At 53.8% G+C, this 57671-nt stretch carries 51 protein-coding genes (2 of these 51 running past the window's edge); 19 read left to right on the forward strand and 32 right to left on the reverse strand.

All coding sequences use genetic code 11. The annotated features are described in order from the left end of the window. A protein-coding gene (locus ACFSSA_RS03215) for an efflux RND transporter permease subunit (RefSeq protein ID WP_386818332.1) crosses the window boundary here: on the forward strand, positions 1-82 show its end. 3122 nt of this gene lie to the left of the window's left edge; only the last 82 of its 3204 coding nucleotides appear in the window; its start codon lies off the left edge, out of view; the stop codon is at positions 80-82. Between the two features lie 11 nt (positions 83-93). On the opposite strand, the gene ACFSSA_RS03220 is transcribed toward ACFSSA_RS03215, so the two are convergent. Both ACFSSA_RS03220 and ACFSSA_RS03225 read right to left on the reverse strand, forming a co-directional pair. After that, a complete protein-coding gene (locus ACFSSA_RS03220; RefSeq protein ID WP_386818333.1) occupies positions 94-960 on the reverse strand; it encodes a YihY/virulence factor BrkB family protein in 867 nt (288 codons plus the stop codon). Between the two features lie 20 nt (positions 961-980). Further along, the gene (locus ACFSSA_RS03225; RefSeq protein WP_386818334.1) at positions 981-1277 is read right to left on the reverse strand and encodes a DUF4235 domain-containing protein; all 297 of its coding nucleotides are present in this window, start codon (positions 1275-1277) and stop codon (positions 981-983) included. A 155-nt stretch (positions 1278-1432) separates the two neighbouring features. Between ACFSSA_RS03225 and ACFSSA_RS03230 the strand changes: the two genes are divergently transcribed. After that, a complete protein-coding gene (locus ACFSSA_RS03230) occupies positions 1433-2884 on the forward strand; it encodes a phospholipase D-like domain-containing protein (protein ID WP_386818335.1) in 1452 nt (483 codons plus the stop codon). 6 nt (positions 2885-2890) lie between these two features. Here ACFSSA_RS03230 and ACFSSA_RS03235 read toward each other — a convergent pair whose 3' ends face one another. Together ACFSSA_RS03235 and ACFSSA_RS03240 are read right to left on the reverse strand one after the other, a co-directional pair. Continuing rightward, positions 2891-3751, reverse strand: a complete 861-nt coding sequence (locus ACFSSA_RS03235; protein WP_386818336.1) for a GH25 family lysozyme — start codon at positions 3749-3751, stop codon at positions 2891-2893. Between the two features lie 91 nt (positions 3752-3842). Continuing rightward, a complete protein-coding gene (locus ACFSSA_RS03240) occupies positions 3843-4367 on the reverse strand; it encodes an NUDIX hydrolase (RefSeq protein ID WP_386818337.1) in 525 nt (174 codons plus the stop codon). Positions 4368-4484: 117 nt separating this feature from the next. Here ACFSSA_RS03240 and ACFSSA_RS03245 point away from each other — a divergent pair, with 117 nt between their 5' ends. The 4 genes from ACFSSA_RS03245 (at position 4485) to ACFSSA_RS03260 (ending at position 8441) form a co-directional block, all read left to right on the forward strand. After that, on the forward strand, positions 4485-5642 hold the full coding sequence (locus tag ACFSSA_RS03245; RefSeq protein WP_386818338.1) for a 3-dehydroquinate synthase: 1158 nt from the start codon (positions 4485-4487) through the stop codon (positions 5640-5642). Between the two features lie 53 nt (positions 5643-5695). Beyond that, entirely contained in the window at positions 5696-5950 is a 255-nt protein-coding gene (locus ACFSSA_RS03250) for a GlsB/YeaQ/YmgE family stress response membrane protein (RefSeq protein ID WP_386818339.1), read from the forward strand. 63 nt (positions 5951-6013) lie between these two features. Next, positions 6014-6571 (forward strand): LemA family protein, encoded by a 558-nt coding sequence (locus ACFSSA_RS03255; RefSeq protein WP_386818340.1) that lies wholly within the window; start codon positions 6014-6016, stop codon positions 6569-6571. 4 nt (positions 6572-6575) lie between these two features. Further along, entirely contained in the window at positions 6576-8441 is a 1866-nt protein-coding gene (locus ACFSSA_RS03260) for a DUF2207 domain-containing protein (RefSeq protein WP_386818341.1), read from the forward strand. 30 nt (positions 8442-8471) lie between these two features. Here the strand turns inward: ACFSSA_RS03260 and ACFSSA_RS03265 are convergent, their stop codons facing one another. From ACFSSA_RS03265 to ACFSSA_RS03310, 10 genes are read right to left on the reverse strand one after another with little or no spacing between them, the layout of a single operon-like run. After that, positions 8472-9512 (reverse strand): SAM-dependent methyltransferase, encoded by a 1041-nt coding sequence (locus tag ACFSSA_RS03265; protein ID WP_386818342.1) that lies wholly within the window; start codon positions 9510-9512, stop codon positions 8472-8474. 15 nt (positions 9513-9527) lie between these two features. Further along, complete coding sequence (locus ACFSSA_RS03270; protein WP_386818343.1) at positions 9528-10307, reverse strand: DUF1295 domain-containing protein; 780 nt, start codon at positions 10305-10307, stop codon at positions 9528-9530. Continuing rightward, the gene (locus ACFSSA_RS03275; RefSeq protein ID WP_386818344.1) at positions 10304-10822 is read right to left on the reverse strand and encodes a DUF2062 domain-containing protein; all 519 of its coding nucleotides are present in this window, start codon (positions 10820-10822) and stop codon (positions 10304-10306) included. Before ACFSSA_RS03275 ends, ACFSSA_RS03270 begins: the two co-directional genes overlap by 4 nt. Positions 10823-10825: 3 nt before the next feature. Beyond that, the gene (locus ACFSSA_RS03280; protein ID WP_386818345.1) at positions 10826-12127 is read right to left on the reverse strand and encodes a class I SAM-dependent methyltransferase; all 1302 of its coding nucleotides are present in this window, start codon (positions 12125-12127) and stop codon (positions 10826-10828) included. Then, entirely contained in the window at positions 12124-12897 is a 774-nt protein-coding gene (locus ACFSSA_RS03285) for a DUF1365 domain-containing protein (protein WP_386818346.1), read from the reverse strand. The genes ACFSSA_RS03280 and ACFSSA_RS03285 overlap by 4 nt, the downstream gene beginning before the upstream one ends. Next, positions 12884-14215 (reverse strand): NAD(P)/FAD-dependent oxidoreductase, encoded by a 1332-nt coding sequence (locus ACFSSA_RS03290; protein WP_386818347.1) that lies wholly within the window; start codon positions 14213-14215, stop codon positions 12884-12886. The genes ACFSSA_RS03285 and ACFSSA_RS03290 overlap by 14 nt, the downstream gene beginning before the upstream one ends. Positions 14216-14225: 10 nt before the next feature. Then, positions 14226-15182 carry an acyl-CoA desaturase gene (locus ACFSSA_RS03295; RefSeq protein ID WP_386818348.1) on the reverse strand — a complete coding sequence of 319 codons (957 nt, stop codon included), beginning with the start codon at positions 15180-15182 and terminating at the stop codon, positions 14226-14228. 21 nt (positions 15183-15203) lie between these two features. Next, entirely contained in the window at positions 15204-15827 is a 624-nt protein-coding gene (locus ACFSSA_RS03300; protein ID WP_386818349.1) for a nuclear transport factor 2 family protein, read from the reverse strand. A 15-nt stretch (positions 15828-15842) separates the two neighbouring features. Further along, positions 15843-16271, reverse strand: coding sequence for a DoxX family protein (locus tag ACFSSA_RS03305; RefSeq protein ID WP_386818350.1), 429 nt, complete (start codon positions 16269-16271; stop codon positions 15843-15845). Then, positions 16268-17101 (reverse strand): alpha/beta hydrolase fold domain-containing protein, encoded by an 834-nt coding sequence (locus ACFSSA_RS03310; protein WP_386818351.1) that lies wholly within the window; start codon positions 17099-17101, stop codon positions 16268-16270. Before ACFSSA_RS03310 ends, ACFSSA_RS03305 begins: the two co-directional genes overlap by 4 nt. Before the next feature lie 110 nt (positions 17102-17211). Between ACFSSA_RS03310 and ACFSSA_RS03315 the strand changes: the two genes are divergently transcribed. After that, on the forward strand, positions 17212-18141 hold the full coding sequence (locus ACFSSA_RS03315) for a YihY/virulence factor BrkB family protein (protein WP_386818352.1): 930 nt from the start codon (positions 17212-17214) through the stop codon (positions 18139-18141). On the opposite strand, the gene ACFSSA_RS03320 is transcribed toward ACFSSA_RS03315, so the two are convergent. Beyond that, positions 18089-21409, reverse strand: a complete 3321-nt coding sequence (locus tag ACFSSA_RS03320) for a PVC-type heme-binding CxxCH protein (RefSeq protein WP_386818353.1) — start codon at positions 21407-21409, stop codon at positions 18089-18091. The two genes, ACFSSA_RS03315 and ACFSSA_RS03320, sit on opposite strands and share 53 nt — an antisense overlap. Positions 21410-21497: 88 nt before the next feature. Then, on the reverse strand, positions 21498-22223 hold the full coding sequence (locus tag ACFSSA_RS03325) for a DNA-3-methyladenine glycosylase (RefSeq protein ID WP_386818354.1): 726 nt from the start codon (positions 22221-22223) through the stop codon (positions 21498-21500). Between ACFSSA_RS03325 and typA the strand changes: the two genes are divergently transcribed. The 3 genes from typA (at position 22195) to ACFSSA_RS03340 (ending at position 26092) form a co-directional block, all read left to right on the forward strand. Further along, the gene (gene typA / locus ACFSSA_RS03330) at positions 22195-24042 is read left to right on the forward strand and encodes a translational GTPase TypA (protein WP_386818355.1); all 1848 of its coding nucleotides are present in this window, start codon (positions 22195-22197) and stop codon (positions 24040-24042) included. The two genes, ACFSSA_RS03325 and typA, sit on opposite strands and share 29 nt — an antisense overlap. 62 nt (positions 24043-24104) lie before the next feature. After that, complete coding sequence (locus ACFSSA_RS03335; RefSeq protein WP_386818356.1) at positions 24105-25157, forward strand: SAM-dependent methyltransferase; 1053 nt, start codon at positions 24105-24107, stop codon at positions 25155-25157. Positions 25158-25459: 302 nt separating this feature from the next. After that, complete coding sequence (locus tag ACFSSA_RS03340; protein WP_386818357.1) at positions 25460-26092, forward strand: sulfatase/phosphatase domain-containing protein; 633 nt, start codon at positions 25460-25462, stop codon at positions 26090-26092. Between the two features lie 319 nt (positions 26093-26411). Here ACFSSA_RS03340 and ACFSSA_RS03345 read toward each other — a convergent pair whose 3' ends face one another. The 15 genes from ACFSSA_RS03345 to ACFSSA_RS03415 all read right to left on the reverse strand — a co-directional run bounded on the left by ACFSSA_RS03345 (position 26412) and on the right by ACFSSA_RS03415 (position 46313). Then, on the reverse strand, positions 26412-28658 hold the full coding sequence (locus ACFSSA_RS03345; protein ID WP_386818358.1) for a DUF4838 domain-containing protein: 2247 nt from the start codon (positions 28656-28658) through the stop codon (positions 26412-26414). 150 nt (positions 28659-28808) lie between these two features. Next, a complete protein-coding gene (locus ACFSSA_RS03350) occupies positions 28809-30071 on the reverse strand; it encodes a 3-keto-disaccharide hydrolase (protein WP_386818359.1) in 1263 nt (420 codons plus the stop codon). 109 nt (positions 30072-30180) lie between these two features. Next, positions 30181-30501 carry a thioredoxin gene (trxA, locus tag ACFSSA_RS03355; protein ID WP_386818360.1) on the reverse strand — a complete coding sequence of 107 codons (321 nt, stop codon included), beginning with the start codon at positions 30499-30501 and terminating at the stop codon, positions 30181-30183. A gap of 361 nt (positions 30502-30862) precedes the next feature. After that, positions 30863-31645, reverse strand: coding sequence for a hypothetical protein (locus ACFSSA_RS03360; protein ID WP_386818361.1), 783 nt, complete (start codon positions 31643-31645; stop codon positions 30863-30865). Positions 31646-31778: 133 nt separating this feature from the next. Next, positions 31779-32933 carry a HupE/UreJ family protein gene (locus tag ACFSSA_RS03365; protein WP_386818362.1) on the reverse strand — a complete coding sequence of 385 codons (1155 nt, stop codon included), beginning with the start codon at positions 32931-32933 and terminating at the stop codon, positions 31779-31781. Between the two features lie 80 nt (positions 32934-33013). Next, positions 33014-34648 carry an FG-GAP repeat protein gene (locus ACFSSA_RS03370; protein ID WP_386818363.1) on the reverse strand — a complete coding sequence of 545 codons (1635 nt, stop codon included), beginning with the start codon at positions 34646-34648 and terminating at the stop codon, positions 33014-33016. A gap of 4 nt (positions 34649-34652) precedes the next feature. Next, the gene (locus tag ACFSSA_RS03375; protein WP_386818364.1) at positions 34653-35414 is read right to left on the reverse strand and encodes a hypothetical protein; all 762 of its coding nucleotides are present in this window, start codon (positions 35412-35414) and stop codon (positions 34653-34655) included. Beyond that, positions 35386-37320 carry a heavy metal translocating P-type ATPase gene (locus tag ACFSSA_RS03380; protein WP_386818365.1) on the reverse strand — a complete coding sequence of 645 codons (1935 nt, stop codon included), beginning with the start codon at positions 37318-37320 and terminating at the stop codon, positions 35386-35388. Before ACFSSA_RS03380 ends, ACFSSA_RS03375 begins: the two co-directional genes overlap by 29 nt. Positions 37321-37322: 2 nt before the next feature. Continuing rightward, positions 37323-38402, reverse strand: a complete 1080-nt coding sequence (gene hflK / locus ACFSSA_RS03385) for a protease modulator HflK (protein WP_386818366.1) — start codon at positions 38400-38402, stop codon at positions 37323-37325. Beyond that, the gene (gene hflC / locus ACFSSA_RS03390) at positions 38399-39415 is read right to left on the reverse strand and encodes a protease modulator HflC (protein ID WP_386818367.1); all 1017 of its coding nucleotides are present in this window, start codon (positions 39413-39415) and stop codon (positions 38399-38401) included. Before hflC ends, hflK (ACFSSA_RS03385) begins: the two co-directional genes overlap by 4 nt. A 12-nt stretch (positions 39416-39427) precedes the next feature. Then, the gene (hflK, locus tag ACFSSA_RS03395) at positions 39428-41326 is read right to left on the reverse strand and encodes a protease modulator HflK (RefSeq protein ID WP_386818368.1); all 1899 of its coding nucleotides are present in this window, start codon (positions 41324-41326) and stop codon (positions 39428-39430) included. An 88-nt stretch (positions 41327-41414) separates the two neighbouring features. Then, complete coding sequence (locus tag ACFSSA_RS03400; protein ID WP_386818369.1) at positions 41415-43130, reverse strand: alkaline phosphatase PhoX; 1716 nt, start codon at positions 43128-43130, stop codon at positions 41415-41417. Between the two features lie 33 nt (positions 43131-43163). Further along, positions 43164-43988, reverse strand: a complete 825-nt coding sequence (locus ACFSSA_RS03405) for a DUF4394 domain-containing protein (RefSeq protein ID WP_386818370.1) — start codon at positions 43986-43988, stop codon at positions 43164-43166. A 229-nt stretch (positions 43989-44217) separates the two neighbouring features. Then, positions 44218-44517, reverse strand: a complete 300-nt coding sequence (locus ACFSSA_RS03410; RefSeq protein ID WP_386818371.1) for a hypothetical protein — start codon at positions 44515-44517, stop codon at positions 44218-44220. Positions 44518-44591: 74 nt separating this feature from the next. Further along, positions 44592-46313 (reverse strand): ABC transporter ATP-binding protein, encoded by a 1722-nt coding sequence (locus ACFSSA_RS03415; RefSeq protein ID WP_386818372.1) that lies wholly within the window; start codon positions 46311-46313, stop codon positions 44592-44594. Between the two features lie 191 nt (positions 46314-46504). Here ACFSSA_RS03415 and ACFSSA_RS03420 point away from each other — a divergent pair, with 191 nt between their 5' ends. From ACFSSA_RS03420 to ACFSSA_RS03430, 3 genes are all read left to right on the forward strand, one after another. After that, positions 46505-47299 (forward strand): PEP-CTERM sorting domain-containing protein, encoded by a 795-nt coding sequence (locus tag ACFSSA_RS03420; protein ID WP_386818373.1) that lies wholly within the window; start codon positions 46505-46507, stop codon positions 47297-47299. A 216-nt stretch (positions 47300-47515) separates the two neighbouring features. Further along, positions 47516-48244 (forward strand): PEP-CTERM sorting domain-containing protein, encoded by a 729-nt coding sequence (locus tag ACFSSA_RS03425; protein WP_386818374.1) that lies wholly within the window; start codon positions 47516-47518, stop codon positions 48242-48244. Positions 48245-48375: 131 nt separating this feature from the next. Beyond that, positions 48376-49116 (forward strand): sulfite exporter TauE/SafE family protein, encoded by a 741-nt coding sequence (locus tag ACFSSA_RS03430; protein ID WP_386818375.1) that lies wholly within the window; start codon positions 48376-48378, stop codon positions 49114-49116. On the opposite strand, the gene ACFSSA_RS03435 is transcribed toward ACFSSA_RS03430, so the two are convergent. Further along, complete coding sequence (locus ACFSSA_RS03435) at positions 49113-49748, reverse strand: M50 family metallopeptidase (RefSeq protein WP_386818376.1); 636 nt, start codon at positions 49746-49748, stop codon at positions 49113-49115. The two genes, ACFSSA_RS03430 and ACFSSA_RS03435, sit on opposite strands and share 4 nt — an antisense overlap. Positions 49749-49978: 230 nt before the next feature. Here ACFSSA_RS03435 and ilvB point away from each other — a divergent pair, with 230 nt between their 5' ends. From ilvB to gyrA, 6 genes are all read left to right on the forward strand, one after another. Next, positions 49979-51706 (forward strand): biosynthetic-type acetolactate synthase large subunit, encoded by a 1728-nt coding sequence (ilvB, locus tag ACFSSA_RS03440; RefSeq protein ID WP_386818377.1) that lies wholly within the window; start codon positions 49979-49981, stop codon positions 51704-51706. Positions 51707-51831: 125 nt separating this feature from the next. Continuing rightward, positions 51832-52365, forward strand: a complete 534-nt coding sequence (ilvN, locus tag ACFSSA_RS03445; RefSeq protein WP_386818378.1) for an acetolactate synthase small subunit — start codon at positions 51832-51834, stop codon at positions 52363-52365. Between the two features lie 114 nt (positions 52366-52479). Further along, positions 52480-52881, forward strand: coding sequence for a hypothetical protein (locus ACFSSA_RS03450; protein WP_386818379.1), 402 nt, complete (start codon positions 52480-52482; stop codon positions 52879-52881). 123 nt (positions 52882-53004) lie between these two features. After that, the gene (gyrB, locus tag ACFSSA_RS03455; RefSeq protein ID WP_386818380.1) at positions 53005-55551 is read left to right on the forward strand and encodes a DNA topoisomerase (ATP-hydrolyzing) subunit B; all 2547 of its coding nucleotides are present in this window, start codon (positions 53005-53007) and stop codon (positions 55549-55551) included. Between the two features lie 39 nt (positions 55552-55590). Then, on the forward strand, positions 55591-55974 hold the full coding sequence (locus ACFSSA_RS03460; protein WP_386818381.1) for a hypothetical protein: 384 nt from the start codon (positions 55591-55593) through the stop codon (positions 55972-55974). Positions 55975-56046: 72 nt separating this feature from the next. Further along, positions 56047-57671 carry the 5' portion of a DNA gyrase subunit A gene (gene gyrA / locus ACFSSA_RS03465; RefSeq protein WP_386818382.1) on the forward strand. The gene runs 1018 nt beyond the window's last position, so the window shows 1625 of its 2643 coding nt (coding positions 1-1625); its start codon is at positions 56047-56049; its stop codon lies beyond the right edge, outside the window.

A 57671-nucleotide genomic window follows, 5' to 3' on the forward strand; every position in this document is an offset into this window, starting at 1 on the left:
GCCAGGTGTTTATCTGATACTTGAGGATATCCTCCATCTTGCCGCCCGGGTTCTGCGGAGAAAAAAAGCAGACGCAGCCTAGGAGGCTTTAGTTTAGTGAAGCCGGACTGCGACGCTCGTGGGCTCGATCCTCCTGCCGCGGCGGCGTGCGTAGACCTGCGTGAACTCGGCACCCAGGAGGAGGATATTCGCGGAGTAATAAACCCAGCTGAGGAGCAGAATGAGAGCGCCGGCGGCACCGTAGGTGGAGGCTGCTTCCTGCCTGCCCAGATAGAGCGCAAGGACCATTTTGCCGATGGAAAACAAGACCGCGGTTAGAAACGCTCCGCTCCAGACATCACGCCACTGGACATCCGCGTCCGGGAGGATCTTAAAGATCATGGCGAAGAGGACCGTCACCATCCCCACGGAGACCAGAAGGCTGACGGTTTGAAAAACAAAACCCGGTATGGGAAGCGCCTTGCCCACCCAGCTGATCAGCGTCGCGGTGACCGTGGAGAGTATCAATGAGATCAACAGCAGGAAGCCGATGACAAGCACCATCGAAAGCGCGAGCAACCTGCTCTTCACCATCACTTTGACTCCGGTTCCCGGTTTCACCTTGAGGTCCCACACGGTGTTCATCGCATCCTTCAATTGAGCAAAAACCCCCGAGGCACTTACGAGGAGAATCAGAACGCCGATAATGGTCATAAAGATTCCCTTGTCGTCCTGGTGGGCGTTTTGAATCATTTCCTGCACAGCCCTTGCCGATTCCTGGCCGATGGCATCTGTAAGCTGGAACTCGATTGCTCCGCGTGCAGCATCTTCGCCAAAGATCGCTCCAGCGATGGAAATGGAAATGATAAGTAGAGGCGCCAGGGAAAAAACCGAATAATAGGCCAATGCCGCGCTCAGACGCATTGCATTGTCCTTCTGGAATTCCTTGAACGTTTCCTTCAGTAATCCGAGAGAGATCATAAGTCGTCTGCGGACGGTTTTTAGGCTAGCTTGTCCACCTCGCCTTCCATGTCATCTCCTTCGGCGGGGATGATGGTCTCGGCAAGCAATCGTCTGGCGGATAATCTGGCGAGACCACCGATCGTTCCGGAAACAACTGTCCAGATAATGGCTTCCTTCCACTCGACCTGCGGGTGGGCCGGGTTTCTAGGGGCGTCCTCGTGCGTTAAGAGCTGATAGCCTTTTCCGGCAACGGAGCGTGCAAGGCGCGCTGCAAGTGCAGGGACCAAGAGGCCGATTCCGATCATGGCGAGGGATTTTGGGTCAGGTAATTTCATAATTCAGGGAGGTTGATGTTTTTCGTTTCTTGGAAATGGGAGAGGCGTTCCCGGGTAGAAACTCGCACAGGTCGGGAAAGGTTCAAATGATCCGTTTGTTGGGTGACGGAAATTCAAGTGCTTGCTGGCTATCTCGTGCTGTGCTCTGTTTCACCATGCTTCCCTTTCCCCGAACGTTTTTCCTCTGCGGAGCTGCGCTTGTGATTCTTCCCTCGCTTAGCTCATGCGGTAGCCTGGCAGGTCCGAGTGCGCAGAATTCTCCTCCCAAAACGGTTTCACTTGATCCGATGATGGCAGGTAAGAGCCTCGCTAAGACCACTTTCAGAGCTACGGTGCTGGCAGCTGTGCGCCAGCCGGTGACTTCGGCTCGCCAGGGACTTTCCGTATTGTGGAACAGACCGCGTGAAGTCGTCGTGGGAAACATCCCGGCGGAGCTTGTTCCGCTGGAAACAATTTCCCAACAACCGGGAACGCGGGCTTTCGAGGATTTGCTCGACGAGCAGGATTTTCCGGGACCTGTCAATGGGACGCTGAAATGGCTGGTAGATGGGGATGGTTTTTTCCCGGAATTTGACAGGCAGATTGCGAGTGCCCGGAAATCAATCAATGTCCAGGTGTATATTTTTGATAACGATGATATAGCGGTCCGCTATGCGGATAAGCTTAAAAAACGATCGAAGGATGTGGATGTGAGGGTGTTGTATGATGATTTCGGGAGTGCCACGGCACATCTTTCCAGCCCGATCACCGCGCCGCCGAAGGACTTTTCCCCTCCGCCGGATATGCGGGCGTATCTTCGGGATGGCTCAGCGGTGCAGGTGCGGATGACCTTGAACCCGTGGCTCGTGGCTGATCACACGAAGCTATTGGTATTTGATGACCGCACGGCGATTTTGGGCGGCATGAACATTGGCCGTGAATACTACAACGAATGGCATGATTTGATGGTCCGCGTCGAAGGGCCGGCTGTGGCGGAGCTAGCAAGCGTTTTCAGCAAAACCTGGAGGAAGAACGGAAAGTTCGGCGATTTGGCGCTACTCTCCGCGCCGAAAGCTTTCAGAAAGCCCTCTCCGGTGGGGAACGGCATCCCTTTGCGGATTCTCCGCACGGAGCCCGGCATAGGAAAACATGAAATCCGGGACTCGATTCTCCTCGCCCTCAAGGGTGCCAAAAAGCGCGTTTATATCGAAAATCCGTATTTCGCGAACGATGAGGTGGTGCTGGCAGTTCGTGCCGCCGCCATGCGCGGGGTGGATGTGCGGGTCATTTTACCGGCTGAGGGAGACTCCGCCATCATGGATGCCGGGAATCTAGCCACGGCGCGAACCTTGATCGAGGCAGGTGCGAGGCTGTATCGCTACCCGCGGATGACCCACATGAAAGTCATGGTATGCGATGGCTGGGCCACCATGGGATCCGCCAATCTGGACGTGCTTAGTATGCGGATCAACCGGGAGCTGAACATTGCTTTCTCCGATGAAGCGGAAGTCGAAAAGCTGGTGCGGACGGTCTTCAATCCGGATTTTGCCAGATCCCGTAGAATCCGCCTGAAAGATACCGAATCACAGACCTCGGGATTTGCCGAAGCTGTCGCCGATCAGCTGTGAAATCCGTTACAGGCTGATGCTGTGCCGTTCCCAAAAAGCGCGCAGTGCCCTATCGTCTCCCTTGAAAACGTTCCGCTCCAAGGGATGTGCCAGGCTGCCGTAGTAGGTGGGGCTTCTCCACGAGCTGGTGTTGTAATGCTTTGGCTGGGATCTGCCGTTTTCCCAGGTCACGCCGCCATATTGCCACATACTCCAGCTTCCCCAGATATCGTAGAGCTCGGTGAGTTTGTCGGGAGTAAGTGCACCGGAACGGGACATTGTGCGCTCGGTGCCACCGGGGCCGTATAGTGCCAGCCAATAAGGTGATCGCCGGATCACACGTTTTTGCTCAGGGCTCGCGTTCCTCAGGCGGCTCCGCAGCCCATCACTGTTTTCCAAATAGGTAACGGGATAAATCCCTGTCCGCTGATGCACCCTTTCAATGAATTTTACCAGGCGGTCCGGGGTGGAGTTCGTATCGAAATCACCAACCAGGAGCACCTTTTTACCCGAAATTCCTTTGGCTCGTGCCGTGGCACGAACACGGCTGACAAAACTATCCGCCTGTGCGGCAGGATCCTGATCCATCGTCACGAAATGATATGCACCGAGCATCATGCTCTCCCGGTCCGCCGATTTCAGGAAATCACCGAACTTGTCATCAAGCAGCGGCCCCTTTGCCGAGCGGGCGATGAGAGCTTGTCCCCCGTTGCGCCTTAATGCTGATACATCGTGCTGTGAGTAGCGATCGCCACTACGCTGGACTTCTTTGGGATCCCAGCCGGAAACATTCACCACGGAGGGCGAGCCAGTGACGCTGGTCCCGCCAAAGCCCCCGCCGCAATGACAAAGCAGAGGGATGATCAAAAGAATGCAGAGTTTTTTCATGAATTGATCCAATCACCCGCCATTGCACACCGCAAGAGGGGAAAACAATCACTGGAAAATATCGCGCCGGAGTTGGCACCGGATAAGAGCTCTAGAAGGAAATGCCTGCAGCGGCGAGTGCGGCATGAATCTTGAAGTCCACGCAGAGTCCCGCCTGCATTTTTTCCGAGAGGAACTCGCGTAGCGCGCTGAGCTTGATTTTGTGGACGGTAATATTTTCCCCCTCGTTGCCGCCTCCCTCAGTCTCTTTGGAAAGCTCTGTGGCGTGGAAAAGGTTTGTCATCTCCGGAGTCATACCAGCGGACGTGGGTGAGCTGAGAATATGCCGGATGTCGCCGGCACGATAGCCGGTCTCCTCAAGGAGCTCCCGAGCTGCTGTCGCCGCAAGCGATTCACCACGGAACTCCTCTTCATCGCCCACCAGGCCTGCGGGAATCTCGATCACGCTCTTTCCGAGTGGGAAACGATATTGCTCCACAAGAAGGATTTCTTCCTCATCGGTGATCGCGAGAATCCCTACGCAGGCATCGGAATTCGGCCTGCGGACAAAATCCCATTTGCCGATTCTATATAGGCCCAGCCATTTGGACTCGAACAAAGTGATCTCTTCTTGCATGGCGGTTGTATAGCTTTTCGGCCTGGGGAATACAGACAGATTTGCCCGTGGGGGAAAGAAAGGTTGGCCGATGACGGTAAAGAGGGGTAACAACTGCTGCTACAGCAAGCCGGCTCCATGGATCGCCACGATTTTGATATTCCAATTACCTTCAAGCACCGAGTGATTTTCACGCACGGTGCGTTCACTGCTACGAATTCGTCCCTCGCGGATGTGCTGGATGAAGGTGGCGGAAGACGGGTCTTGGTTTTTCTGGAGGATGCGGTTGCTTCGCTTTGGAAAAATCTGGTGGATGACATTCACGGATATTTTGCGGAGCGGAATTTCGAGTTCCGCGGGGTGAAAATTTTTGAAGGTGGAGAGAGCTGCAAGGCGGACGACGGCTTGGTCAGAAAAGTGTGGGGCGAGATTGATGCCGGCCATATCGACAGGCATTCCTATGTGATCGTGATCGGTGGAGGAGCTTTTCTGGACGCGGTGGGTTTTGCGGTTTCCACAGCACATCGCGGGGTGCGTTTGCTGCGCTTCCCGACGACGACGCTTTCCCAGGATGATAGCGGTGTCGGTGTGAAAAGCGCGATCAACGCCTTTGGAAAGAAGAACTGGGTAGGTTCGTTTTCCGTCCCTTTTGCAGTAATCAATGATTTCAATTTTCTCGAAAGCCAGAATGAGGAGAGCAGCGTTGCCGGGTTGATTGAGGCGGTAAAAGTCGCGCTGGTGAAGGATGGTGAATTTTTTGAATGGATTGAGAAAAATGTTGAGGCATTGGCAAATCTGGAGCGCGGTGCGTTTGAAGAGTGCGTCAAGCGCTCTGCGTTGCTCCATGCCCGGCATATCGCCATGGGAGGTGATCCTTTTGAGACAGGATCCAGCAGGCCGCTGGACTTCGGCCACTGGGCGGCGCACAAGATCGAGGCTTTGACCAACTATCAGGTCTCGCATGCGGAGGCCGTTGCTGTGGGATTGGCGCTCGATACCGTTTATTCCTCCAAGAAAGGCTTTCTGAGTATGGAAAAAGCCGCGCGTATTCTCAATGTGCTCGAGGGGCTAGACCTCAAGGTCTATCACCCGGCGCTTGATTGGACCGAGGAGGACGGCTCACGCAGGGTTCTGGCAGGGCTGGATGAGTTCCGCGAGCATCTGGGAGGCGAGCTGACCGTATTGCTCCTCAAGGACCTGGGACACGGAATGGATGTCCATGAGTTCGATATGGAATTGCTCAACGAAAGTATTTCCGAACTCAGTGCTCTCTGGGATGGAGCCGAGATAGGCTGATTTCGTAAAAATCACTGACAGAGCGCGTTCCCGATGCCTACGATTTTCCCATCATGGGATTTTTAACGTGGATCGGATTAGGACTGGTTGCAGGAATTTTGGCGAAAATCATCATTCCGGGGAAAGATCCCGGCGGCTGGATTATCACTATTATCCTGGGGATCGGCGGCGCATTCATGGGTGGCTGGATAGGTAGCTTTGCAGGGATGGGTGCCGCGGATGGGCTCAATCTTCCAAGCATCATTACCGCCACTGGCGGCGCTATTGTGATCCTGCTGATCTACCGGGTCGTTTTCCGCAGAGGCTAAACAGCTGGCGGCGGCAGCAGATCATTGTGGACTGGGGCATGACGATGCAAAAAATTGACGGAAATGACGTATTACTTGGTTTTCGGAGGACTTGCCGTTTTGGCAGGTGGAGTGATTTTTTTCTACAACCGCTTGGTTTCCAATCGAAACCGCGTGCGGGAAGGCTGGAGCGGTGTGGAAGTGCAGTTGAAACGGCGTCACGACCTCATTCCGCGCTTGGTGGAAGTCGTGTCCGGCTATAGCCATCATGAGCGGATCGCTCTTGCGGAAGTGATGGAGAAGCGTCGCGAAGCATTAACGACAAAAAGTGCCGGCGATGCCTCGGAAGTGGAGAGTCGCCTGGGTGCCGGGATTGGGAAGATCGTTGCGGTGGCGGAAGCTTATCCGGACCTGAAGGCGGATGAAGGTTTCAGCCAATTAACCGAGGAGCTGGTAACGATCGAAAATGAGCTTCAATATGCCCGACGTTATTACAATGGCGCGGTCCGGGAGCTGAATAATGCGATTGAGACGTTTCCGTCGAATCTTGTCGCGGGCGCGTTTGGTTTCCAGCAAGGCGAGTTTTTCGAGGTGGAAAGCAGTGTTGAAAGGCTTGCACCGAAAATTGAGATCAACCACTGAATCCATGAGGAATTTTTTGACACCGGGAGTGCTGATACTCTTTTTTCTGACGGTATTCACATTGGCGGCAGAAGAGCGGATTCTCAGCTACGATAGTGAAGTAAAAGTCGGCCGGGACGGCTGGCTGGACGTGACCGAAACCATCCGGGTAAATGTCGAAGGTATAAATATCAGTCGGGGTATCTATCGGGATTTTCCGCAGAACTATGTTTCACGGTGGGGACTCAGACAGCGGAGACCCTTCAAGCTCCAGGAAGTGACGCGTAACGGTTCCCACGAGCCATTCCGCCAGGAAAAAATGGGTAGCGGATTGCGGATCTGGATCGGATCTCCGGATGTGATCCTGAAGCCCGGGACCGTGCACGAATATGTCCTCAGGTATCGCACCGGGCGGCAGCTGTGGTTTGATGAGGAAGGTGATGAGCTTTATTGGAACGTTACAGGAAATCACTGGGCGTTTCCAATCGACGAAGTCAGGGCGAGCATCTTTCTTCCCGAGGGTATCAGGGTTCGGAATGCTACGGCATATACAGGAGCAAAGGGGGAGACTGGGCAGGCTTATGAAAAGAACGAGCAGGGAGAAAGCGTCGTCTTTACCACGACCAAGCCATTCCAGATTGGTGAGGGGTTGACCGTCGTAGCCAGATGGGCACCCGGGATGCTTGATGCGAGCGTTTACGAGAATGACGGGTTCTGGAAGGAAAATTTACTGCTTTTTCTAGGGATGGCAGTGGTCCTCGCAGGTTTCGGAACCTTCGTATATGCATGGTTTTTGGTCGGGCGGGATCCTGCCAAGGGAGTGATCGTGCCGCGATGGGAGCCGCCAGCCGGTTTTTCGCCCGCGGTGGTCAGGTATATCAAATTCATGAGATTTGATGATCCATGCTTCACTGCCGGAGTCATGTCGCTTGCATCCCAGGGCTTTCTGAGGATTGAAGGAATGCCGAGTGAAAAATTCAAGCTGACTGCACAGACGTGCCCGAAGAGTCCGTTACCTGATGAGGCGGTTCTTCTCGATAAATTATTCTCGGAAGGTGATGAACTCATCTTGGACCCGAAGAATCATTCGATTATTTCTTCGGCAAAAAATCAGTTCCACAAGGCTCTGAAGAAAATGACGCACGGGCGTTTTTTCAAAACGCATGTGAAATATTGGCTTTTGGGAATGCTGCCATGCGTGGCCGGGATGATGTTGATGATCGTGCCGGCGGAGGAGCCGGGAAAGGTATACCTTTACTCGGTCTGGTCAGTCGCTTTCGGATTCTTTCTAAACTCCCTCGCGGCAAAAACTCGTTCCGGGATCCTTTCGCTACGGGGCATGCTCACGATCTGCCTCGTTATAGTAACGCCCATTTTTGGTTTCGTGCTCTGGCTGATTTCGGAGTCCGGAGGTGTTTGGTGCGCGGTGTTCCAACTGACAATCATCGTTATGGCGATTCTTTTCCATTACCTCATCAAAGCTCCGACGCCGGATGGTCGCAAGGTGCTGGATGAGATCGATGGCTTCAAAGAATATCTCTCCGTGGCCGAGGAGGATCGATTGAATCTGGAGAATCCGCCGGAAAAGACCCCCGAACTCTTCGAGAGGTTTCTCCCCTATGCCCTGGCACTGGGAGTTGATCAGAAATGGTCCGAAAAATTCGATGAAATCCTATCCGCCGCCAGCAAAGTCCAGGGTGAGCATAATTACCGGCCCAGCTTCTATAGTGGAAATACGAACCATCTCAATAATGCTCTAACCGGTGCGGCATTGGGCGCAGCCGTGGGGAGTGCGCTGGTCTCATCAGCTGCGTCACCTAGCTCGAGCGGTGGTTCCGGCGGAGGTTCTTCCGGTGGTGGCGGAGGAGGCGGCGGTGGTGGTGGGTGGTGAATTTCCCGGTAAAGCACTGCGCGCCTCGGACTACGCCTTTCTATTACTAAAAAGGTAGTGGGAAACAATCCACTCATTGCCACGGCGATAGCCCCACAGCTCTGCGCAAGCCATGAAGAACACCCGCCAGTAGGTCCACCATCTGATGGCGTTTTCCGGTCCGTAGGTTTCTGAAATGAGTGGGAAAAGCTCGTCTTTGTGATCATCCATATTTCTCAGCCAAGCTTCGGAAGTTTTTTGATAATGCTGTCCGCTTACCTGCCAGTGCTGCTCGATACGAAGATGGTCCTGAAAGTAAAGCAGGAGGTCATCGGAGGGCATCTGTCCACCAGTGAAAAAGTATTTTGCCATCCAATCATCGTCGTTCTCAGCGGTGTAGTGATAGGCGTTTTCCCGGTGAGTGAAGATGTGGACGAAGAGCTTTCCCTCTGGTCTGAGCCATGATGAAATCCGCTGAAGGAGCAGCTGGTAATTCTTCATGTGCTCGAACATCTCCACAGAAACCACACGATCGAAAACAGATTCCCCGAGACCTTCGAAATCAATCATGTTTGCTGTGATAACTTCGATGTTGTAGAGATTCCTCCTCTCTGCCTGCTCCAAAATATGTTCTCTTTGCGTGCGTGAATTTGAGACAGCGGTGATTCTCGAGTCCGGGTAATGTTTTGCCATCCAAAGCGTGAGCGATCCCCAGCCGCATCCTAGCTCCAGGATTTTCTGGCCATTGCGGAGATCCGCACGCTGGCTTGTGATCTCCAGCATACGCGATTCTGCTTCCGCAAGATCAATGACACCTTCTTCCCAGTAGCCGGATGAGTATTTCATGTGCGGACCGAGGCAGCGCTGGAAAAATCTGGTGGGAAGTTCGTAGTGTTGCTCATTGGCCGCATCTGTCGATATTGCGATTGGCATGTTTTTCAGCCCTTCCATGTGTGCGATGAGTTTCAACTGTCGTTCTTCCGGATCGAGCTGCTCGAAAGGTGAGATGGTGTTGGCAAGCCGGTGGCGAATACCCAGCCTGATAAGGCTGTCCGGGACTTTTCCTGTCGTTAGAAGATCGGTGGATTTCATAAATGGTATGGCGGATTACTTTTTGGGAGGGAGAGGAATGAATGCTGAAGTCGTGCGCTGATACTCCCGGTATGCACTGCCCTTCCGCTTCAAAGCTGAGGCTTCAGTTGGCGGAATTCCGGTTACTTTGAGTAGGAGGAAAGTGATCGCGACGGGTGCGTAAAGACTGACCCAGCCCCACGGTGAGCCGGAGGCGAAGATGAAGATACCGATCCAGATGACAGACTCGAAAAAGTAATTCGGATGCCGGGAATAGTTCCACAAGCCATTCTTACAAATCGCTTCCGAAGAATGGTTCGTGGCTTTGAAGTCCGCCATTTGCTGATCTGAAAGTGCCTCTCCGTAAAGCCCGATGGAGGCGACCAACGCTCCAAAAAGGTGTAGGGAGGACCACTCGGTATCCGTATCCAGCGAGACGAGATAGAAGGGTAGGGCGAGCAGAAATGCCGATATTGCCTGAGCCAGAAAGAAGAGCAGGAACATAATGTTGACTCGCCCCACCCAATGTTCTCTGAGTTTTCCGTAACGTGAATCTTCACCGGGATGGTGTTTCAAAATCCTTTTGAACAAATGGCTCGCCAGACGGGCAGCCCAAATTCCTATGAGTAATCCGGCCACGATTTTCCTGCTATCAATATTTCCGCCTGCCAGGAGGAAATAAAGAGAAGTGAGCCCGATGGAGGCTGCCCAGAAAGCATCCACAGGTGAAAAATTTTTAATTTTCACACAGAAGGCCCAGGCTCCGCCAAAAAGGAGAAGATTGGCTGCGAGAGCTATGTAGATTTCTAGATTCATGATTCAATCTGGATTGTCACAGCTTCCTGTCGTTTCCGGGAAAGTCTTTTCAAGATAGGTAGGGAAATATAGTAGATCAGCGGAATCAGGAGAACTGAAGTCATCGCCCAGGCTTCGATGCCGTAGAGTGCTGCCATGCCGAATTCCCCCGCGAACTCGAGGGGGCTTTCGCGGAATTTCGCGACCAGTTCTTTGATGGAAAATTCAAGAGGGGCGACGCCGTTCATCCGCTGACCGAGACGAATGAAAATGATAATGAAAGCAATGTGAAACGGGTAGGTGAAGGTTTTGAAAAGGTGGAGAAGCGGTTGGTTCAACTTGAGGAAATAACCCGCTAAAAAGCAAACTAGCGACGTGCTGCCCATGATTGGAAAAATTCCCAACGTGATGCCAAGTGAGATGCTCCACGAAAGCTTTTCCGGAGAGGTGCCTTGTTTGAGCTGATTGAGGACCGGAGTGATGACCCAGCGCCTTAGGCGGGAGGGTGGTCCTTTATCTGACGTTGCGACTGTCATTTTTCAACTTCCCGCTCTGTCGGCCGGCGTGACCAGGGTAAGATTGTTCGGTCGGGTGTAGACCGCCTGGACCACTGAGATATTTCTCGTTTGGAAGCCGGCTTCACAGTATTTCAGATAGTAATTCCAAGTGCGGATGAATCTCTCGTCGAAACCTAATTCACGGATATCCTCCAGTGCTCCGTTGAAGTTTTCGTGCCACGCCGAGAGGGTTTTCGCGTAATCCGCACCTAGATCTTCCAAATGGTGCAGGAAGAGGTTTCCAGTTTTGCCCAAGACATCGCCAACCCGCGTGACAGAGAGGAGGAGGGAGCCGGGGAAAATATGACGTTGGATCCAATCGACGCCCTTGGTGAGGGACTCGTATCGATTGTCAGGCACGGTGATATACTGGAGGCCTAACAACCCGTGGGGTTTCAGAACTTCATGGCACTTTGAGAAAAAGGATCCATGGAACTTGTGACCCACAGCCTCCAGCATCTCGATAGAAATGATTTTGTCAAAGGAGCCGGAGATGTGCCGATAGTCTTGCACGCGGATTTCCACAAGATCGGCTAGCCCTGCTCTCTCGATTCTGGCACGGGCGAATCCCGCCTGCGCCTCCGAGATGGTGACAGCGGTGATACGGCATCCATAGTGTTCTGCGGCGTGATGGGAAAATCCGCCCCATCCACAGCCGATTTCCAATACATGATCAGCCGATGTCAGGCGGAGTTTTCTACATAGTGAATCATACTTTTCCCTTTGGGCTTCTGCCAGTGTTTCGCTCCCACTGATAAATTTCGCGGAGGAGTAGGTCATGGTTTCATCCAGCCACCTGGCGTAGAACTCATTGCCCAAGTCATAATGCTCCGCGATGTTGATCCGTGAGGTTTCGATCGTGTTGGAGCGCTTGAGATGCCGGAACCAGTTGACGATTTTGAGGAGATTCACTCCCGGTAAGGTGGATGAGTCGGTATCGTCGCCCTGAACTGCATCCATGTTCAGCGCAAACCACGAAATGACTGCGGCAATATCCGGAGTGTCCCATATGCCGTCTGTATAGGCTTCTCCCATTCCGATGTTTCCGTAGAATGCGCATCGTTTGAAGAATTCGTTTGTTTCTCTGATAACTATGTATGCAGTAATTTTTTCTCCCTGACTGCCGAGATGCAGGACGCCACCGTCGGGATAGGTGAGGGCAAGTCCGCCATGGGGAAATTTTTTAAAGAGCGAGAGCACGATTCGCTCCGGCAATGTTTCCGGGATGCGGCTTTCCATCCGGTTGACAGTTTCGTGCGGTATGGGAAGAGAGGTTGATTTCATTTGGACGCTTGTCGACTTTCGGGAAGGATATCTGTGGTTTTCTTGAAATACGGCACTTTTTTGCAGAACAGCACCAGTGCCTGATAGTGAATGCGGATGATGATCAGGATAGAGAGTAGCGGATATTTTACTGCAAACCAGAGCAGTCGCAAATCAGTCATCGGCCGCTTGCGGCCACGGATGGAGGAGAAGAGTGTCACCTCTGTGCCCGAGAGATTATCGATGTTGACCCGCCAGTCTCTGCAAAGTCCACCAAGCCGGAACCGGAAAGAATCATTTGGGTTGGAGAATGGCGAGATATAGAAGCGCTTGGCGGTATGGTGATCGATCTTCCCATCCGTAACGCCTCCGAGATGATAGAGTTTCATTTCCCGGTAGGTGTTTGTCACTTCCGCGATCGCGGTTAGGTATTGGTTCTCCTTACTGTATATGTAGTAAAACGACACAGGATTGAACGAGTATCCGAGAATGCGCGGAAAGGTAACCAGATGGATTCTGGAATCCCCGGGGATGCTTTGTCCCTGCTGTGAGAGCCATGCGATGAGATTTTCCCGAAGGGTTTTGGACGGGTCTGTATTGATATGGTCCCGCTGATCCACTGAAAATAGATTGAAACGATTTTTGGAAAGCAGTGAAAGTTTTGGGAAGCGATCGAGATCGACCGCCAGCATAAAGACCCGGTAATCGAAGCGATGTTTCTTCGGTAAGACGCGAGTGTGATTGATACTGCACTCGTATAAGAAGTCCGTGGCTGGCTTATTCTCCGGCACGTTTTCTAGTGGTTGGGGCTGGAGCACTACGGGTATCTGAACCGGATTTCTCCCAGGGATCCCGGTCGAGCAGTGTGGCACACAACCTGTGGGCCGACCAGATGCCGTCTTCATGGAATCCGTATCTTTGCCAGGCTCCACAATAATATCTCCGGGTCGATCCGGCGGCAATGTGGAGCTCCGGTATACGGCTCTGTGCGCTGATGGCGGAAGATGTGAAGAGCGGGTGCTCGTATTGGATCCGGTGGTGAATTTTTTCCGGCGCGATATTATCCGGTGGATTGATGGAGACGAAATAATTTTGGTTTTTGGAAACTCCCTGGAGCTTGTTCATCCAATAGTGGGTGGAATGCATCTCGCCGCCCCGGGAGCTGCTTTCGACCCGGTAGTTCCAGGCTGCCCAAGCTCTGCGGGTGCGGGGCATAAAGCTGGCATCTGTGTGGACGATGGCTTGGTTCGATTGGTATTGGAATCGGGAGAGGACACCCGCTTCCAGTGCCGATGGATCTTTGAGTAACTTATAGGATTGATCGCCGTGGGAGGCGAAAATGACGTGATCAAATGTCTGCGAGCTGCCATCGGAAAATTCCAGAGTCGTCCCGTAAACCGCGCTGACTTCCTTTGCCTTTGTGATGTGCTGCGAAAGATCTTTGGTGATCTTTTTCACATACTCGCGCGAGCCTCCGCAAACCGTCCGCCACGGATGCTGGGTGTCCAGGCCGAGGAAGCCATGATTGTGCCAGAATCTCATCAGCGTCCGGGCCGGGAATGAGTCGATTCGCTCCGGTGGTGAGGACCAGACGGCGGCAGCCATTGGTGAAAGATACCATTTGAGAAAGTCGCGGCCGTAGCCACGTGCATCCACGTATTCCGAGAGCGTCATATCCGCGTATTGTGGATTGGCCAGCTCTGCGATGGTCTCTTTGTTAAAGCGATTGATCTGGAGTAGCATTTTCCAGAACCGGGGGCGGAAAAGGTTTTTACGCTGGGAAAAGAGAAGGTTCACGGAGCCTCCATTGAACTCAAGAGCGGCGGGCATGTGCTGCACGGAAAAAGACATGTCCGTCGGTTTGGTCGCCACATCGAGGGATTTGAAAAGGCGAGTGAGATGTGGATAGGTGACCTCATTGTAGACCATGAATCCGGTATCGAGCGGTAAGCGCTCTCCGTTTTCCTCCACTTCCACAGTATTGGAATGTCCTCCGGTCCGGGGCTCTTTCTCAAAGATCGAAAGCACGAAATCGTCTTTCAGGAAATAGGCGCAGGCCAGTCCGGAGATCCCGGTGCCGATGATAGCGATGGTTGGTTTGTCTGGCACGGGGCGTTTTTTATTTGGCGGAGGGAAGGTTTTTCGCCTCATCAATGATTGCTTTCGGCACGGGGCGTAAATCCCAGACAAGTTTCATTTTCGACAGAACTTTCAGCAGGTAGTAGGTAGGATCAATCTCGTGAGGGAGGAAGCCTTGGCGTGTTGAATGTGGGTAGCGGTGATGATTGTTATGCCAGCCTTCTCCCAATGTGATGATGGCGAGGAAGAAATTGTTCCTGGAGTCATCCTCTGTGATGAACCGCTTTTTTCCCCACACATGCGCAAGTGAATTGATGAAAAGTGTGCCGTGTAGGAGCAGTGTGGTGGAGATGAAAAAAGTCCAGATGAAGAACTGCCACATCGTCGTTTCCAGGCTTGGCGCAAAGCGCTCCAACGTCCAGCCGATCGCCAGTATGATGATACCATAAACGATGGGGACAAGCTGGTCGAAGCGGTTGAGGAAAACCAGTTCCGGGAATTTAACGAGATCCGGGATCGCCTTGTAGTTGGTGGGGAAATTCCGCTTCGAGGTGAGCCAGCCGATGTGTGACCACCAGAACCCGCTGATTCGCGGAGAATGGATATCGTCCTTTTCGTCGGAGTGCTTGTGATGATGGCGGTGGTTTGCCGCCCACCAAAGGGAACCGCGTTGCATGGAGGTATTTCCCAGAATGGCCAGTATGAGCTGGAATCCGCGGGAGGTCTTATAAGTCCGGTGTGAGAAATATCTATGATAGACGCCTGTGATGGCAAACATCCTGAGGAAGTAGAGGAAAACCGCAGCCGCCACCGCGACTGGGCTGAGACCTACCCAGATGACCGCAAGACATCCAACGTGCAGAAAGATGAAGGGAAGAGTCCGCTGCCAATCCACCTTGTCTGGTAGAGTCGTAGGATCGGGCGAGCCCGGAGCACGGTAGTCGGAATCCCACCAATGGCCGAGTAGGGAGGTAAAAGCTCTAGCTCGTGCGAGCATTTTTTTATGGGGGAAGGGGGGTTATTTTTCGAAACGGCGGCGGATGCTTTCAATTGCACCGCCAAGAACAGGGATCTGGCCATAAATATTCGTCCCGGAATCCCAGAAATCCTGATGCATGGTGACCTGGCCTTCCGGATTGAAACGCACATGACTCATGCCGAGAGAGTGGACGGGCTTGCCACCATTGAGACGCGGGGCGCTGAAAACCATCGTCCAGCGGACATAATGTTCTGCTCCGGAGCTGGCGATATCTTCAATGGTCACTTCGTAGGTGTCCATGGTCTCGGATGTTTCGAGAAAATAAGCTTTGATTTCATCAGGCCCATGATGGGTGACAATTGTATCATTCAGATACGCATCCGATGCATAGACCCGTGCGGTATTCTCCTCGATGAATTTTTTGTCGCCAATGCGCTGGAGAAACTCCGTGAATTTTCCAATGGCTTCTTTTTCAAGCGGGTTGCCGCCGGGAAGCAGGTTGCCGTCGGTGCCGGAAAGGGCGTTGCGATACTCATTCACCCGTTTGACCGTATCGGGCTTTGAGGAACAGGCGGGCAGGATGATGACCAAAGCCAGGAGCAACACTAGCAGCCAAGGGATCAGCTGAATGAGAATTTTTAGAGGCATTTTATATCGTAACATCTATTTCGTATTTAGCTAGAAGCCGAAGTTACGTTTTAGAGAAAATGACGGTTTCCAGTCTGCGGCATAAGCCACCCAAGCCATGAAGAGCAGCTGGAATGGGAGGCGTAGGATGAGGATCCATCGTGGAATTTCCATACCGTCCCAGCCGTGGATCGCCACATGTAAGTTGGCGGGGAAAACAGCAATCAGCAATAGGATCAAACCGGTGGCGGCATGTTTTCTGACCTGAGGAAATAGCAGGCCGCATCCTCCCGCAATCTCCGCCGCTCCACTGATTTGATTGAGCAAAACCGGTGCGGGAAGCCACTGGGGGATCATTGAAATGTAGACCTCGGGAGAGCGGAAATGGTTGGCACCGGCGAGCACGAAGAACAACGCGAGAGCGCTCCGGGAATACGATCGCAGTCTTCCGCTGCGCTGAGAGCTGTGGGACGGACTCATCGGGAATTTTTCAGAAGTGAATCGAGAAAATCGATGGATTCGTTGATCGCAGCGGCAGGGAAAAGGTGAGCCATAATGTGTGAGCGTCCGTTTATCCAATAAACCTGATGCTCCACGTTATTTGCCTCCAATGCGGCAATCAGTGCGTGCGGATGTGCGGTCGGCACCAAGGTATCCTCGGAACCGTGGTAGATGAAAATTGGCGGGCTATCGGGTGTCACGTGGTTAACCGGTGAGGCAGTGCGATAGGCGGCTTCGTTTCCCTGCAATGGACCGCCGATAAGTAGTCCGGTAAGTTTTCCATTCGGCCACAGCGCGAGATCGGTGGGCGCTCCACCAGCCACGATGGCTTGGATCCGGTTATCGGGGTTTAGTCCAATAAGTGCGGCAAGATGACCGCCCGCGGAATACCCGAAGGTGCCGATACGTGAGGTATCGATCCCGAGGCTTCCCGCATTGCTACGCAGATAGGATAGCGCCTGCTCAAGATCCTCCACAGGTGCCGGATACTTCCAATCCGGTGTGAGACGATAGGTGGCATTCATGACGAAATACCCGTGTTTTGCGAGTTGCTTCGCGACTCCCACCATATCGTTGCGGCGTTCGCTGCCATTCCATCCGCCTCCATGAATGAGGAGCACTGCGGGAGTGCTTCCGGAGGTCTTGGGTTGGTAGAGGTCGGCCACCAATTCCACAGGCCATTGATCGGGTGTGTAAACCACGTCTTTCCGGACTGAATACTTTGCCTGACCTGTAGCGTGGGACGAGCAGCTATTGAGAAGGGCTGTCAGTGTGAAAAGGGCGGAAATCAGACGGGGGCGGAACATCATCGCCCAAAAAATCGACGAAATCTTGAGAAATGCAAACGGGCCTTCCGCGGGCTGGCTCCCGGGAAATCCGCTACTGGACGCTGGCAGCTGGATAGCCTAGATTCCGCCCAGTGAATCAGCCGTTCTTCCGCACGTTACATTTCGCAAAGCGGGTATTTCGTGATTTCTTTTTCCGAAACAACGGTTTGCTGCTGACCGGCGCGGTCGCTTATAACGCGATGCTCTCATTGATCCCTCTGGCCTCGGTGATGATAGTGGTTTTCTCGCAATTTTTTGATGAGAAGATTCTCATGGATGCGATCACGACAGAAGTCGGCCTGATCACCCCGAAGGCAACACCGATGCTTGTGGAGGTGTTAGGCACTTTCCTGGAGACCAGGAAACTCGCGGGATGGATCGGTGTGGGAGTCTTGTTGTTCTTTAGCTCGATGGCCTTCCGGGTGCTGGAAAACGCCTTCGCAATTATTTTTCATAAAAAGATTCCATCGGTGAAGCGCAGCTTCTGGGTCTCTGCCCTGTTGCCGTATTTATTCATAGGCCTCGTAGCCGTGGGATTGATTTTCATCACGGCAGTCACCGCCGTGGCGGAATCCACAGCCGGAAGGATTCTGGTGCTCGGCGGAATGCGCATCGAGCTGCATTGGCTTGCCGGAATCGGCCTCTATTTTGCGGGCTTCGTAGGTTTGGTTCTGCTGTTTACCACGCTATACAAAGTAATGCCTGTCACGAAAATCTCTTTCAAGCTGGCACTATCCGGAGGGCTGACTGCCGCAGTGCTGTGGGAAATTCTACGCAGTGCGCTGGTGGGGTATTTCACCCACCTGTCCCTGGTGAATCTGGTCTATGGCTCAATGGCTACGACGATTATCCTGCTGCTTACCATGGAGGCCGCCGCCTTGATCGTTTTACTTGGCGCCCAGGTGATCGCGGATTTGCAGCGCAGCCGCGAGCTGGGCATTCCGTGGTATTTGGATGCGGAAGAGTGCGTTATTTCTGCAGATCCAGGAAGGCAACGATATCACGGATCTCCCGGGGAGTGAGGATTCCATTCATCGGAGGCATGGGGCTCATTGCCTCAGTGCGTGTGGCGATATCCGCGGCCTTGACGACCGCTTCGGATTTGTCCGGCTGAATGAGGATGAGGGAATCTTCGGTTTCGGTCTTCAATGCGCCGGCAAGTGAGCTGCCATCCTTTTTTGTGACGCTCATCATTCCGTAGCCGGAAGCGATTTTTGCCTGTGGGGCGACAAGCGATTCCAAGATGTATGCCGAACCTTTTTTTCCAATTTCAGTAAGCGGCGGGCCAACCTCGCTCCCTTCGTCCCCGATGCGGTGGCAGGCGGTGCATTGGGCGGCAAGGTGCGCATTGAAAATTTGCTCGCCGATCGCCGGATCTCCTCCGGAAAGCGATGCCAGGTGGGTGCCCGCATCACCGAGACTTGCGAGTTTTTCATTCAGTTCCGTGAGCCTTCCTTTCGGCAATGCTTCCATCAGCTCCAGCAGTAAGGCGGGATCGTAGGGGCCGGAGGCGACGGTAGGATTTTCAATCGCCTTTTTCAAAAGCGGCTTCAGTAGGGCGCTCTGTTTAGCCTTCCCTAAAAGCATGATGATCTGCTGGCGCTCGGTGATATCCCTGGAGTTTTCCAGAACGTCTTTGGCATATTGGGAGACTGCTTCCGGATGCGCTTCCATAAGCAGAGCCGCTGCATGGGTGCGGATTGCTGGGGACGGGTCTTTCAAAAGGCTGAGCGCGGTTTTCTTGAAAAGCTTCGATTCCGGAGTGTTGAGGTTATCCAGCGCACGGAGACGTGGAGCGTCATCGAGGGAAGTATCCAGAGCCTGCTTGGCTAGCGTCTTTTCATCGGCGATCATCCCCAGTGATTTTGCGACGGCAGCCGCACCGGCGGAAATATCTTTGTCGGGGTGATTCTGGAGCTCATCGGCAGAGGCTTTGAATGCCCTCCGGGCGATGTTCTTATCCGCGGGCTCCAGCGGGTAGTAGCGTCCATCAACGCTGTCGAGCTCGGTCCCGTCTCCCCAAGAGGCAAGTGCCTTGAGTGCAGCGATCCGGAGCTCTTTCGGGGCGGCTTCCAGCTGCGCGTATTCCAGAAGTGTCGCTGCGGAAGCAGAATCTCCCAGGCGGCGGTTAGCGGCGATGGCACGGCGGATGGTTGGCTCCACGGAATCCGGGTTGAGGCTCAGTGTTGCGGCGAGTGCCGGAAATGCCTCGGGAATCGCAGGCTCATCGTAGATGGCATGGGCGGCTTCAGCCACGACCTGCGGGTTCTTATCGAGCAGGAGTTTTGAGACCAATAGTGAGGAAAGTCTCCGCAGGGCGACGGCTGCCGCAAGGCGCACAGAACTTGAGCGGTGGGTGGACGCGTTTGCGGTAATTTCCTCAGCCCCGGAAACCGAGAGAGCCAGCGCACCTGCGTGGCGGAGATACGCATCCCGGTTGTCGTTGTTTGCGAGCATTTCAATAACGGCGGGCAGCGATGATTGACTCGCTAACTTGTAAGCAGCCATGGCTGCGAAATACCGGACACGCGGGCTGTCGTCTTCCATTGCACGGTTGATGCCGCGCTCGGCGACTTTTGAGAGTTCTGGTGAGAAACGCAGAGCTTCCGAAGCATAGTGGAAAGCTTGGGCACGAATCTCGGGATCTTTGCTTCCAGTGCATTTTTCAAAAACGGAGATATCGAAGGCTTTCAGCTGGGCGAGCCCCCAGAGTGCATGGATCACGGCCATTTGATCCGAGCTGTCAGAGGCGGCGATGGTGGAAAGCTCGGTCTTCGCTCCGCGGTGGGCCAGTTCCCATTGGGCATCAAGACGGACGCGCTGATCAGGATGTGAGAGTCGTTTTGTCAGCTCTTCTGTCGATGCTGCTCCGGGGCCTTCTTTGAGCATTTTCGCTACCTCCGCGCGAATGGCTGTCTGGGCCACGGAGGGGTCGTCGAGCTTCCACACGGCTCCCTTTTCGTTGAGAGGATAGCCGCCAGCCCAGTCTGCAGAATACAGGGCTCCGTCCGGGCCGAAGTTCATCCCGATATTCATCGGGCCGGAAAGGACGATGTGCTCATCCGTCATTTCAAAAGTTGCTCCCTTGGGTTTCACTTTGAACGAACGGATGTTTCCGCGGGTGAATTCGCTTACAAAAAAGGAGTTCCGATATTTCTCATTGAGAGCTGTGCCCGGATTGAACGCGAAGCCCGCAGGGCCATCGGAGTAGTTGCCATTGGTGGGAGTGATGTAGGCAGGCTGGAACTCGCCGGAAGGCACGGAAAGGCTTTCTTCCATCCACGGGTTGTAATCGGAGCCACGGTATTGGTAGTAGCAGCGCCATCCGGAGTCCGAGCTCTCGGTGATGTGGAGAAAGCGCTCGCGCTCGCCTTTCTGATCCGAGTCGTTATCGACGGAGAACAAATTTCCGTATTGATCGAAAGCGATCTCCTGCGGATTACGAAGGCCTGTGGCATAGATCTCGAAGCCGGAGCCATCCGGATAGCAGCGGAGCACAGAGCCGGTGTGGGGTGCATAGAAATTTTTCCCGGCTTCTGTGGTGACGTTGGTTCCCTTGTCACCGATTGACCAATAGATGCGTCCGTCCGGACCAAGCGTCAGACCGTGCATATCATGGCCGGCGTAGGCGATATGAATGCCAAAGCCATGGGCAAGGGATTTCCGCTCGTCGGATTTACCATCACCGTCATTGTCGCGAAGCTTCCACATGTCCGGGGCGATCGTAGTATAAACATCTCCCCGCCAGGCGAGAACCCCTGCGGCGATTCCGGTCACCTCGGTATTGAAGCCTTCCGCAAAAACGTTGGAAGTATCATAGGTGCCATCATTGTCCTTGTCGGTAATACGGACAATCCGCTCAGAGATTGCGGTGAGATCCTCGATATCGATTTTCCCATCCTTGTTGTGATCCGCGAGATCCTGGCTGCCGAATTTGTTCGTGCCATTGAGCTGCTCCCGGAAAAACTTTTCCTTGTCCTCGATAGTAGTGAGAGAGAGATCCCGTGGGACCCATCCTTCTTTGGTGAACTGGCGAACATCAAGATCCGCAGCACGGCGGCGTGCGGTTTCCGTGACATAGATTGTGCCATCGACATCCACCGACACGGATACCGGATTTTTCAGAAGCGGTTGCTCGGCAATCAATGTGCGCTCCAAGCCGTTGGCTGCCGGGAAGCTCTCCACGGCGTAGGCGGAGGGAGCCAGGCTGAATAGAGATAAAGTGGAAAGTGTCAGAGCGTTTCTCTTGCGCATTGGCGTGGTGGGTTTGATGGGAAAAATGAGCGACATGTTGTCTGTGGGCGGTTAAACAGAAAGTAACGCACCCAGAGGTCTATTAGACAACGGAGGTGAGTTTGAATACCTTACATGCAATTGTCTATTGGAAACGGCAGCTGAGAAAGGGTGAGCCCTTTTCGCCAAATCTCCATGGCAGATCAATTGCCTTAGAAATGCCTATCCGTGGTCCGGAGACCACCGTGCCAGAGGTTCCCGTGAAGATCCCGCAGGAGCCGGATTGAAGAAAGCTCTCACCGTGGGCCGTGCCATCGATCCCCAAGGCACGCGTGAGCTTCCCCGGGCCGGAGGTGAGTTGATGGAGCTTCAAATTTCCCCGTCTGGACTGCATCTGTTCAATCCCGGTCAAGGGCTCAAGGGCCCTGATAAGAACAAAACCGGATTCACCCTCGCTTTTGACGAGCACATTGAACAGCCAGTGAACTCCATAGTTCAAATAAACATAGGCATCGCCAGCGCGGCGCTCCGCGATGAATTTCCTGGCGGTATTCCGGTGCCAGGTGTGGCAGGCCTCATCACCGGCGGCGCGGTATCCTTCGGTTTCCACAATGCGGCCGCTGCAGCCGTTCCATTGGAAAACGGCGCCGATTAGGCCGCGGGCGCACTCCACGGGATCATTTTCAAAATAATTTGTGCTCAATCGCTCCATCCTCGGTGCACCATGTGACAATTTGTAAAAAAATCCACCGTGAAGATGCCGCTTTGCGCTTTCGGCCTTGCCAGTGGAGGAAAAACCCGCCATAGCCCCGCACCCAAAGCCGCCGAACTCTATTTTTGTTATGTCACTTAAAATACGCAATCTCGCCATTATCGCCCACGTTGACCATGGGAAAACCACTCTCGTTGATCAGCTCCTGCAGGCGGGCGGAACCTATCGTGACAACCAGGCCACTCAAGAGCGCGCCATGGATTCCATGGATCTTGAGAAGGAGAAAGGCATTACCATCAAGGCGAAAAACACTGCCATTCTCTGGGAAGGATACACCATCAATATCGTTGATACCCCGGGCCACGCCGACTTTGGAGCGGAAGTGGAGCGTGTGATGAAAATGGTGGACGGCGTTCTTCTCGTAGTGGATGCCGCAGGCGGCCCGCAGGCACAGACACGTTTCGTGCTCCGGAAGGCGCTTCAGGAAGGCTTGAAGCCGATCGTGGTGGTCAACAAGCTCGACCGTCCGCTTTCCAATCCGCAGAAGGTGCACGATCAGGTGCTCGAGCTTTTCCTCGATCTGGACGCAACCGAAGAGCAATTCGAAGCACCTTTCTCCTACGGTTCAGCCCGTGATGGCTACTTTATGGACAGCCCCGATGATGAGCGTGTCGATTGCACCCCGCTGCTCAAGAAGATCGTCGAGTTCATCCCGGAGCCAGCGGCAGATCCTGACGCTCCTTTCCACATGCTCGTGTCCAATATCGAGTGGGACAGCTTCGTGGGCCGTGTCGCTGTTGGCAAAGTCCTCGGAGGCTCTGTGAAAAAGGGTGACACCATTTGGCTCCTCCGCAAGGACGGCACCAAGCAACAGTCCAAGGTCATGAAGACCTTTTCCTATTCCGGACTCGCCACCGAGGACTCGGAAGGTGGCGAAGCCGGCGGTATCGTCGGAATCGCGGCAGGTATCGAGGATATTGACATCGGTGAAACCCTCGCCGCCACAAAAGAGCAGGATCCACTTCCATTTGTGGAAATCGATCCTCCAACCGTTTCGATGGAGTTTTCCATCAATGACGGACCGCTTGCCGGTAAGGAAGGGAAGCACGTGACCTCCCGCGCCATCCGTGAGCGTCTGATGCACGAGCTCAAGACCAACGTATCGCTGCAGGTGGAAGATACCGATCAAGCAGGTGTCTTCAATGTCTCCGCACGTGGCGCGATGCAGATCGCCGTTCTTGTCGAAACAATGCGTCGCGAAGGCTTCGAGGTCTGCGTGTCCCGTCCGACGGTTATCTATCGCCGGGATGAGGCCGGTAAACTCCTCGAACCGTTCGAAACCCTCTATATCGAGTCTCCGGGCGAATATACCCAGGGCATCCTGAAGTCCCTCATCAACCGCAAGGGAATGATGGAAAATATGGAAACCGAGCCTTCCGGTGAAACGCTCATCACAGCGCTGATTCCGACTCGCGGTCTCATCGGCTTCGAGACGGAAATCGTCAACCTGACTTCCGGCCACGGCATCATGTCCCACCTTTTCCGTGAGTATGCACCACACGCGGGTGAGATCGTGACCCGCACAACGGGAACTCTCGTTTCCATGGAGTCCGGCACAGCGACAACTTATTCCCTGCAAGCACTCGAAGACCGTGGAGTTCTCTTCGTCGGGCCGAACGATGCCATCTACGGCGGCATGCTCGTCGGTGAAAACCCACGCGTCGGCGATATGCCGGTGAACCCTGTGAAAGAGAAACATCTCGATAACATGCGCTCTTCCGGCAAGGACAAGACTTCCAAGCTCTCCCCGCCGATTCGCTTCTCCCTCGAGCGTGCGATCGAATACATCGATGCCGACGAGCTCGTCGAGGCGACTCCGCTCAACATCCGCCTCCGCAAGCGTATTCTTGATGCAAACGCCCGCAAGCGTGCCGCCAAGAGCGTCAGCGGCGAGGACCGCAGCAACCGCGGCAAGTAAAAATCAAACGTGGCGGCGTGTTCACTTGCTTTGCGCAGGTAGACACGCCGCCACCAATATGCATGTCCGCCCATCTAATCCGCATCTCGGAAGTTTTTTCCTCTTACACCAGGGAAATTCTGGAAATCCTTGCTGCGGAAAAGGTGAAGCGGCTCGGTAGCGAATACTACCTTTTCCAGACGGAGCACGCAGAGCGAATTACAAACTCTCCTGCGGCCAGGTTTATCCGCTGGCATATTCCCGTGGAGCACTCATGGCCGTGCAATCCGGAGAAAATGGATGGCTTTATTGAAAAAGCTGCCCAAACGATTTACTACAAATTCGAGAGTCTCAATCCACAGACCATGCTCGTAGGTCAGCTCGATCCGAGTTCGACGAAGCGCTATTACAAAGCTTTGGCTTCGAACTTCCGGGGCCGCGCGTTGCAGGTGTTCGAGTTTCCGGAGCGTGCTCCGAAAGCTGCGGAGGATCAAAATTCCTCACGGAAAACCCTATTCTGCATGCTTGGCAAGGAGGGGCTGTTCTGCGGAATGGCCAGCCCGAAGGAGTCCAACGGCTTTTACCCGGGTGGCACGAAATACATTAGCCAAAACGCGGAGGATACCATCAGCCGTGCTGGCGCAAAGGTGGCGGAAGCCCTGCATTATCTGGGAATGTTCCGCCCCGATTTGCCGGAAGGTAGCCATTGGCTGGAGCTTGGCGCAAGTCCCGGCGGCATGACCTCTGAGCTTCTGAAGCGGAACTACCGCGTCACGGCAATTGACCGGGCTCCGTTGGATGCGCGTCTCAATGCCTACAAGGCACTGACTTTTCTGCGGGACGATGTCTCGGAATTTATCCCGCCACGGGGAGCCCGCTATGACGCGATTTTGTCCGATATGAATGGACCACCACGTCAGGCGATAGCCCACGTCACACGTCTTACTGATTTTTTGAACCCCGGGGGAATCGTTATCTTTACGCTCAAAACCACCGGCGCGGAATCTATTCCGGAGATTGATTCCCTGGAAAAAGAAGTTCTGGAGATTGCGGAAAAGGCGGGTCTGACTTTCGTGGCCCGCACCCACCTGACTTATAATAGACAGGAGTTCACACTTTTTTTCGAAAAAGCCTGAGCTTGAGAAACTGAAGACTCGGCTATCTGTCATTTTGCCGCTGGCGGGTTTTGAGAAGCGCTTGCTCCGGTAAGAAATAGGGAGATATCGAAAGGTGTCATCCGCTATCGCAGGGGTTTACCCATTTCGAGGGGCACTACAATGGCTACATCGATTATTTCAAGCACACGCGCGATGGGGAACGCGATTGGCATATCATTATGAGCCGTCTGAAAAGGAAGGCTATTCCACAGATCTGATCGCGGCATCCGCTTCAGCGTTTATTTTGGAAAAAGCGAAGGAGGAGTCACCCTATTTTTGTTATGTCCCGTTCAATGCTCCGCACATGCCTTTGCAGGCTAAATCCTCCCGGCTATAATTTACCATTGAATGGAACCAAGGGGACTTGTCTCGAAGGTGGCACGCGGGTGGCTGCCTGTGTGCGCTGGCCTGCGGCATGGCCTGGTGGGCGGAAAATAGAAAATACGATAGGATACATCGATATACTTCCAACCGTTCTGGATAGTGCGGGAATCGATCCGAAAGCCGGCGAAGTCCCGGGCAAACCGCTGGATGGGATGAGTTTAAACGGATTGCTACGCGGCGATGATGAAGGTTTCAAAGAGCGCGACTGGTATTCCTATTACGGGCAGGGCACGGAAGAGGCCTCACTATATTCTTTCCCGTGGAAATTGATCGTGACCGGCGCAGAGCTTCGTAAAGGTTTTACCACGAAGCACGAAGTTCGGTTGTATCGCATGCCGGAAGATCCATTGGAGAAAGACAATGTCGCATCGGATCATTTGGAGATCGTCCAAACGATGGCAGGGAAGTTGGTAACGTGGTGCGATTTACAACAGGAAATGCTCAGTGGCGAAGAAATTAAAGCGGAAGCCAAAGGTTTCAAGCCACCCAAGAATTGGCAAATCCAGCCTCCTACAAAGAATGGAGATTGATCCTCCAAAGTTTAAAGACATCTCGTAGGCTGACCTTGGCCGAGAAGCCCTGCTCGCCAAGATATCACTGGTGAAAATAATGGTAGTATTTTCCAAGAGATGATTTTCCTCCGTGGAATCCAGGATCTTGTCCACCTGTGCGTCCATAACTGACATTCCGGGGTTCACTAGAATCGTTACCTCGGCCGCTGATATTGTCCGGTTTAGAAAGATTACAAATGCAGCAGTAAAATTTGTAAGAAAGACTCTTCAGAAGTTAAATTTGGATTCTGTCTCCGGCGTTTCATGCGGGTGAGCCGCGAGTGAGGCTTCCACAACCTTAGTGTTTCTTCCCGTATAATTTCTTGAATGTATTGAACTGCTTTACCGAATGAGCGGCTTCGAAACCATTTTTGGAATTCGCATCTTCAGCAGATACATTCACGAGCTCGGTGACTTGCCGTAATTTATTTGCGTGAGCTTCCAGCTTGATAAACTCAGCTCTGGCCAGCTTAGTGTTTCCCTCTTGATGGAACATCGCTGTCCGCACGATGTGGTAGAGATACATCGCCATGTGGTATCCATATTCGACGCGCCGGTTGTCTTCCAAAAGACGTTTCCGTTCTGTTTCATCAGCACACTCAGCCAACGATTTCTTCATCAGATCGTGAGCCTTGGTTGCTGCCTGCATGACCTCCACCATGGATGGAGCGCGGTTGATGGAACTGGCCGTAGGCTCGTATTTGAAATGCTCAAGCTGGAACATATCTCCCTTCAAAAAATTTTCCGCCAAATTGAAATGCCATGGCGTCCCGACATCATGTTTCAGGATTTTCATGTTGGCGGATACAATTTCCAGCTGCTCATACATCTGCCTCGTCGTGTCGGCCGTTGTGGGATAAAATGATTGATAGTAGTCTTCCAGAAATTGCGGGGTATCCAGTTTTACATCCCACAAGATTCTTCCCAACAAATATTGGTTCAGCGACCAGGTTCCCCAGAGCTTTGTGGGGACATGCATGTAGTGAAAGTGTCGCGCGCCGTTTTCAAAATACCACGGCACATCAGTCGTGATCACATTGGTGAATACCAGAGGCAGCGATTTAAATTTACTAATGTTGTAGTATTCCCCGATGAACATGCTGCCTTTGAAACGTCCCCCGTTGCTTTCGATCCAGCTTTCGTAGGCTTCGAGTTGGCTATGATTTAGCTCCGAGCATTTGTCGTCCGCGAATGGGTGGGCGAAGCAGCGACGGATTGGAAAAAAGGATACCGAGGAATTTTCGTAATCGTAGTCTTCGGGCAGAGGCTTTTGGGGTGGGGTTAACGTCTCGGCATAGGCGATGGCGCTGATTTCCACTGTTCTGTTCAGCAATCCCTTTTCGCGGGCGGATTTCAGCTCCTTGAGGACGTCATTTACGACTAGAAATAATCTATCGGTTTCAGTGCCATCGGCTTTGCACTCGTCGCATTCGCACCAGGTTCCGTAGTCGAGCATCCAGAAGTTTACGACATCGACAAATTTCCATTCCCCTTCAATCAGAGCTGACACCATATTTCGTGCGAGCTCCTTTCGCGCATGGGCATTGGAGGTGCAGAAATTGACGCCTCCTTTGTCTTTTATGATCCTGGCACGCTCCCCTTTTTGGAGGCCATACCATTCCGGATGTGCTTCATAATTGGACAGCAATCCATCTTGGTTTTCGTCGCCCAGATATTCCGCGCTTACAGGATAGGGATCTTCCGTCAGTTGCGGGTCGTTATCGAATCGCTGGTGCTGGTAGCGATATTGAGATTCCGGATTGATAAAAAGCCGTTGGATGAGGTGACCGCCATCCGTGAGCTTGATTCCCAGCTTTTTGAGTGTTTTTACTGGTTGATTTTGAGCGGTCCAAAAGTTCATTCTATTCCGCGCCATCCATTCGAAAAATTCCGGATCACAATCACGGTCGCCCCAAGCCCAGTAGCCTCGGGTTAAGAAGGATGGTGATTCGGCGATTTTTAGATTCCGCGGGATCTCAATTTTTGCGGAAGGCATCACCGTTCCCATTTCTCCAAGGCCGATAAAATTTATGCCCAGCTGTTCCAGATAGCGGTATACGCCGTAGAGCGTTCCTACACGTTCCGCGCCTTCGATTGTCGTGATAATTCTATCGTTTTCGAAGACCGAACGGATTCGATACGCTTGGTCCGATTCGAATTCTTCGGCTCCTTTCGGAACGATGAGTTTGTTCGAGCCTGAGCTTCCAAGGATGAAAACGTCTCCTTCTGCTGGAAGCTTCGTCGGTGGGGTGAAGTGAATATCGGATGAATCGTATTTTGAAACTTTCCCGAGAAAATTCCTAAGTTCAATCGCAGCATAGCATTCGGTCGCTGCACGTTCGTCACTGAGATCACTATCGAAGTAATTAACCTGCTTTTCGCCAAAGGCAGCTTCTTCCACTGTCGCGAATGAACCCTGATTGACTACGATATACGCATCTGCGGCGTATGAGACCGAACCTGCGAAAATGAAGTTGCAGATGAAAAAAAGTATGATGAGAACATGGCCTTTTAGTGTGAATAATATTTCTTTCGAAGCGTTCATGAGATGTGGTCTTCTGAGGATACTGCTGCGGTGCATGTCCTTCTTCCAGTGATCTCCAGCACACAGAAGAACGAGACAGAGCTAACGATTGCCTGCTATGGAAAAAGGAAGAATCGAGATGGGGAATTTACCATGCTTCGAGGCTCGGGGTTATTCACACCGCACCCAGATGTTGGCGAAATCAATGGCGTAGCCGTAGCTTTGAAAACCTATCGGCCCTTCCAATGGCATTTCATCAAGGATCGCATTTTCTATGATCACATCGCTGTTGAGTGAGACGTTCACCGTTTGTCCTTTGACTTGGATCATCATGCGGTTCCAAGAGCCTGCTTCATGATCTGCACGACGCATTGGAGTGACGGCTTCACGAGTCTCCGGGCTTTGTCTCGGGTCAATGCGGTAGCCGTGGATTTCCCCGGAGCCTGAAATCCGGTTCCAAAGATTCACTTGGCTTTTTTTACTGCCGCGGAGGAAGACCCCGCTGTTGTGCTCATCGGTGCCAATAAGAATTTTTTTTCCATCCAAGCCAATTTTTTCCAACCCGTTTGCCATGACAACCGGCTTTTGGCTAAGTTCGCCATCGCCAGCCCAGCGCCAGTCGAAAACCAGAGTAAAGTCCTTGAAGCTTTGCTTCGTCCAAAGGTGCGCGTCCCCGGAGTGGTCTCCTGGATATTTGAGAATCTTATTCGCAACGAACCAATGATTTTTTCCTTCGGGGTCCTCAGATCTCCAGCCCGTCAATTCACTGCCTACAATGAGTGGTTGAAAGCCGGCTTGACGCACTCCCGCTTCATTCGCGTGCAGCGGAATTTCTACAATATTGATGTTTCGAAATCGGTTTTTTCCCTGATCTCCGCTCAATGCAATGTGTCCTGCCTTTGCTTTCAGACCATGGTGATCCGGGTGTTGAATCGCTAGTTCGCCAAGATCTGAGTTTAAAACTTCGACTCCGTTAAGAATGACGGTGATCTTACGGTTCGCGAGTATCACTCGCAGATCATTCCACTCCCCGGCTGGCTTCAGTGCACGCACCCGTGCATTGTCCAACCCCTTCAAAGAGCCAGCTGATGAGGTATCGGAATCGTAAAGCTGGATCGTCAGTTCCTGATCGGTGACATCCTCGGGTCTAGGAAAATGCAGACCCAGCTCTCCCTTTGAACCGGTTTCATGAAGAAAATCGAGATCAAGGATGTATGAATTGTAAGTTGCTTTCGTGGATAAGAGAGCTCCAGCTTGCTCGGTGGTGATACTCCCGTCGGTTGAGATTTTTGCGCTACCACCTCGCCATCCGCTCAGGTCACGGCCGTTGAAGAGAAGCCGGAAGTTTTCTGGCTCGGCAGAAACAGTGTGGGAGCTTCCACAAAGAGCGAAAGCGGCAAGAGTTGCGGAGAAAACAAACGAAAGATTTTTCATGATAGCATGGCTTTTCAAGGAAAAGTTTCTCCTGAAAAAGGGCAAATGCGAGATACAAAAAAAGCCCCGCCCTTTTTCAAGGGTGGGGCTTGGGAAAAAGCAGCGAATTTTAGGCAAGCGCAAGGAGCTTCGCTTTCAGTTGCTCCTTGGTAACGTTAGCACCAACGATTTGATCTTTCACTTCACCATTCTTGAAGAACAAGAGGAGAGGGATGGATTTGACATTGTATTTCACGGCCAGGTTACGTGCGTCGTCGACGTTTACTTTGCCGATCTTTGCTTGTCCTTCGACTTCTCCGGAGAGTTGATCGAGGATTGGGCCGATCATTTTACAAGGACCACACCATTCTGCCCAGAAATCGACAAGGACGGGTTGATCTGAATCAATCACTTCGGATTGGAAGTTATCTTCGGTAAGGTTGTGTGCCATGGGATGAATCTGGAACTGCTCCCGAGTTACGTCAAGGGCTGTGGATAAAAAATCTCGGGGGAGGGCTGATTCGGTGTTCCGTGGAGAAGTAAACAGCGTTTTTCCATAGCTGAAAGGGTTTACAAAAAAGCCGCAAAGATCGGGTTGTCCATCACGTAGGTGATTTCTACCCTTTATCTTTACGGCTATTTCTGAATCGATGAAATGTCAGAGATCCACATGTCTACGCCACAGATTGACTGCGGGGGCGGCAAGGATCTGAATCAGATGAGGCTATTGGCTGCGAATGCGAAATACGCGACTGCTGCAGCAAGAAGTGTGTTGATGACTCCAATGATCATAATAAAAAAGAGTTTTGGGTTTAATCAAGAAGCTGGGACCACTCACCGGCACGATCGTTATCAGATGATCCGATCCAAGTGTTCGCGACTTTCAGCTGAAGGCCGAGAACGATGAGGGCGGCGGCGAGTCCGACGCCGGCGAGAATGTTAACAAATGTTTCCGCGCCGGATTCATCGACCTCGTCATCATCGCTATATGCCGTAGCTTGAGTCGCCGCACCAGTTGGGCTAAGCGGCTTGGTTGGTGGCTGAAGAGCGACAGTTGCCTTTGGTAGGGTCGGGGAAGATGCGCCTGGCAGTGGAGCATTGGCGGTTTTGAGGGCGATGGTTGGAGCGCCTGCGGCCAATGGTTTGTTTGCCGTTTTGAGAGCGATGGTAGGCGCACCGGCGACTGCGGGAGCACCTGCGGGGCGCAATGGTGCGGTCGCTGCAGGAGGAGCCGGAGCTTTCGGAGCTCCGCCAGCGATTGGAGGGGCACCACCTGCGAGAGGAGCGCCCGGCGGCTTTGGAGCACCACCAGCAATAGGAGGCTTCGGAGGTCCTGCTGGAACAGGAGGAGCGGGAGCGGAAGGCGCCTTGGGAGCAGTCGGCGTCGGAGGAACAACAGGTGCCCCGCCAACTGTAGGCGTCGCCGAAGGTGCCGGTGGGCGGACTGGCACCGATGGCGGTGGAGTCACTGGCAACGTTGCTGTGGGGACTGCCGGTGGCGCGTCAGCCGCTTTGAGAGTCACACGGACTGTCTCCTTCTTCAATGGCACACTGGAAGTCTGCTTGGACGGGGGTTTGTTTTCGTTTTCGCTCATGCGCTATGGTTTTATTGCTAGGGGAAAGAGTAAGGCAAGCCGACCGGTATGTGTCAAACTCGCATCTTCAAAAAATATTGGTGAACTTTATAAAACTTTCAGAAAAACCCGGCTGGAGATTTGTGATACGGAATCAGGCAAAAATGCGCTCGAACATCCAGAATAAGCCGCCGAGCGCGACGATCACAGACCCGACGAGCTGGACTTCTTTCGTCCATCTACGCAGCGGTAGCAGCACCAGCGTGGCACAGATGAGGACGGTGATTTGCGCAAGCTCCACACCGACGTTGAAGCCAATGAGTGGTAGAGCCACCTGCTTTCCGGTAAGATCGCCGAGTTTATCGCGGAGAACGCTGGCAAAGCCCATGCCGTGAAGGAGCCCGAAACCGAAAATCAGGAAATAGCGGGAAGGTTTGAGCTCTTTGATCAGGATGTTCTCGATGCCGATCCATGCGATGCTGGCGGCGATCAATATTTCGATCAGCCGTGAAGGTAGGGAGATAACTCCGAGCACCGCGAGGGCAAGGGTGATGGAATGGGCCAAGGTGAAGAGCAAGGACTGGCCCAGAAGCGGCTTGAGGCGTGGGGCAAGCAGGAACAAGCCGACGATGAAGAGTAGGTGGTCCAGACCTATCGGAATGACATGGTAGAAGCCGGAGACAATCCAGCTTTCCGCAAGGGATCTGCGGCTCGGCGTGGTGGCGGCGGGAGTAGCATCCTTTTCAGAGCTGTCCGCCACGGGCGCCGGGACGTTCAGCAGTGTGTCGGACATGCCGGAGGAAACGCTCAAAAGGCCGAGTTGATCGCCTTCTTCGATGATTACGATCAATTCCGATTGCTGATCGTCATGCCACGATACCATGAGCTTTCCGGGGCCCGGCTGCGCTTCGAGGCTGATGATGGCCTTCATCAGTGCCCAATCACCGGTTTCATCAGGTAATTCTAAAGGTTCTTTTTCAAAATCCGGGAATTGTATGGTCCACGGGAGCTCTTTGCCGTTGTAGCGGAGTTTCAAGAGCTTTCGCATGGTATTCTCCGCTTCGCGGACGATGCGCTGGTGCTCGGCGGGTGGTGCGGCAATCACTTCCGGCCTCAAGAGTGGTGGTGCGCCCTCCACGCCGCGGGATTCCGGTAGCATGTAGGCGATGTCCAGCAGGCCCTCCAGATTCCATTTGCCCTCGGTGCGGAGGAACTCCAGCTCCACGGAATCGACCTGATGAGCCCGGGCGGGGGCAAGCAGTCCCGTGAGGAGCAGAAACAATGTGAAAAAACGGCAAAATCTGGTCATGGCGTCAGAAGTATTCCGGCAGCGGGCAGGCTTGCAAGATGATATCCGTGGGGAGGCAGGCGGACGTGGCCGGGTGGATTTCAGTCCGCAGTCAATTCGATGGAGCTACGAAGGAAAAGCCGGGGCTCGAGCGGTGGCCGATCATCAGGCTGGACTGTGGCGGAAATGATCTCTCCATGGGTGTTTTCCAAAATGTTTTGCGCTGAGTTTCCCGTCCAGTTTCCCTGCCGTAGCCTGGCAATCTCATCCCACTCCCTGAGATTCGTGCTCTGCTCCACGATGAGAACGAGATCGGAGGGGAACTCCGATGGACGACTGAAAGTGAAAAGCCCTCCCGAGCCCGTGTAAGAGAACGTGGAAGCGGGAAGCGGACTGCTCAGCATGTGGTTCGCGTATTCGATGAGATTGGGCACTCCATCGAGATCCGGATCCGCATCCTGCCCGGCTAGATCGCCCGACAGGTTTTCGGCGATCGACCATTCCCGAAAGCTTTTGGGCGAGAGCATTGAAAGATAAGCCGCACCGGAAGCGGAAATCAGATTATCGGCACCATCCTCCGACTCTGCGCCGACGGCGAGATCAAGCCCCTGGATGCTGACCGCGCTGCCGTAATTGTCACCCGGGCCTTGGTTGGCGGCGGTCATTCGAACCGGTTCCCCCCAGGTTCCAGAAGCCAATCTGAAGCGGGTAGCCGAGCCGGAATTATTTCCACCAGTAGGATCTTTTGGCGCACCTGCAATCAATCTGGCGGCAGATAATGATACCGTCGTTCCCATTTCGGCGGTGGCGACAGGCATGACGCTTTTCAAACGGGTTTCCTGCAGCCAGCCGGAAGAGGATTTCCTGAACAGGTAAACGGCGCCCGATGCATTGGCCACATCGTCCTCGCCGCGGGCTCCGATAGCGATGCGTTCACTGTCCATCGCCAGCGAGCAGCCGAAGAAGTCCCCCGGAGATGCATCTGCTGCGCGGAGAATCTGCCGCTCCGTCCATCCGCCCGTTTGTTTGTCAAAGAGATACACCGCACCGGATTCCGCGCCATTGCCGTCTTCGAAAGGTGCCGAAACCGCAACGGTCCCTGCGGAAATTGCGACTGCTGTGCCGAATTCGTCGAGTTCTCCCGCGTTGGAAGCCTTCAGGTAGGCTTCTTCTGCCCAAATGTTCCCGTTGCGGGAAAACACATAGGCCGCGCCGGAATCAAGCATGCGATCTTCGGCACCCTGTTCCCAGCGTGCGCCGATGACGATGGTGTCGCCCTCTATTGCGACCGAGTAGCCGAAGTTATCGCTGCTACCGGTGTTGGAACCTGAGAGTCTCTGTTGCTCCACCCAACTTCCTGACTCGAGTTTGAATACATAGGCAGCTCCGGCAGGATCGGCAAAAAACGAAGGATCGTCTGGATGTGCCCGGAATGGTGAGCCTATGACAATGGTGTCTCCGGAAATTGCCGCCGCCGCCCCAAAGCGGGCGGAATAATCTTTGTCGGAGGCGAAGAGTGAGTCTTCAAATACCCATTGCCCGGAAATTTTCCGGTAGATATCCACGCGGCCGGTGTCTTCATCAGAGCCCGGAGCGCCGATGACCAAAAGCTCAGGACCCATCGCTATCGCATGGCCGGAGTTTTCATCCGCAGCGGGTGCGGGAGCTTTGATATATTCATCCGCCTGACCGGCTGCCAGGCCGAGGGACAAGAAAAGCAACGTGAGGTATTTCATCGGCTTAATCGATCTTGTCAGAGTTTTTGATCTCGTTCGTGAGATGAGATGGCACGTCCCCGCCCCGTGAATAAATTCCCGCATACATATTGATCGTGGCATCATGCTGGCGCTCCCGGTTTGGGATGAGTGAGATCCACTCCTTCGCAGTATCCAGATAGCCGTTCAATGCCATCGTGTCCGCGATCATCCCAAAGGCCATGTCATACTTTGAATAATCGGACTGCCCGGAGATCCAATCGGTAGCTGCCTGCGGATCTGTTAGCAGCCAGTTGTAAAGATCCTCATTGGCTTTCCGGTAATCGAAATCACCATCCCCGCCGAATGCGGCCGGCACCTCGGTGGCGTAATCAGTTGCTCCATCGGCGGATTCATTGCCTGCTGGTGTCAGCGCCGCCTGAAGAATGGGCAAGCTGGCAACAACGAGATTGGACGGGAGTTTCGCCGTGCTCCAAAATTCCCCGTTTTTTTGCATGGTCCCGGCAGCGGATTCCGCATTTTCGCGTCGGTTCGATTTGGTTCGTGCAGGGCGGAGATCATCGGATGCTGCTTCCACGACCGTTGCGGAAGCGGGGTTGGATCGGGATAAATCCGCCGCAGTGGGTCCGGAAGAATTCCGGGCGGTTTCTCCGAGTAATGCGATTTCATTATTCCGCTCGCGGGACCTGGAATACGCTCCGTAAACCAGAACCGCTGCAAGCAGAATGCCGGCGGCGAGGATCGCTGTTAAAAGGAGTTTACGCGGGCTCTGGGACTTGGTGGGCATGGCTGTTTTCCGTGGTGGAGGTGATGGATGGTTCGTGCTCTTGGATGCCGTCGAATCGAAGCAGGCGGGCGCTGTTGAAAATGACAAAGAAGGCCGAGAATTCGTGGAAAAACGCGGCGGCTATCGGATTCACATGACCGAGGGAAGAGAAGATGATGGCTGCGATAATAAAGATGAATCCACAGAGCAAATTCTGATTGATCGTGCCAACGGTTTTCGCGGAAAGAAGGATGAGATCCGGAAGTCGCCGGAGATCGTGGCTCATGAGTGCTACATCCGCCGTGTGGATGGCGACCTCGTTACCGAGAGCTCCCATCGCTACTCCCAAATCACCTTCGGCGAGCGCGGGAGCATCGTTCAATCCATCGCCAACGACCATGACTTTGTGCCCTTTTTCTCTCAAGGCGCGGATGCGGGAAAGCTTGTCTTCCGGCAGGCACTCGGCCTGAAATTCCGTGATGCCGACTGCTTTTGCGATAGCCTCCGCGACAGGTTTGCGATCGCCGGTAAGCATCAGGAAATCGGTAATGCCAAGGGAACGGAATCGCTCGATCGCTTCTTTCGCTTCCGGCCGGACCTGATCCGCCAATAGGAAATCCGCGACGTGCAGACCATCGATCGCCATGGACACGAGGCTGAAACAACCCGGATCTTCTTTGACCAGTTTCACCCCTTCACCCTCCAGCCACGCTTGGCGGCCGATGAGAACCTTGCTGCGGCCGATCGTGCCTTTCAGGCCTTTTCCGGAAACTTCCTCCAGGCCGGTGACCTCGGGCAAATCCGCACCTTCCGCCGCAGCTACGAGGGCTGCTGCCACCGGATGCTTGGAATGATTTTCAAGAGCGGCGGCGAGCAATTTCGCGGCGGGCTCATCGCTCCAGCCAGAGTGGAGCCGGGTTTCCTCGACGGCGAGTTTCCCCTGGGTAAGAGTGCCTGTCTTATCGAAAACCACGGTATCGATCAGGCGGCCCATTTCCAGATGGCGGGTTCCTTTGATCAATAGACCAAGACGCGAGGCACTGGCAATCGCGCTAACCATTGCCGAGGGGCTTGCGAGCACGAACGCGCATGGAATAGCCACCACCAGCACGGAAATAGCGCGCTCGATATCCCGGGTGAAAAAGAAGACAGAGGCGGCGATGAGAAGAATCAAAGGAGTGTAATAGCGCGCGTAGTCCTCTGTCATCCGCATGATCGGCGCCTCGGAGTTTTTTGCTTCTTCGACGATTTCCTGCACGCGGCCGAGAATGGTTTTTTCGCCTGATCCAGTGACTTTCGCCTCCAGCAAGCCGTTGAGATTGGTGGTTCCGGCAAAAATTTTGAATCCTTCGGAAACTTCGACTGGCACGGATTCCCCGGTGATCGAGGATTGGTCCACCATCGCCTCGCCGCTGAGCACTACACCATCCGCGGGAATGGAGTCTCCGGGGCGGATGCGGACACTGTCGCCCATTGAGAGCTCGGCGGAATCGATCTCTTCCTCGCTACCATCTTCGTTGATTCTCGTAGCCCGGACCCGCGTGAGGTTCCTTAGTTTTGCCAGTGCGAACTCTACCCCGATGACGGTTCTTTCCTCGATCATCTGGCCGAAGACGAGGATGATCGCCACGATGCCACCCGTGACATAACGACCGGTGCCGAGACAGGCCGCGAGGGCGAGCAGCACATATTGATCCATGTAAAACTGGGTCGCCTCAAATCCCGTGGACCGTATGGAGGTAATGGTGTCGTATAGAATCGGCAGGGCGATGAGCACAGCTCCCACCAGTGCGAAGGTGCCGGAGATGCCCGGCTGATCCGGACGGAGCCAGCGTAGCAGGACGCTGGTTAGAATGAATGATGAGGAGGCGAAGAGCAGCCAGAGCCTGCGCCTCATTTCAGGATCCAATGAGTAGGAAGTGGTCATGTTTAGCGTAGATATTCGGGTGAGGGCTCGACCATGATGGTGGGGGTGGAGCGGTCAGAGGGAAGGATGGCGCGCGAATTCACGTTTCGCATGACCGAGTCGACACTGTCCCAGTAGAGACGATCCGCGTTGAGCTCCGGAGATTTGCGGAACTCCTCGGCAAAGGCTTCGAAAGCGCGGGCTTCACCGGTGGAGGTGGCCACGATGGAGTTAGCGGCTGCCTGGGTGCGGGAGAGCATTTGGGCTGCCTCGGACTCGGTGGCGCGTGCCACGCGATCGCGATGTGCCGCAGCGCTTTCCAGCAGGGTTTTGGCAAACTGGCGTGCATTGATCACGTCCTCGAATGCTGCCAGAACCTGGGTCGGAGGCGTCAGCGAGCGTATCTCGACGTTGGTAATGGTGACGCCAAGCTGTAGCGAATCGGCATTTTTCTGAACCGTCCGGACAACGGTTTCGATGAGCTTGCCGCGCTCCGAGGTGAGGCTGTTATCGATATTGTCTGCGGCGAGCGCATGAGTCAGGGATTGATAGGTTAGCTCCGAGAGTAGTGTGCGCACGGTTTCGCCAGCGGAAAAATACTCGAAAGGCTGCGCGATGCGGTATCTGAGGGTGAAAAGTCCCTGCACGACATTGGTATCGCCGGTGACGGTGTAGCCGTCCTTGATGGGATCGAGAAAATCTCCGAAGAGCTTTTCCGTAACCATTTGGCCACTGCCGGCCTCAATGGTGAATTCCTTTCGCTCCGCCTCTGTCATTTCGCGCTTTTGCTCGAAGCTTGCGCGCTTCTCACCGGTGGCCATCCAGTCATCCAGGTCGATGCTTAAATCCCGGTCTGTCTGAAAAACCAGAATTTCATCGAATGGCGATGGCATGGCGATGAGCATGCCCGGTCCGTGAACCCGTGGCTGAAGTTTTCCCAGGCGCATTACCAGTGCGTTTTCCGAGGGCTGGATGGTGCGGATACCAGAGAACCCGTAGATGACCAGAAGGATGGTGAGTATCCATTTTGCTACCGGTGTGAGACGTTTGAGAAAAATCAGAAGCGCCTCGACCATCCGGCCTTGTTCGCGGAGGTTTTTCATGGATTGGCTACGTGGGATGGCGGTTGTGCGGGCTCAGCCGGATCAAGCGGAAGATTGTTTGCCGGAGCGGATTTCGGGGACGCGAACCGCATCGGATTTGCGGCTGCTTCCGGGCGCAGCAGGTTGAATGGTGACGAGTTGGTATCGAGCACGAGTGTGGTGTTCTTATCCACGACTGCACGCAGGCTCTGCAGGGAGCGGAGAAAGCGGTAGAAATCGATATCCTTGCCATGTGCCGAGGCATAGATCGATGCGGCCTGGGCTTCCGCTTTGCCACGCATCTCCTCTGCGGTTTTGCGGGCTTCCGCGAGAAGTGCGCGGGCCTCTGTATCCGCTTCGGTTTTGATTCTATCGGAGGCGGCTTTGCCCTCGGCGCGGTAGGTGGATGCTTCGCGTTTACGCTCCGATCGCATGCGGCGGAAGACGGATTCCGTATTGCCTTTTGGCAGCTTGATCTCAGTGATCCCGACTTTGATGAGTTGCACGCCAAAGTGCTCTCTTGCATCTGCGGCGGCTAGCTTGAGGAGCTCGTTTTCCATCTCTGAAATGCGGTTCCCCTCTTGGCCGACGAGCGCTGAGAAATCGTTGCGGCCGATCACCGAGTTCCGCATACTGGTGATGAGCGAATCGAGCTTTGCGGTGGCGATTTCCGGAGTCTCCACATTGTTGAGAAACTTCAGTGGCTCCTCCACGCGCCATGCGAAATACATTGGAATGATGACGTTGCGCTTGTCCCGGGTGAGAGTCTCTGAGAGACGGATGGAACCATGCTGCAACCGGGTATCGATGAGTTTTACGCTCTCAACAGGAGCTGGTAGGTGAAAATACCAGCCAGCTTTTTGGATGATGCGCACAGGCTTTCCAAAGCGGACAATGATGGCGTCTTCGTTTTCGTTGACGATAGCGCTGGATGACGCAAGCACGACGATGATGCCTATGGCTGCAAACATCATCATGCGCAGGGCTGTGGCTCTTTTTCCCGGGCTTTCTGTATCTTGTGTTTCTTCACTCATGGTAGGAATTGATTATTCGGTCTCGGACAAATCGGAGTCTTGGGGAGTCATCATGACGGCCGGCATTTCGCCTTGGCCGCGTTTCAGAAAGCCTTCGATTTCGATGTCGAACGCGGTTCTGAAAGTTTTGATATCGGGAACGAGAGTTTGTGTTTCAGGTAGCGAGGAATCGATGAATGCGGGGTTGAGCACCTTGCGGAGATCGACGTAGGCAGGCATGTCGTTTTTGAAATTGCTGTCCATCACCAGCTTCTTGGAGCCGGCGAGTGTGTCATCGAGCGCGAGGAAAGTTTCTCTGGTTTCGTAGACTTCCGGAGCGGCATGATAGGCTGCCGCAAGGAGCTCGAACCTCCGCGCTTGCCCTTTCGCCCGCAGGACCCGGCTGGCACTCTTTTCTTGTGCTACGAGTGTCGTCTGATGGGCGCTGGCACGTGCGCGGGGCAGGGTTTCGTTGACCTGGGCCTCTGCGGCGTGAATTTGGGCGAGCTTGTCTTCCATTGCCGCCATGACTTCCTGGAATGCCGGCGCGGCCTCGACCGGTGGGTGGATATCACGGAGATAAACCTCCACGATTTCTATCCCGCTGTCTCGTTCCGCAAGGGCTGCCTGGAGATCTTTCTTGAGCAGGCCGCGCAGTTCTTCGCGGCGCGTCGTCATGATCTCAAAGGATGACAGGCGGACGGCCTCGCTGAGGAGGCTACGGCGCGCAAGACTGGCCAGCCATTGCTCAGTGCCTTTCATATGTTTTGCGTGGGCGACTGGATCTGAAATCCTGTAAAGAATTGGAACGCTGATCGCCAGAAAATCGTCGCCGCCGCCGACAAGCACGTGCTCTTCACCAATGTAGTGGGATTTTTCCCAGAGAATTGGCTCCCCGGGATCGCTCTGAAAGCCGAGCGTTAGGGTTTCGATTCGTTCCGTGGATACCTGGGTGACCGATGAAAAAGGCCGGGGAAAAGTTAGATGGAGACCCGGCTCCAATGCGTTCTCAGCCATGGCACCGAAGTTCCTCAGGAGTCCTTTTTGTCCGCTGGGGATTTCATGCACCCCGGAAGCCAGCCATGACATGCCGAGGACACACAGAAGCATGGGGATGGCTGCGCGGCGAACAGTCGGCCACATCCACATTTCAGGAAGTTTCAGCGCGAAGGCGTCTTCAAATTCTTCACGGGAAGGGAAGGCCGCAATGTAGGGCGCTCCCCAGAACCTGGTGTAGAAAAAGACTCCCAGCGGCGCGAATTGATGCCACATACGGCGGGGGACGTAGAGCCGGGCGATGGCGCGAAGGAGAGTCTCGATGATTGAGACCATCGTGATCAGCAAGAAGGCGACGGCGAGAAATTGATGGAAGGGTGTCTTCACATAAACCTCCGCAAAAAGCACGGCAGCGGACAGAAAGTGCAAAAGCGCGAGCAAACGCCAATGTCCCAGTTGGGCCGCTGTTTCCGGGGACAAGCCGGTAGTGGTTTCGCCGCGCAGGCCGCGAAGAATTTCCATGAAAGCGAGGATTCCGCCGGCGAGAAGGAGGACCACCGGGAGAAAGGTGGGGACGAGATACCGGGAGCCGGAGGATGGGAGCGCGGACAGCAAGGCCGGCGTGGCGGCTGCAAGCAAGGAAATGGCTGCGAGCCCGCCGAGAAATAAGGCGGATTTTCCAATGCCCAGGGAAGCCTGGCGGAGAAAATAAATCGCGTGCGTGAGTAAGGAGTGCCTGCCGGTGGAGGCTCGGGACAAAGAAGGAGCCGGGCGCAGAAAATGATTCAACGAAAGCGCCAGGGACCATACCGCGAAGGCTGCCGGAGCTGCGACCCATGCGCTACGGGTGGCTAGAAAAAGATAAACTGTCAGGGCGGTTTCAATCGCGAGGAATACGACGATGCCCAGCGAGTGTTTTTTTCCTATCGGAGTCATATTTTTGGCAGAAGATGCAGAGGGCAAAGAAGGCCCCGGCCAAAAACATGGCCGGGACCCGGGGAGTTAATACTAAGATTATAGTGAATTAACGGACGTTGAGACGCATGAGAAGAACCTGGCCGTCTTCGTTGAAGCGGCTGAGTGCTTCCGAAACGCTAAGCGTGCCGCCGTTACCGTCCGGTGCGGTGGTGCGCATGGATTTTTTGGTGGTGTTGGTAGGTTGCCCGCCGGCATCGAGGATGTTCACGGTTTGATCGTGGGCCTGGATGTTGATGACGAAAGTTCCCTCTCCGAATACGTTGCTGGAATCGATCACACCCGAGCTTTCCCACTGGCCCGCATTGATCGCGCTGTGGTTGTCACGGCCTTCCACGTAGCTGTAGTTGAACGTGGCCTGTAGTTTCGCAGCCATTCCATTGTTACGATCCAGCGTCCATACTCCGCCATTGCGGCTATGCTGGCTGAAGACCGCATCCGCAGGGCTGTTGCGGTCCTCACACACAACGATGAAATCCTTGCTGACCGCGAGGTTATCGATGCTGACAGGATAATCCGCCCCGTTGGCAACGCTGCCACCGGTGTAGGAGGCGCTGGATTGGGTTCCTCCGTTGGCACTGTAGTAACGGCCGGTAGAGACGTTGGTGTAGGTGCCGCCTGGTTTTGCAACGAGTTCCGCATTGTATACGATGCCAAGCTTTCCTTCTCCGGCAGGATTTACCGGATCAAGCGATACTTCGTAGAGACGGCCAAGAGTGTTCGCTCCGCTGCCGCCGGTAGCACCCACGAAGAGTGTGCGGGTTGGCTTGGCGGGATCGAACTCGCAGTCCTCAACGCGGTTGAAAGCGAAGCCGCCCGCTGCGTCTGCCGCGATTTTGAGCTCGTTGCTGTTCATGGTGGCGGCATTCGGGATTTCGGACCACTCGGTATCGATCGCATTTGCAGCTCCCGGTTGGGTAAGCGTTCCATTGTTCCCTTGGAGGGTTGGATTTGCCTTCGCGCCCTTGGATGCGAGAACGTAGGTCTTGCCTTGGGCAAGTCCGTTTTTGGCGATAGGATCACTGCCGGAGCGGCTTTTTTCCCCGACGAACATGTAGATGTAGGATGGATAGCCGCCATCCTCTGTGGAAATCACAACCGTGTGGCGGTCGCGGCGTGGCTGCACGATGGTGGTTTCCCGGGCAACGCGGCCGAGCGCTGGAAGAGTGTGCATTTTTCCATCCACCACAGCCACGGACAGAGCGCCGCCGCCTACGGAAGAGTTATCGTAGACGGATCCCAGGCCGCTCTCTTCGTTTGTGAAGAAGAACGGGCGGTCAAGGCCTTGATCGCGGCCGGCGAAGGAGCCGGAGCAAAAGCGTGAGAACGCGGAGGAGGAATCCTCATTCGGGTTATCGATTTCCGTGCCGTTGAGGAGAACGCTGCTGTGGGCAAGTCCGCCTTCGATGATGCTGCCATCGGCATCGAGAGAGAAACGGGAAACGTAAGCGCCTTTGAGCTTTTTCGCTGCACCGGGAATTGGCGATGTTGTGGTGCTGTTGGGAAATTCGTGAGCGACATAGAGGACGCGCTCACCGGTCTCACGGTCGCGGTTGATGCCCATCGCATCAGGGATACCGGTGAAGACAAATTCTTCGCCGGCAGTGGCACCGCTCATCGGGACACGGTCACCTACGGTGATGAGAGGGGCGAATGAGAAATCGGAATTCACAGAAGGGGCAAAATAAGAGCCTTCAGTGGTGAGGATTCCAGCATTGAGGCCAGTGGTGAAGAGACCGGCTACGAGTAATGTTTGATATTTCATATGGAAGTGTTGTTAGGAATTTGGGAAATGGGATTAAGCGTTGCGGCGGCGGCGGAATGCCATGAGGGAGCCGGCGAGTGCGGCGAGGACGGAGACCGATGGCTCCGGGACGGCGGAGAATGTGACCACGCCACCATCTGCGAAGGAGCCGATAGAAGTGGCTGCTCCCGTGGTTCCGTTGATGGAGTAAAGACCGGTGGTGAATCCGTCTGTGGAGAGCACGGCGAAAATGCTGCCATCATCGAGAACTTCTAGTTCCCCGAGTCCGGTTACATCAATGCCCAGGGAGCCAACCGTGAAGATCTCGCTGAGAGCGGGATCGAAAAAGCGGCCGAGCGTATCGAGCTGGTCATCCAACACGAAGGCCTCGAAAAAAATAGGATCGACCGCGAAGCCGAACAGCGAAGGAGTCGCGCCTTCGTTGATATCACCGATTCCATAACCCGCAGTGACGGTGCCAAGACCGGCGCCGCTGAGGTTGAAGGATGACATACCAGCGCCGGATTGTGCGGCGAAGACGAGTTTTCCGCTCGATCCGTCATAGCCGAAGCCCGCGTCGAAACTTGAGAGCGGGAGAGGACCTGAGATGAGAACCGCGGCACCGTTTTGACCGATCTCATAGAGATTGGCGGAGGTATCGAGTCCGTAGTGTTTGCCGTTGTCGCTGTTGTAGGCGAGGTTGGTAATACTATTGCCGTTTTGGGTGCCGCTGATCGGTGTGCTGGAGAGATAACTGCCGGGAGCACTCGAATCGAATGTCACCAGATTGTTGGTCCCCGTCACACCAGTCAGAAGCGCTCCGTGTGCGCCTGTGGCAATGCCAGCGGCGAGCGCGAATGCGATTATGTATGTTTTCATATAGAACTGATTTACTGGAAGATACGTTCCATGAGGCGGGTAGGCCCCAGAGGAACGCCCGCAACAAACATGATTCGATTCACGCCGGAAAACGTTTCAGCGTGACAGTAAAGTCAGTGAGTTTTCCGACACGATTTGTCCGGAAAACAAGAAGCCGGGCGTCACAAAAAATGCGAGCCCGGCAGGTGGTGCGCGGTGATCGGCCGCGCGGTTGAAAATCATGTAAAAATCAAAGGGCGAACTCGCCGTCATCATCGATTCCGTGCCAGCCGAGGCGGCCGAACGCGCGGAAGATGGATTGCACGAATTCGCCATCTTCTTCTCCTTCGGCATGCTCGATGGTGGCGGATGAGCTCAAGCCACGGTTCGACTCGATGCTGATGACCGATTTGTAGCCTTCGAGGTAGATCCAATCTCCCCAGGCTTTTGACTCCAGGCGGGCCTCGAAATGTTCTTTTTTAAGGGAAGCGAGAACTTCATTGAGAGTGCTGGGCGTGGAGGATTCTGGCAGTTGAAGGAGTGTTTCCATGTAGATAAAGCGTTGAGAGAAAGAGCGTAGCGGAGAGGGGGAAACGGGTCTAGAATGAAGTGGAACTTGACAGTCTAATCTCCGGAGCTTTCTCCGTCCCTGCTTTGTTGCAAGCGGTAGTAATGCGCTTTTTTCTCCATCAAATCGTCGTGGGTGCCCTGCTCCACAATCTGTCCTTCCTGCAAAACGCAGATCAGATCCGCATTCCGGATCGTGCTCAGACGGTGGGCTATGACAAACGAAGTCCGGTTACCGCGAAGGCGATCCAATGCCTGCTGCACAAGCGTTTCGGTGGTATTGTCCAGAGCTGAGGTGGCCTCATCCAAAAGGAGTAGCGGCGGATTTTTCAGAAGTGCCCGCGCAATGGAGAGCCGCTGTTTTTCTCCTCCCGAGAAGCGGATGCCGCGCTCTCCGACCATGGTATCCAGCTGGTCGGGAAGCGCTGTTATGAAGCTGGCGGCATTTGCAGACTCCAGGGCTTTCCACAGTTCCGCATCGTCCGCGCCCGGCTTTGCGAGCGTAAGATTCTCCCGGATACTGGTATTGAAGAGGAAAGGTTCCTGGGTGACAAAGCCGGTATGATCTCTGAGCCACTCCTTGGAGAGGCCGGAAATAGGACGGCCATCGAGAAGTATGGCGCCGGATTCCGGCTCGTAGAAGCGGGAGAGAAGGTTGAGCAAGGTCGATTTTCCCGATCCGGTGGCGCCAACGAGTGCCAGAGTTTGTCCGGGGCGGGCAGTCAGGTTGATATTCTTCAGGGCGGTGCTTTCTCCATCATAGGAAAAGGACACCTCGCGGAATTCAATGTGACCATTGAACGTATCCGGGCGACTCCCTTCTGTGAGGTGGATTTCATCCGGAGTGTCGAGGATTGCAAAGATCCGTTTCGCGGAGACCAGCCCTTTGGTGAATGTCTGGGAAAGTGGGTTAATCCGTGAAATGGGATCGAACAGAAAGCCCCAGGCGACGAGAAATGCGATGACCGTGCCTGGCGAAAGCTGCCCATTAAGCGTCCAGTAGGCGCCGAAGGCCACCATAAGAATGATGCCGCTCTCGGCGATGAATGAGACGGCCGGCCAGACGATGGCTTGCCCTTTCATCACATCCATGTGCTTGTCTCCGAGTTTTTGCGAAGCGGCATCGAAGTCCGAAAGCGCCTGCGGCTCCACGGTGTAGGCTTTGATCTGGCGGATGCCCGCGAGATTGTCGTGAAGAATCGCATTGAGGGCGGAGGAGGCTTCCGAGGAGGCGGTCCATTTGGGCTCTGCCTTTTTCGCCCACCATGCGGTAAGCAACCCTATGAACGGAAGCGGCGCGAGTGTGACCAAAGTCAGCTCCCATGAGTGGTAAAGCAGATAGGCAAGGATGATGAAAAACTGAAGCACTGCGGCGAGGGCCTGATCCAGGCCCTCGATAATGACCCGGTCCATAGTTGGAACATCGTCGGCTACCCGCGACATGATCTCACCGGAGGAATTTTTATCGAACCACTTGATGGGTAAGCGCTGCAATTTATCGTAAAGCTCCACGCGGATGCGATGGGTGAGCTTGAGCTCAAGGGCATGATTAAGGTAGGTCCGCAGGGTAAAGAGTAATTGCCTGGCAAAAATCGCACCTGCTCCCAGCGCTGCGGTGGAAAGGATTAGATCCGGCCGGTTTTTTCCGATGATTTCATCGATGAAACGCATCGTTATCCCCGGTAGCACCAGCACCAGCGAGGTGCAGGCAATGGCCATCAGGAGCGATAACGCACTCAGTAGTGGAAAGCGCAAGGTATACCGAATCAAACGAAGCATGCCGGAGCCTGTAGGTCGGTAAGGCCTTACGCTATCGGAAAATTAAGCCCAAAAACAAGTAGATTGTCGACAATTTACTTGATGCAATCGAGAGCTGGTGCATTCTCAGGAAAGGTTGGTAATGCCGAAAACGATCTCTCGATTTCTCGAAACTGACCCAAATCCCTAATTCAGAAATCAACAAAAATTGTATGAAAAACAAATTTGCCCCTATTCTTGGAGTCTCATCTGCGCTTGCTCTCACAAGCCATGCGGCGGTGATCGAATTTACTTCGCCTGACTATGCCAATGGTTCGTTAGACTCCAACAGTGCATGGAATGCCCAAGCTGGTTGGAACGTTGCAGACGTCTCCGGTGTAGGTAACATCAATACAACTACAAACACTCAGATTGCGGTTTACAACTCACCTGTAAAACTTACCGCAGGCCAGAGCTTTAGTTACTCTGTAAATCTCCAGTTCAGTGGAACGTTTACCCAAACAACAACTACCAATGGGTTTTCATATCTCTTTCTTTCAGGACTGAAAGCAGATAGCACAGCCACTTCCGTGGCTACTGGAGGAACTGCAGCAGATGCTAATATCCAAGTTCTTGCGCAATCAGACTCCTACAGACTGCTCAATAACTTTGGGTCAGTTACAGGCAGTGGCACAATTGGCACGGGACAACTCAATGGAGGGGACATTTTGAAGTATGATTATTCCCTGACGTTAGGAGCGGATGCTGCATCTACTACGTATTCTGTCCGTCTTCAGAACCTTACTGACGGGACTGACACAGGACTGGGCACAATAACCGGAGTTGACGCATCCATCTACACTGCGTTGACGGGAACAGGTGCTTACTCATTCGTGCAGTCAATTTCTCCGACATCCTCAGGGTTCACAGGTGTTCAGGTTAATTCTTTCGAAACCGTTCCAGAGCCTTCCAGCATCGCTTTGCTTGGCCTTGGTGGGCTTGCGCTTCTTGGCCGCCGCCGCCGTTAGTTTCTGATAAATTTGCTTTAAGTATTTTCATATTAGGCCGTCCGGGGAGCGATCCCGGGCGGCTTTTTTGTATTTTGAAGGAGGATTCCTGAATGTGAATTGCCGCAAATTTGTATAAAATTTACGCATTTGCTAATATAAATCCTTGGGCAGATGGTGTCTTATAGTGTGGTAATCCTTCCAAAGGCGAAGGATGCGAAATTATAAAAAACTACCATGAAAATTTCATTTTTTGCTATCGCAACCATTGGTGCCCTTATTGCCCATAGCCATGGTGCATCTACGGTGATCACAGGGATTACCACTTCCGAAGGCTGGACGAACGGAGCTTTGAATTCCGGCGTTCAGACTCTTACCGGTATTACAACCGCCTCCGGATCCTCCACCAGTGTGACATTTGCCACCGGGTTTACAGGAGATCCGGGCACTACGAATGGAACGTATGCCGAGACCACGACATTCCCCGGCTATACCGCCGCCCAGACAGACAGCCGTGTAGATACAGGCGCGCTGAATGTCGGGGATGGAGATGAATATACTTGGTCTACTTCCACTATCGGCTCCGGTGATGCGGTCTTTGTCATTTTCAATGGTGCCACAGGTAACAATTTCGGCGCACCGGATAGTATGCGCCTAACTGACGGCGCCGGGAATTTTCTAGGGAATGCCGTTGCACTTTCTATCGCTGAATCCGATGCCTTCGGGAGGATGAATCTCGCTCGGGACCAGAACTCGACACTTGCCAACCGGAATTTGTATGGCGTTGCTGTCCCGGTCGCAGACTTCGGTGTAGCGGATCTCTCGCAAGTCAAAGGTGTGAAGTTCGGCACGGTATTGAATAACAATGACTTTCATATGGTTGGTTTTGCTGCGGTTCCCGAGCCTTCAGGACTCGCGTTGCTTGGCCTGGGCGGTCTCGCATTATTTGGCCGCCGCCGCCGCTAGTTCCGATCAAGTGCTTTGATTTCTGAAAATCAGCCGTCCGGAGTTTATACCCGGGCGGCTTTTTTGTGCACTATTGCCGGGAAATCCTGAAATGGCTTTTCGGGTTGGGGAACCCAGTCCAACCTCCCGCCGTGCTAGACGATCCGAAAATGCTGATGATTGCCATGCTGGCCGCGCTTTGTATTGGTTTGTCCAAGGCAGGGTTCAGCGGTATTTCCATGGTTTCTGTAGTGATACTTGCGGATGTTTACGGTGCGAAGGCATCGGTGGGGCTCGCGCTGCCTCTCCTAATTGCGGCCGATCTGATGGCATATCCGGCTTTTCTGAAACATGGATCCTGGAAGCCGGTGTGGAAGCTATTGCCGGCTACGCTTTTTGGGCTCGTCCTTGGCTGGTGGCTACTAGGGGAAATCGACGATAAAGTGGCACGGCAGCTCATCGGCGGATGTGTCCTGTTCATGGTGCTGATCCAGACGATGCGGAAAATGCAACCGGTTTACTTCGAGAAATTAGCGGAATCGCACGGCTTTGGGCTCGGCGCCGGAGTGCTGGGTGGCTTTTCCACGATGCTGGCGAATGCGGCAGGCCCTGTGATCCAGCTTTATCTTCTCACCCGCCGTATACCGAAGATGGAAATGATCGGGATCGGGGCGCGTTTTTTCCTTTTGATCAACATTATAAAAGTCCCGATGAATGCGAGACTCGCACTGATTACGGAAGATAGTCTCTGGGAAAATGCCAAGCTCTTGCCCGGAGTGTTCGCCGGGATCGCCATCGGGCGCTGGTTGATTGGGCGGGTGCCGCAGGCGGCGTTTGAGTGGATGATTGTAGGATTCTCCTTCTTGGCTGCAATCCGGCTGATCTGGGGCTAACGCCAGGAGTTTTCTTTGAGTGCTTGGAAGGACTGGTAGGCGAACATGCCCATGAAGATGAGAATCAGGAAACTTCCGGTTAGCGAGTAGCCTACAAGCGCCAGGATGATCGCGGAGACCATGGAAATTTGCAGGGTGAGCTTGATACGCTGAGGCCCGAGGATCGTTTGCAACAGGCGGCCACCATCCAGCGGGAGCACCGGCACCAGATTGAGCAGAGCCCAAAAAATACTGATTCCGCTCAGGACGCTGAGGAAATAAATGGCGTTTGGGCTCATCGCGGAAAAAGTCCGCATATATACTAGCACAATTATTCCCAGAATGATCTGGATCGCGGGGCCGGCGGCGGTCACGGCAAAGCTTTTCGGGCGGCTCAGTGGCGCGCCGGAGTAGGCAGCGTAGCCCCCGAATGCCTGTAGCACGATCTCGACCCGTTGGTTAAAATGTTTTGCCGTTAGTGCGTGCCCCAACTCGTGGACGAGAATGGAGATAAAGCCGGCTATGACGAACAAGAGGATTTCCAGAATAGCCTGCTTGCTATCCACAAGGTGGATGCCGCCGATAAATGCTAGCGTCAGCCAGAACCACGGAAGAACCCGGATAGGAATGTTGAATAACGAAAATGTAATCATCTGCCCTCACTGCTACGAGACTTGTGCCTCAAGTGCAACCTGTATGAAATTTTGCCGGTAAAAGGCTGATTTGAAGCGATTTGCGAAGTGGATTTCCGGAGTTTACCGATAAATCCCTAATTTTTGACGATTATTGAATCAAATTTGTGCAAGTTTGGCTCTGAAATGCCAATTTTGGATTGCTATTGGGTATGTAATGTATCAATTTCCTGTCTCTAGCCCCAATTTTTATGAGCAAAGAACAAATCGACGGCGCACAGGCCCTCATCAAAACGCTCGATGATCTCGGCATCGAATTCATTTTCGGCTACTCCGGTGGAGCAGCTATTCCTATCTTCGACGCTCTTGAAACGGTCAAGACGAAGATGAAGTTCATCCTGGTCCGTCACGAGCAGGGTGCTGTTCATATGGCGGATGGCTATGCCCGTGCGACCGGGAAGCCGGCTGCTGTGCTGGTGACCTCCGGTCCTGGAGCAGGCAATACGGTTACCGGTTTGATGACCGCGATGATGGATTCCGTTCCAATGATTGTGATCTGTGGTCAGACGGTGACCTGGATGTTGGGCAAGGATGCGTTCCAGGAGGCTGACATTTTCGGAATCACCATTCCTGTGGTTAAACATAACTGGCTGGTAAAGGAAACAAACGCTCTGCCGCGGATCGCTCGGGAGGCTTACCACATCGCCACAACAGGGCGTCCGGGCCCCGTTTTGATCGATATTCCGAAAGATATTTCCCAAGGAGCTTTCTCCGGAGATATGAATGCACCGCTTAATCTCCCGGGTTATCATCCGGAAGTGGCGTTCGATATCGATGAAGCTGCCGTTACGGCTGCGGCCGAGCTGATTGCAAATGCCAAGAGGCCTGTGATTCTGGCAGGGCAGGGCTGTATGATCGCGCGTGCCGACAAGGAGCTAATGCATCTTGCGGAAACTCTCGATTGCCCGGTTACCTCGACATTGCTGGGCAAAGGTGTTTTCCCGGAGAACCATGCTCTCTCTCTGGGTATGCTGGGAATGCACGGGACGGCCTACGCGAACAAAGCCATGGTGGAGTGCGATCTGTTGATCAATATCGGCTCCCGTTTCGATGACCGCATCATCGGACAACCATCGAAATTCTGTCAGAGCGCAAAGATCATTCACATTGATATCGATCCCGCTGAGATGGGCAAAATGATCCGACCTGATGTGCAGATCGTTGGAGACGCGAAAGCCGCCCTGACTAAGATCAATAAAAAGATCTCCCGCCATGACAATACGGAGTGGAAGGCGAAGCTGGATGCTTACAAAAAGAAATTCCCGCTCAGCTACAAAAAACAAGGTGGTCTGCGGATGCAGCAGGTCATTGATGAGCTATATACGCTGACCAATGGCGAGGCTTATGTTTCCACGGATGTGGGCCAGCACCAGATGTGGGCTGCCCAGTTCTATAAAAACCACGAGTCGTATCACTGGCTTTCCTCTGGTGGTGCGGGCACGATGGGCTTCGGTTTTCCAGCCGCGATTGGTGCCCAACTTGCTCATCCGGACAAAACGGTTATCTCCATTTCCGGAGACGGAGGCTTCCAGATGACCCTGTTCGAGCTGGCAACCGCAGCCATCCACAAGCTTCCCGTCAAGATCGTCGTTCTGAACAATCATTACCTTGGGATGGTTCGCCAATGGCAGGAACTCTTCTACGAAGATCGCACCTCCGGAGTGGATCTGGTGGGTAATCCGGATTTCTGCAAGCTCGCTGCAGCTTACGGGATCCCCTCGGTATACATCAAGCGCCCTGCGGATGTGACCAAGCAGCTCGAAAAAGCGCTGGAATACAATGACGGCCCGATCCTGATCCATGCGGAATGTGTGAAAACTGACAACGTTTTCCCAATGATTCCGGCCGGAGCGTCCCTTGAAGATATGATCACGGAGGCGCCGAAGCAGAAAATGGAGAAACCTGTTGGTTCCACGTGATCTACCTCCGGGGCTGAATAAAAAGAACCGGCGGGCAGTGATCAGTGTCCGCTGGTGTTACTTCATCCCGTTCATCGCATCAATTCTTACTGATCCCACAACAGTTCCAACCAATTTACTCAAAAATGAGCATCACCACTACAGATACTCCGGCAGCGATCATTCCATCCGGCTCGATCCATACACTCTCCATTCTCGTTAATAACGCGCCTGGAGTCCTCATGCGCATTTGTCAGGTGTTTTCCCGCCGAGCATTCAATATTGATTCGCTCGTGGTGTCCCAAGGGCGCGATCCACGTTTTTCCAGAATGACGATCGGAGTCGTCGGGGATCCTTCGGGACTCGAGCAGATCATCATGCAGGTGAACAAACTGATCGATGTGATTCATTGCTTTGAGCACACCAGTAACAACTCGGTGACCAAGGAGATGATTCTTATCAAAATCCTTTGTTCTTCCGATGAGCGCTCCACGGCCCTCCAGATTACCGAGCACTTTGGCGGCAAGACCGTCGATCTTACTCCGTCTTCGATGGTTGTGATGATTACCGGTGACAGCCTCAAAGTCGATGCTGCCGTAGCTATGTTCTCCCAATATGAGATCATCGAGACCGTCCGCACCGGCAAGGTGGTGATGGCCCGCGGCGAGCAGCCGACATAGTCCTCAGGACAGAAAGTATAAGAGACTTTGTTACAATCCCTCTTGCATCATGCAGGAGGGATTTTTGTGTTTTTTCGAACTTGTCTGAATTATATATATATTGTAAGGAAAGCCGTGATTTCCTCCCCCGGCAAGGACGCCTCGTCCGACACTCCAGCGCTTCGCTTTGTATGCTTGTCATGCAAAACGAGTTTGGTCGTTGTAGGGGGGCGCAAGGGGGTCAGCGGTCCTTGTCCGAAATGTGATGCCTGGATAGATGCATCCCAATTCGAGGAAGGTGATGAAACGGTAAGGACTCTCAATGCGCAATTGCCGCCCGTTTCATCCGGGCGCAGACGTCGCGGCCAATCCATTACCTCGGGCCGTGGCACGGTGCGGGCAGACGGTTTTATCGATCACGAGTTCAATGATCGTCGCGAGTTGTTCGTTACCCTGCGGATCCTGGCGGTTTCCCTCGCGGTAATCGCGGTGATTCTTTTCGTTACCTTGTATTTGAAACAGTGGGCGACAGCTTGACCGGGGGTAGGTTTTGGGCGCAAATCGAGGATCGGGTTTCCGGATGGAAACTGAAAAATCCCGTGTTTATCTCGATTAAGTCCTTGTTTCCGCACCCTGTATTTCAGACCCTGTCTCTGCCCTATGTCAGAGATCCCCAACGAGCCGGAACAAGCCCAAACCAAGGTCGGAACCGAGCAGGAATACAATGCCGGACAGATCGATAAACTCGAAGGCCTCGAAGCCGTCCGCAAACGACCCGGAATGTACATCGGGGATCCGGACGAGCGTGGTCTCCATCACTGTGTTTTCGAGGTGTTGGACAACTCAATCGACGAGCACCTGGCAGGCTATTGCTCCCGGATAAAAGTGGCCATTCATGTGGATGGATCGATCTCGGTCTCAGACAATGGCCGGGGGATTCCCGTCGATATGCACCCGAAGTTCGGAATACCGGCCGTTGAGCTCGTGTTGACCAATCTCCACGCCGGAGGAAAGTTCGGTCAGGGCGCTTACAAATACTCGGGAGGATTGCACGGCGTGGGCGCGAAGTGCGTCAATGCGCTCTCCGATTGGTTCCGCGCGGATATCACCCGGGGAGGAAAAGTCCACCGGATCGCCTTTGAGCGTGGCAAAACCACAGAGCCGCTCCACATCGTGGGCGATGCCGATGAAAAGCGCACAGGGACGGCGATCACGTTTTTTCCGGATGCCACGATCTTCGTGGACACAATAGTTTTCCAATTCGACCGCCTCGCCACCCGCCTCAGGGAACTGGCGTTTCTCAACCCCGGTCTAACGATCGATCTGGAAGACGAGCGTCCGGAATCCTCCAAGAAATCCACATTCTTCTACAAGGATGGCATCGTCGAGTTCGTCGGCCAGCTCTGCGAGAATAAAAATGTCGTTCACGACTCTCCGGTGGTCATTCATGGCAAACGTGAAATCGATATTGATTACGATGGCAAGCAGTCGAAGGAGGATGTTTTCGCGGACGTCGTCTTTCAATACAATGATTCCTACCAGGATCAGATCCTCTGCTTTGCGAACTCTATTCCAAACGCTGATGGCGGGACGCACCTCACGGGCTTCCGGACAGCTCTTACACGGGCGATCAATGCATACGCAAAGTCCAATAAAATCCTGAAAGACAAAGATCCCGCGCTCTCCGGGGACGATGTCCGCGAAGGATTGGTATGCGTCATTTCGGTCAAAATGCCCAGCCCGCGCTTTTCTTCGCAAACCAAAGGAAAGCTCGTCAATTCCGAGATCGAGGGCGTGGTTTCCTCCATTGTCTACGAAGGTCTCAACACTTACTTCGAGGAAAATCCCGCATTGGCCCGCAAGATCATCGAGAAATCGGTCAATGCCGCCCGTGCCCGGGAAGCGGCGAGAAAAGCCCGCGAAACGGTGCGCAAATCCGCACTGTCTGGCGGCGGTCTCCCCGGAAAACTGGCGGATTGTTCGGAGCGCGATCCCGCGAAATCCGAGCTATATATTGTCGAAGGAGACTCCGCCGGTGGTTCTGCAAAGCAAGGCAGGGACCGGCGGACACAGGCCATTCTTCCCCTTCGTGGAAAGCTGATCAATGTGGAGAAAGCCCGCTTGCACCGCGCGCTGCAAAACAAGGAAATCCAGTCCATGATCACTGCAATCGGCGCGGGAATCGGTGATGGAGATCAGGATGGCTCCTTCAATATCGAGAAAGTCCGTTATCACAAAATCGTCATCATGACGGATGCCGATGTGGACGGCTCCCACATCCGCACCTTGTTGCTGACGTTTTTCTGCAGGCATATGCCGGATCTGGTGAAACGCGGATATCTCTATATCGCACAGCCGCCACTATATCTCGTTACCCGGAAAAAACGTTCGGAATACGTTCAGGATAACGATGAATTGAATAAAATTCTCATCGATCTGGGTGCCGGCGAAGTAACTCTGAGAACTTTTGACAAGTCCCGTGAATTCTCTCCCGATGAGCTGAAGAGTATTCTGGAGAATCTCTCATCGCTTTCGCGTTTCACCAAAGCGATCGAAGGAAATGGTGGGAACTTCGAGGACTATCTCAACGCCCGGCGGGAGGACGGCCATCTCCCCGAGTATATGGTTCGTATCCGTGAAGGTAACGTTGAGTCGGTGAGATATTATTCGGATGAAGCGTCACTCAGTGCCTTCGCCGCGGAGAACCGGGATCTGGGGCTTTTTGATGAGCAGCTCACCGATGAGGAACTCTCCCAGATTACCGGGCCATCACGGCGCGCTGTGCTTCATGAGCTGCATGAATCCACGGCCATCGCGAAACTTTTCTCCAGGCTCGAGGAGCTAGGTCTCAACACAAGGACTTTCTTCTCTCTTGATACGCCGATTTTCGAACTCACGGAAGGTGATGGAGAAAAAAAGACGGCCACGCCGATTTTCGTCGTCTCGGATATACTTACCAAGGTTCTCGAAATTTCCGCAAAAGGTGTGCAGATCAAACGATTCAAAGGTCTCGGGGAAATGAACGCGAAACAGCTTTTTGAAACGACAATGAACCCTGAAACCCGCCAATTCCTCCGCGTCCGGCTCGACGAGGATAACATGGTGGAGGCGGATAAGATGTTTGATGTCCTCATGGGCGACGTTGTGGAACCCCGCAAACGCTTCATCGAGGATAACGCGCTGAATGTCCGCAATCTGGATGTCTGATTCCCACCCGATCCGGCTCCGGATCACCCGTTTTCGATCATGAGTGATTTTTCCAACGATTTTGAAATCTACAGCGATGCGCTTCGTCTGGGCGAAGTGGTGTGGAATTCTGTCATCAAATGGGATTATAGCGGAAAAGATCTCATAGGGACGAAACTTGTTCACGCAGTGGATCGGCTGATCGCGATAATAGCTGAGGCTAGAAATAGCTCGGATTACCCCGAGATACGCAGATCCCGCCGGGCGGCATGTTCCTGTATTGCGGAAGCTGCCTTCTGGCTCGGCGCCGCTGAAAGACAAAAGTCGATCAGCAGGAAAGACGCACGCCTCCTGAATGTTGAGCTGGAATCTCTCCATCACCGCCTCAGCACGCATATCAAACCGCCCGGCCCCAAGACCGATCCACCGGCATCTTCAAAATAATATCTCCACCCGGCGGGAAAGTTGCCCTTCGCCTTCCCTTCGCCGCCATTCGATTCAGTAATTTTTTCTCACATGTCCAACGATTCCATCAAGCCCATCAACGTCGCCGACGAGCTCTCCCAGTCGTTCCTGGAGTATTCGATGTCCGTCATCATTTCCCGGGCACTACCTGATGTCCGCGACGGTCTAAAACCTTCCCAACGCCGGGTGCTCTTTGCCATGCGCCAGCTGGGAGTGACTCCTTCCAAATCCCACGTGAAATGCGCGAAAATCGTCGGTGAAACCATGGGTAACTACCACCCTCACGGCGATTCCTCGATCTATACCACGCTGGTGAACATGGGGCAACCATGGTCGATGCGGGAACTCATCGTCGATGGGCAAGGAAACTTCGGATCGGTGGAAGGTGATGCCGCCGCGTCCATGCGTTATACGGAGGCGCGTCTGCATCCTCTTGGCATGGCGATGATGGATGACCTGGACAAGGATACGGTCGATTTTATCCCCAACTATGATGGCACCCTCAAGGAGCCGTCCGTTTTACCATCGGCTTTCCCCAACTTCCTGGTCAATGGCGGCACCGGTATCGCGGTGGGCATGGCGACGAACCTTGCCCCGCACAACCTCGGGGAAGTCATCGACGGCATTTGTGCGATGATCAATAATCCGAATATCGATCTCCAAGGGCTCATGGAGCACATCAAGGGGCCTGATTTCCCGGTGGCTTGCGAGATCCGCGGAATACGTGGCATCGAGGATTATTTTGCCACAGGCCGTGGTTCCATGCGGTTGCGGGGAAAAGTCGAGATCGAGGAAAACGAGAACGGGAAATCGATGATCATCATCCGTGAAGTTCCCTATGGTGTAAACCGCGCGGTGCTTCAGACGCGGATCGCGGAACTAGTGAATGAGAAGGTTCTCACCGGTATTTCGGGAATGCGTGATCTTTCCGATGAGGAAACCCGCATTGAGATCGAACTGAAACGTGATGCGCGGCCGCAGGTCGTTGTCAACCAGCTCTACAAACTCACCGCCTTGGAGACTTCCTTCAGCGTGAACATGCTGGCGATTCATCAAAACCGTCCAAAACAACTGTCCCTGAAGGAGGCGATCGACTGCTATATCGAGCACCGCCGCGAGGTGGTGATCCGCCGCACAAGATATCTTCTCGGAAAAGCCGAGGAGCGGGCCGAATTGCTGGAGGCTTATCTCCTCGCTCTCGGGCATTTGGATGATTTCATCAAGATCATCCGGGATTCCAAAAACCGGGAGGAAGCACGCCAACGCCTGGCGGATTACGAATTCTCCACCGCGACAGCCGAAGGATTGGGGATACTTCTTCGCTCCCAGGCTGCCGTCCACGGCGATAAATATGTTTTCTCGGAACGCCAGGTCAACGCGATCCTCGAGCTGCGTCTCTATCAGCTCACCGGTCTGGAACGCGACAAAGTGAAGGGTGAATACGATACGATCCTGATCGAAATCACGGACCTTCTTGATATTCTTGCCCGCGAGGAGCGGGTGCTCAATATCATCAAAGACGAGCTCCAGGCAATCAAAGAGAAATACGCGACGCCACGCAGGTGCCCGATTGTCGCAGCAGTCGGCGAGGTCGCTATGGAAGATCTTATCGCAAATGATGCGATGATCGTCACACTCTCGCATCGTGGCTATATCAAACGCACACCTGCTACGGA

The sequence above is a fragment of the Luteolibacter algae genome, assembly GCF_042683045.1.
In the GTDB taxonomy this organism is placed as follows: domain Bacteria; phylum Verrucomicrobiota; class Verrucomicrobiia; order Verrucomicrobiales; family Akkermansiaceae; genus Luteolibacter; species Luteolibacter algae.

Excerpts from the sequence above, each read along its gene's own strand:
- ACFSSA_RS03325 (WP_386818354.1), bottom strand. The coding sequence starts at position 22,223 with ATGGCGAGATTGCGTATTTTAAGTGACATAACAAAAATAGAGTTCGGC.
- ACFSSA_RS03345 (WP_386818358.1), bottom strand. The coding sequence starts at position 28,658 with ATGAACGCTTCGAAAGAAATATTATTCACACTAAAAGGCCATGTTCTC.
- ACFSSA_RS03235 (WP_386818336.1), bottom strand. The coding sequence starts at position 3,751 with ATGAAAAAACTCTGCATTCTTTTGATCATCCCTCTGCTTTGTCATTGC.
- ACFSSA_RS03320 (WP_386818353.1), bottom strand. The coding sequence starts at position 21,409 with ATGTCGCTCATTTTTCCCATCAAACCCACCACGCCAATGCGCAAGAGA.
- ACFSSA_RS03225 (WP_386818334.1), bottom strand. The coding sequence starts at position 1,277 with ATGAAATTACCTGACCCAAAATCCCTCGCCATGATCGGAATCGGCCTC.
- ACFSSA_RS03245 (WP_386818338.1), top strand. The coding sequence starts at position 4,485 with ATGGATCGCCACGATTTTGATATTCCAATTACCTTCAAGCACCGAGTG.
- ACFSSA_RS03230 (WP_386818335.1), top strand. The coding sequence starts at position 1,433 with ATGCTTCCCTTTCCCCGAACGTTTTTCCTCTGCGGAGCTGCGCTTGTG.
- ACFSSA_RS03305 (WP_386818350.1), bottom strand. The coding sequence starts at position 16,271 with ATGAGTCCGTCCCACAGCTCTCAGCGCAGCGGAAGACTGCGATCGTAT.
- ACFSSA_RS03335 (WP_386818356.1), top strand. The coding sequence starts at position 24,105 with ATGTCCGCCCATCTAATCCGCATCTCGGAAGTTTTTTCCTCTTACACC.
- ACFSSA_RS03220 (WP_386818333.1), bottom strand. The coding sequence starts at position 960 with ATGATCTCTCTCGGATTACTGAAGGAAACGTTCAAGGAATTCCAGAAG.
- trxA (WP_386818360.1), bottom strand. The coding sequence starts at position 30,501 with ATGGCACACAACCTTACCGAAGATAACTTCCAATCCGAAGTGATTGAT.
- ilvN (WP_386818378.1), top strand. The coding sequence starts at position 51,832 with ATGAGCATCACCACTACAGATACTCCGGCAGCGATCATTCCATCCGGC.
- ACFSSA_RS03415 (WP_386818372.1), bottom strand. The coding sequence starts at position 46,313 with ATGCTTCGTTTGATTCGGTATACCTTGCGCTTTCCACTACTGAGTGCG.
- ACFSSA_RS03295 (WP_386818348.1), bottom strand. The coding sequence starts at position 15,182 with ATGCTCGCACGAGCTAGAGCTTTTACCTCCCTACTCGGCCATTGGTGG.
- ACFSSA_RS03300 (WP_386818349.1), bottom strand. The coding sequence starts at position 15,827 with ATGTTACGATATAAAATGCCTCTAAAAATTCTCATTCAGCTGATCCCT.
- ACFSSA_RS03410 (WP_386818371.1), bottom strand. The coding sequence starts at position 44,517 with ATGGAAACACTCCTTCAACTGCCAGAATCCTCCACGCCCAGCACTCTC.
- ACFSSA_RS03255 (WP_386818340.1), top strand. The coding sequence starts at position 6,014 with ATGACGTATTACTTGGTTTTCGGAGGACTTGCCGTTTTGGCAGGTGGA.
- ACFSSA_RS03240 (WP_386818337.1), bottom strand. The coding sequence starts at position 4,367 with ATGCAAGAAGAGATCACTTTGTTCGAGTCCAAATGGCTGGGCCTATAT.
- ACFSSA_RS03380 (WP_386818365.1), bottom strand. The coding sequence starts at position 37,320 with ATGACCACTTCCTACTCATTGGATCCTGAAATGAGGCGCAGGCTCTGG.
- ACFSSA_RS03350 (WP_386818359.1), bottom strand. The coding sequence starts at position 30,071 with ATGAAAAATCTTTCGTTTGTTTTCTCCGCAACTCTTGCCGCTTTCGCT.
- hflC (WP_386818367.1), bottom strand. The coding sequence starts at position 39,415 with ATGAGTGAAGAAACACAAGATACAGAAAGCCCGGGAAAAAGAGCCACA.
- ACFSSA_RS03370 (WP_386818363.1), bottom strand. The coding sequence starts at position 34,648 with ATGAAATACCTCACGTTGCTTTTCTTGTCCCTCGGCCTGGCAGCCGGT.
- gyrB (WP_386818380.1), top strand. The coding sequence starts at position 53,005 with ATGTCAGAGATCCCCAACGAGCCGGAACAAGCCCAAACCAAGGTCGGA.
- typA (WP_386818355.1), top strand. The coding sequence starts at position 22,195 with ATGTCACTTAAAATACGCAATCTCGCCATTATCGCCCACGTTGACCAT.
- ACFSSA_RS03360 (WP_386818361.1), bottom strand. The coding sequence starts at position 31,645 with ATGAGCGAAAACGAAAACAAACCCCCGTCCAAGCAGACTTCCAGTGTG.
- ilvB (WP_386818377.1), top strand. The coding sequence starts at position 49,979 with ATGAGCAAAGAACAAATCGACGGCGCACAGGCCCTCATCAAAACGCTC.
- hflK (WP_386818366.1), bottom strand. The coding sequence starts at position 38,402 with ATGAAAAACCTCCGCGAACAAGGCCGGATGGTCGAGGCGCTTCTGATT.
- ACFSSA_RS03420 (WP_386818373.1), top strand. The coding sequence starts at position 46,505 with ATGAAAAACAAATTTGCCCCTATTCTTGGAGTCTCATCTGCGCTTGCT.
- ACFSSA_RS03340 (WP_386818357.1), top strand. The coding sequence starts at position 25,460 with ATGTCCCGTTCAATGCTCCGCACATGCCTTTGCAGGCTAAATCCTCCC.
- ACFSSA_RS03405 (WP_386818370.1), bottom strand. The coding sequence starts at position 43,988 with ATGAAAACATACATAATCGCATTCGCGCTCGCCGCTGGCATTGCCACA.
- ACFSSA_RS03275 (WP_386818344.1), bottom strand. The coding sequence starts at position 10,822 with ATGACAGTCGCAACGTCAGATAAAGGACCACCCTCCCGCCTAAGGCGC.
- ACFSSA_RS03435 (WP_386818376.1), bottom strand. The coding sequence starts at position 49,748 with ATGATTACATTTTCGTTATTCAACATTCCTATCCGGGTTCTTCCGTGG.
- ACFSSA_RS03400 (WP_386818369.1), bottom strand. The coding sequence starts at position 43,130 with ATGAAATATCAAACATTACTCGTAGCCGGTCTCTTCACCACTGGCCTC.
- hflK (WP_386818368.1), bottom strand. The coding sequence starts at position 41,326 with ATGACTCCGATAGGAAAAAAACACTCGCTGGGCATCGTCGTATTCCTC.
- ACFSSA_RS03260 (WP_386818341.1), top strand. The coding sequence starts at position 6,576 with ATGAGGAATTTTTTGACACCGGGAGTGCTGATACTCTTTTTTCTGACG.
- ACFSSA_RS03460 (WP_386818381.1), top strand. The coding sequence starts at position 55,591 with ATGAGTGATTTTTCCAACGATTTTGAAATCTACAGCGATGCGCTTCGT.
- ACFSSA_RS03310 (WP_386818351.1), bottom strand. The coding sequence starts at position 17,101 with ATGATGTTCCGCCCCCGTCTGATTTCCGCCCTTTTCACACTGACAGCC.
- ACFSSA_RS03280 (WP_386818345.1), bottom strand. The coding sequence starts at position 12,127 with ATGAAATCAACCTCTCTTCCCATACCGCACGAAACTGTCAACCGGATG.
- ACFSSA_RS03265 (WP_386818342.1), bottom strand. The coding sequence starts at position 9,512 with ATGAAATCCACCGATCTTCTAACGACAGGAAAAGTCCCGGACAGCCTT.
- ACFSSA_RS03365 (WP_386818362.1), bottom strand. The coding sequence starts at position 32,933 with ATGACCAGATTTTGCCGTTTTTTCACATTGTTTCTGCTCCTCACGGGA.
- ACFSSA_RS03250 (WP_386818339.1), top strand. The coding sequence starts at position 5,696 with ATGGGATTTTTAACGTGGATCGGATTAGGACTGGTTGCAGGAATTTTG.
- ACFSSA_RS03425 (WP_386818374.1), top strand. The coding sequence starts at position 47,516 with ATGAAAATTTCATTTTTTGCTATCGCAACCATTGGTGCCCTTATTGCC.
- ACFSSA_RS03270 (WP_386818343.1), bottom strand. The coding sequence starts at position 10,307 with ATGAATCTAGAAATCTACATAGCTCTCGCAGCCAATCTTCTCCTTTTT.
- ACFSSA_RS03375 (WP_386818364.1), bottom strand. The coding sequence starts at position 35,414 with ATGCCCACCAAGTCCCAGAGCCCGCGTAAACTCCTTTTAACAGCGATC.